This window comes from Halobacillus campisalis, assembly GCF_030345335.1.
GTDB lineage: Bacteria > Bacillota > Bacilli > Bacillales > Halobacillaceae > Halobacillus_A > Halobacillus_A campisalis.
In genome coordinates, this window is the sequence record NZ_JAPVRC010000007.1 from 57,672 (window position 1) to 115,342 (window position 57,671).

50 protein-coding genes and 1 riboswitch (2 of these 51 cut by a window edge) are annotated in these 57,671 nt (G+C 41.1%); of the genes, 13 read left to right on the plus strand and 37 right to left on the minus strand.

Translation table 11 applies throughout. From position 1 onward, the window contains the following. Window positions 1-421: the 5' portion of a 3-oxoacyl-ACP reductase FabG gene (gene fabG / locus O2Q26_RS14355; RefSeq protein WP_289216554.1), read on the minus strand. Its footprint begins 344 nt before the window's first position; 421 of the gene's 765 nt are visible here — the first part of the coding sequence; its start codon is at window positions 419-421; the stop codon falls past the left edge of the window. A 67-nt stretch (window positions 422-488) separates the two neighbouring features. Continuing rightward, window positions 489-1,658 carry an acyl-CoA dehydrogenase family protein gene (locus O2Q26_RS14360; protein ID WP_289216555.1) on the minus strand — a complete coding sequence of 390 codons (1,170 nt, stop codon included), beginning with the start codon at window positions 1,656-1,658 and terminating at the stop codon, window positions 489-491. A gap of 514 nt (window positions 1,659-2,172) precedes the next feature. Between O2Q26_RS14360 and O2Q26_RS14365 the strand changes: the two genes are divergently transcribed. After that, a complete protein-coding gene (locus O2Q26_RS14365) occupies window positions 2,173-2,754 on the plus strand; it encodes a phospholipase D-like domain-containing protein (RefSeq protein WP_289216556.1) in 582 nt (193 codons plus the stop codon). A gap of 376 nt (window positions 2,755-3,130) precedes the next feature. Here O2Q26_RS14365 and O2Q26_RS14370 read toward each other — a convergent pair whose 3' ends face one another. From O2Q26_RS14370 to O2Q26_RS14380, 3 genes are all read right to left on the minus strand, one after another. After that, on the minus strand, window positions 3,131-3,586 hold the full coding sequence (locus O2Q26_RS14370) for a hypothetical protein (RefSeq protein ID WP_289216557.1): 456 nt from the start codon (window positions 3,584-3,586) through the stop codon (window positions 3,131-3,133). Between the two features lie 332 nt (window positions 3,587-3,918). After that, window positions 3,919-5,316 carry an LLM class flavin-dependent oxidoreductase gene (locus O2Q26_RS14375; RefSeq protein WP_289216558.1) on the minus strand — a complete coding sequence of 466 codons (1,398 nt, stop codon included), beginning with the start codon at window positions 5,314-5,316 and terminating at the stop codon, window positions 3,919-3,921. A gap of 88 nt (window positions 5,317-5,404) precedes the next feature. After that, window positions 5,405-5,508: riboswitch (SAM riboswitch) on the minus strand. 169 nt (window positions 5,509-5,677) lie between these two features. After that, complete coding sequence (locus O2Q26_RS14380; RefSeq protein ID WP_289216559.1) at window positions 5,678-5,806, minus strand: hypothetical protein; 129 nt, start codon at window positions 5,804-5,806, stop codon at window positions 5,678-5,680. 214 nt (window positions 5,807-6,020) lie between these two features. Between O2Q26_RS14380 and O2Q26_RS14385 the strand changes: the two genes are divergently transcribed. From O2Q26_RS14385 to O2Q26_RS14395, 3 genes are all read left to right on the plus strand, one after another. After that, complete coding sequence (locus O2Q26_RS14385) at window positions 6,021-7,145, plus strand: M14 family metallopeptidase (protein WP_289216560.1); 1,125 nt, start codon at window positions 6,021-6,023, stop codon at window positions 7,143-7,145. A 167-nt stretch (window positions 7,146-7,312) separates the two neighbouring features. Then, entirely contained in the window at window positions 7,313-8,167 is an 855-nt protein-coding gene (locus O2Q26_RS14390) for an STAS domain-containing protein (protein WP_289216561.1), read from the plus strand. 445 nt (window positions 8,168-8,612) lie between these two features. After that, a complete protein-coding gene (locus O2Q26_RS14395; RefSeq protein WP_289216562.1) occupies window positions 8,613-10,007 on the plus strand; it encodes a hypothetical protein in 1,395 nt (464 codons plus the stop codon). 69 nt (window positions 10,008-10,076) lie between these two features. Here O2Q26_RS14395 and O2Q26_RS14400 read toward each other — a convergent pair whose 3' ends face one another. After that, on the minus strand, window positions 10,077-10,967 hold the full coding sequence (locus O2Q26_RS14400) for a vanadium-dependent haloperoxidase (protein ID WP_289216563.1): 891 nt from the start codon (window positions 10,965-10,967) through the stop codon (window positions 10,077-10,079). A gap of 386 nt (window positions 10,968-11,353) precedes the next feature. Between O2Q26_RS14400 and O2Q26_RS14405 the strand changes: the two genes are divergently transcribed. The 3 genes from O2Q26_RS14405 (at window position 11,354) to O2Q26_RS14415 (ending at window position 14,435) form a co-directional block, all read left to right on the plus strand. Further along, window positions 11,354-11,824: a nucleoside deaminase gene (locus tag O2Q26_RS14405; protein WP_289216564.1), complete on the plus strand. Its 471-nt coding sequence runs from the start codon at window positions 11,354-11,356 to the stop codon at window positions 11,822-11,824. A gap of 444 nt (window positions 11,825-12,268) precedes the next feature. After that, window positions 12,269-13,303, plus strand: a complete 1,035-nt coding sequence (locus O2Q26_RS14410; protein ID WP_289216565.1) for an aldose epimerase family protein — start codon at window positions 12,269-12,271, stop codon at window positions 13,301-13,303. Window positions 13,304-13,424: 121 nt separating this feature from the next. Beyond that, the gene (locus O2Q26_RS14415; RefSeq protein ID WP_289216566.1) at window positions 13,425-14,435 is read left to right on the plus strand and encodes a LacI family DNA-binding transcriptional regulator; all 1,011 of its coding nucleotides are present in this window, start codon (window positions 13,425-13,427) and stop codon (window positions 14,433-14,435) included. 36 nt (window positions 14,436-14,471) lie between these two features. Here the strand turns inward: O2Q26_RS14415 and O2Q26_RS14420 are convergent, their stop codons facing one another. The 4 genes from O2Q26_RS14420 to O2Q26_RS14435 all read right to left on the minus strand — a co-directional run bounded on the left by O2Q26_RS14420 (window position 14,472) and on the right by O2Q26_RS14435 (window position 19,880). Further along, on the minus strand, window positions 14,472-16,703 hold the full coding sequence (locus tag O2Q26_RS14420; RefSeq protein ID WP_289216567.1) for an alpha-galactosidase: 2,232 nt from the start codon (window positions 16,701-16,703) through the stop codon (window positions 14,472-14,474). A gap of 33 nt (window positions 16,704-16,736) precedes the next feature. Next, window positions 16,737-17,561 (minus strand): carbohydrate ABC transporter permease, encoded by an 825-nt coding sequence (locus tag O2Q26_RS14425; protein WP_289216568.1) that lies wholly within the window; start codon window positions 17,559-17,561, stop codon window positions 16,737-16,739. Continuing rightward, the gene (locus tag O2Q26_RS14430) at window positions 17,561-18,487 is read right to left on the minus strand and encodes a carbohydrate ABC transporter permease (RefSeq protein ID WP_289216569.1); all 927 of its coding nucleotides are present in this window, start codon (window positions 18,485-18,487) and stop codon (window positions 17,561-17,563) included. The genes O2Q26_RS14425 and O2Q26_RS14430 overlap by 1 nt, the downstream gene beginning before the upstream one ends. Before the next feature lie 94 nt (window positions 18,488-18,581). Further along, entirely contained in the window at window positions 18,582-19,880 is a 1,299-nt protein-coding gene (locus O2Q26_RS14435; RefSeq protein ID WP_289216570.1) for an ABC transporter substrate-binding protein, read from the minus strand. Window positions 19,881-20,455: 575 nt separating this feature from the next. On the opposite strand from O2Q26_RS14435, the gene O2Q26_RS14440 reads away from it, so the two are divergent. Continuing rightward, entirely contained in the window at window positions 20,456-21,523 is a 1,068-nt protein-coding gene (locus O2Q26_RS14440) for a LacI family DNA-binding transcriptional regulator (RefSeq protein ID WP_289216571.1), read from the plus strand. Between the two features lie 96 nt (window positions 21,524-21,619). Next, a complete protein-coding gene (locus O2Q26_RS14445) occupies window positions 21,620-22,921 on the plus strand; it encodes an alpha-glucosidase/alpha-galactosidase (RefSeq protein WP_289216572.1) in 1,302 nt (433 codons plus the stop codon). 169 nt (window positions 22,922-23,090) lie between these two features. Here the strand turns inward: O2Q26_RS14445 and O2Q26_RS14450 are convergent, their stop codons facing one another. Next, window positions 23,091-25,037, minus strand: a complete 1,947-nt coding sequence (locus O2Q26_RS14450; RefSeq protein ID WP_289216573.1) for a PTS fructose transporter subunit IIABC — start codon at window positions 25,035-25,037, stop codon at window positions 23,091-23,093. A 98-nt stretch (window positions 25,038-25,135) separates the two neighbouring features. Further along, window positions 25,136-27,049 (minus strand): BglG family transcription antiterminator, encoded by a 1,914-nt coding sequence (locus tag O2Q26_RS14455; protein ID WP_289216574.1) that lies wholly within the window; start codon window positions 27,047-27,049, stop codon window positions 25,136-25,138. A 707-nt stretch (window positions 27,050-27,756) separates the two neighbouring features. On the opposite strand from O2Q26_RS14455, the gene O2Q26_RS14460 reads away from it, so the two are divergent. Next, window positions 27,757-28,206 (plus strand): YusW family protein, encoded by a 450-nt coding sequence (locus O2Q26_RS14460; RefSeq protein WP_289216575.1) that lies wholly within the window; start codon window positions 27,757-27,759, stop codon window positions 28,204-28,206. A gap of 32 nt (window positions 28,207-28,238) precedes the next feature. On the opposite strand, the gene O2Q26_RS14465 is transcribed toward O2Q26_RS14460, so the two are convergent. From O2Q26_RS14465 to O2Q26_RS14535, 15 genes are all read right to left on the minus strand, one after another. Beyond that, window positions 28,239-28,853 carry a CAP domain-containing protein gene (locus O2Q26_RS14465; protein WP_289216576.1) on the minus strand — a complete coding sequence of 205 codons (615 nt, stop codon included), beginning with the start codon at window positions 28,851-28,853 and terminating at the stop codon, window positions 28,239-28,241. A gap of 102 nt (window positions 28,854-28,955) precedes the next feature. Next, the gene (locus O2Q26_RS14470) at window positions 28,956-29,687 is read right to left on the minus strand and encodes a PRC-barrel domain-containing protein (protein ID WP_289216577.1); all 732 of its coding nucleotides are present in this window, start codon (window positions 29,685-29,687) and stop codon (window positions 28,956-28,958) included. A 268-nt stretch (window positions 29,688-29,955) separates the two neighbouring features. After that, window positions 29,956-30,972 carry an S-layer homology domain-containing protein gene (locus tag O2Q26_RS14475; RefSeq protein ID WP_289216578.1) on the minus strand — a complete coding sequence of 339 codons (1,017 nt, stop codon included), beginning with the start codon at window positions 30,970-30,972 and terminating at the stop codon, window positions 29,956-29,958. 122 nt (window positions 30,973-31,094) lie between these two features. Beyond that, on the minus strand, window positions 31,095-31,370 hold the full coding sequence (locus O2Q26_RS14480; protein WP_289216722.1) for an aspartyl-phosphate phosphatase Spo0E family protein: 276 nt from the start codon (window positions 31,368-31,370) through the stop codon (window positions 31,095-31,097). A gap of 293 nt (window positions 31,371-31,663) precedes the next feature. Beyond that, window positions 31,664-32,467, minus strand: a complete 804-nt coding sequence (locus O2Q26_RS14485; protein ID WP_289216579.1) for an alpha/beta fold hydrolase — start codon at window positions 32,465-32,467, stop codon at window positions 31,664-31,666. Window positions 32,468-32,641: 174 nt separating this feature from the next. Next, complete coding sequence (locus O2Q26_RS14490; protein ID WP_289216580.1) at window positions 32,642-34,348, minus strand: DUF6044 family protein; 1,707 nt, start codon at window positions 34,346-34,348, stop codon at window positions 32,642-32,644. Next, the gene (rffA, locus tag O2Q26_RS14495; protein WP_289216581.1) at window positions 34,311-35,441 is read right to left on the minus strand and encodes a dTDP-4-amino-4,6-dideoxygalactose transaminase; all 1,131 of its coding nucleotides are present in this window, start codon (window positions 35,439-35,441) and stop codon (window positions 34,311-34,313) included. The genes O2Q26_RS14490 and rffA overlap by 38 nt, the downstream gene beginning before the upstream one ends. A 4-nt stretch (window positions 35,442-35,445) precedes the next feature. Then, window positions 35,446-35,802 carry an EamA family transporter gene (locus O2Q26_RS14500; RefSeq protein ID WP_289216582.1) on the minus strand — a complete coding sequence of 119 codons (357 nt, stop codon included), beginning with the start codon at window positions 35,800-35,802 and terminating at the stop codon, window positions 35,446-35,448. A 3-nt stretch (window positions 35,803-35,805) separates the two neighbouring features. Next, complete coding sequence (locus tag O2Q26_RS14505) at window positions 35,806-36,492, minus strand: GNAT family N-acetyltransferase (RefSeq protein WP_289216583.1); 687 nt, start codon at window positions 36,490-36,492, stop codon at window positions 35,806-35,808. Between the two features lies 1 nt (window position 36,493). Next, window positions 36,494-37,471: a glycosyltransferase family 2 protein gene (locus O2Q26_RS14510; RefSeq protein WP_289216584.1), complete on the minus strand. Its 978-nt coding sequence runs from the start codon at window positions 37,469-37,471 to the stop codon at window positions 36,494-36,496. Beyond that, window positions 37,435-38,463, minus strand: coding sequence for a dTDP-glucose 4,6-dehydratase (gene rfbB / locus O2Q26_RS14515; protein ID WP_289216585.1), 1,029 nt, complete (start codon window positions 38,461-38,463; stop codon window positions 37,435-37,437). Before rfbB ends, O2Q26_RS14510 begins: the two co-directional genes overlap by 37 nt. Beyond that, the gene (rfbA, locus tag O2Q26_RS14520; RefSeq protein ID WP_289216586.1) at window positions 38,456-39,388 is read right to left on the minus strand and encodes a glucose-1-phosphate thymidylyltransferase RfbA; all 933 of its coding nucleotides are present in this window, start codon (window positions 39,386-39,388) and stop codon (window positions 38,456-38,458) included. The genes rfbB and rfbA overlap by 8 nt, the downstream gene beginning before the upstream one ends. Window positions 39,389-39,719: 331 nt before the next feature. Next, window positions 39,720-40,454, minus strand: a complete 735-nt coding sequence (locus tag O2Q26_RS14525) for a hypothetical protein (protein ID WP_289216587.1) — start codon at window positions 40,452-40,454, stop codon at window positions 39,720-39,722. A 1,061-nt stretch (window positions 40,455-41,515) separates the two neighbouring features. Further along, window positions 41,516-41,980, minus strand: coding sequence for a hypothetical protein (locus O2Q26_RS14530; protein WP_289216588.1), 465 nt, complete (start codon window positions 41,978-41,980; stop codon window positions 41,516-41,518). An 84-nt stretch (window positions 41,981-42,064) separates the two neighbouring features. Further along, window positions 42,065-42,304, minus strand: a complete 240-nt coding sequence (locus O2Q26_RS14535) for a class I tRNA ligase family protein (RefSeq protein ID WP_289216589.1) — start codon at window positions 42,302-42,304, stop codon at window positions 42,065-42,067. A 187-nt stretch (window positions 42,305-42,491) separates the two neighbouring features. Between O2Q26_RS14535 and O2Q26_RS14540 the strand changes: the two genes are divergently transcribed. Continuing rightward, complete coding sequence (locus O2Q26_RS14540) at window positions 42,492-43,088, plus strand: pyroglutamyl-peptidase I (protein WP_289216590.1); 597 nt, start codon at window positions 42,492-42,494, stop codon at window positions 43,086-43,088. A gap of 259 nt (window positions 43,089-43,347) precedes the next feature. Here the strand turns inward: O2Q26_RS14540 and O2Q26_RS14545 are convergent, their stop codons facing one another. From O2Q26_RS14545 to O2Q26_RS14565, 5 genes are all read right to left on the minus strand, one after another. Further along, complete coding sequence (locus tag O2Q26_RS14545; RefSeq protein WP_289216591.1) at window positions 43,348-44,118, minus strand: SDR family NAD(P)-dependent oxidoreductase; 771 nt, start codon at window positions 44,116-44,118, stop codon at window positions 43,348-43,350. Between the two features lie 243 nt (window positions 44,119-44,361). Then, window positions 44,362-45,345, minus strand: a complete 984-nt coding sequence (locus tag O2Q26_RS14550; RefSeq protein WP_289216592.1) for a LacI family DNA-binding transcriptional regulator — start codon at window positions 45,343-45,345, stop codon at window positions 44,362-44,364. Between the two features lie 45 nt (window positions 45,346-45,390). Continuing rightward, complete coding sequence (locus O2Q26_RS14555; protein ID WP_289216593.1) at window positions 45,391-46,218, minus strand: carbohydrate ABC transporter permease; 828 nt, start codon at window positions 46,216-46,218, stop codon at window positions 45,391-45,393. Between the two features lie 16 nt (window positions 46,219-46,234). Next, on the minus strand, window positions 46,235-47,131 hold the full coding sequence (locus O2Q26_RS14560) for a carbohydrate ABC transporter permease (protein WP_289216594.1): 897 nt from the start codon (window positions 47,129-47,131) through the stop codon (window positions 46,235-46,237). A gap of 95 nt (window positions 47,132-47,226) precedes the next feature. After that, window positions 47,227-48,462, minus strand: coding sequence for a sugar ABC transporter substrate-binding protein (locus tag O2Q26_RS14565; RefSeq protein WP_289216595.1), 1,236 nt, complete (start codon window positions 48,460-48,462; stop codon window positions 47,227-47,229). A 221-nt stretch (window positions 48,463-48,683) separates the two neighbouring features. Here O2Q26_RS14565 and bglX point away from each other — a divergent pair, with 221 nt between their 5' ends. Beyond that, the gene (gene bglX, locus O2Q26_RS14570; RefSeq protein WP_289216596.1) at window positions 48,684-50,846 is read left to right on the plus strand and encodes a beta-glucosidase BglX; all 2,163 of its coding nucleotides are present in this window, start codon (window positions 48,684-48,686) and stop codon (window positions 50,844-50,846) included. Between the two features lie 816 nt (window positions 50,847-51,662). On the opposite strand, the gene O2Q26_RS14575 is transcribed toward bglX, so the two are convergent. The 4 genes from O2Q26_RS14575 to O2Q26_RS14590 form a co-directional block, all read right to left on the minus strand. Next, complete coding sequence (locus tag O2Q26_RS14575) at window positions 51,663-51,950, minus strand: VanZ family protein (RefSeq protein ID WP_289216597.1); 288 nt, start codon at window positions 51,948-51,950, stop codon at window positions 51,663-51,665. A 262-nt stretch (window positions 51,951-52,212) separates the two neighbouring features. Further along, the gene (locus O2Q26_RS14580; RefSeq protein WP_289216598.1) at window positions 52,213-53,430 is read right to left on the minus strand and encodes a M24 family metallopeptidase; all 1,218 of its coding nucleotides are present in this window, start codon (window positions 53,428-53,430) and stop codon (window positions 52,213-52,215) included. Window positions 53,431-53,513: 83 nt separating this feature from the next. Continuing rightward, window positions 53,514-54,224, minus strand: a complete 711-nt coding sequence (locus tag O2Q26_RS14585) for a GntR family transcriptional regulator (RefSeq protein ID WP_289216599.1) — start codon at window positions 54,222-54,224, stop codon at window positions 53,514-53,516. Window positions 54,225-54,385: 161 nt separating this feature from the next. Continuing rightward, on the minus strand, window positions 54,386-55,603 hold the full coding sequence (locus O2Q26_RS14590; RefSeq protein WP_289216600.1) for a C40 family peptidase: 1,218 nt from the start codon (window positions 55,601-55,603) through the stop codon (window positions 54,386-54,388). Window positions 55,604-55,797: 194 nt separating this feature from the next. On the opposite strand from O2Q26_RS14590, the gene O2Q26_RS14595 reads away from it, so the two are divergent. After that, complete coding sequence (locus tag O2Q26_RS14595) at window positions 55,798-56,583, plus strand: SDR family oxidoreductase (RefSeq protein WP_289216601.1); 786 nt, start codon at window positions 55,798-55,800, stop codon at window positions 56,581-56,583. Between the two features lie 986 nt (window positions 56,584-57,569). Here the strand turns inward: O2Q26_RS14595 and O2Q26_RS14600 are convergent. Then, a protein-coding gene (locus O2Q26_RS14600; protein WP_289216602.1) for a hypothetical protein crosses the window boundary here: on the minus strand, window positions 57,570-57,671 show its 3' portion. 606 nt of this gene lie beyond the right edge of the window; 102 of the gene's 708 nt are visible here — the last part of the coding sequence; the start codon falls outside the window, past its right edge; the stop codon is at window positions 57,570-57,572.

Genomic DNA, 57,671 nt, shown 5'->3' on the forward strand with positions numbered 1-57,671 from the left:
TATTGATGATTCGTCCATATTTATTCTCGACCATATACTTCTGAGCGGTTTTTGCTGCGTTAAAAGACCCTTTTAAATGAACGTTCATCACAGTATCCCAATCTGAACCTTCCATTTTAAATAACATGTTATCGCGTATCACTCCGGCATTATTTACGAGAATATCAATCGATCCGAACTTTGAATGGGCCGCTTCCATAGCAGCTTCTACCTGATCAGCCTCTACTACATCAGCTACCTGGGTCATGACATCAAACCCCTTTTCTCTCAACTCATTTTCAGCCTCAAGTAATGCTTCTTCATTAATATCAATAATAGCCACTTTTGCGCCTTCTTCAGCCAGTCGTTCGACAATTCCCTTTCCTATGCCACGACTTCCTCCGGTTACAAATGCTGCTTTTCCTTCAAACTTTCCCGCCATAACTATCCCTCCAATATAGTAAACTGCTCCACGCCTTGTGCGGGGCTGCCGCTTGACCCATGCAGGATCAACCTATTTTGACATGTCCTTTTAACAGGTTTCTAGAAATAATTAATCGCTGGATTTCATCTGTGCCGTCGTAAATTCTCCACAACCTGGCTTCTCGATACCAGCGTTCAATCGGAAGCTCCCTCGTGTAACCCATGCCTCCATGGATCTGAAGCACACGGTCTACCACCCTATTTCCCATGTTGGCTCCATATAATTTTGCCATCGATGCCGCATGACGATTATCTTCTCCCTGATCGAGCGTGAATGCTGCATTGAGAACAAGCCATTTGGCTGCTTCAATTTCAACTGCAGAATCTGCGATTTGCCACTGAATTGCCTGCCTGCTCGAAATCGGCTTACCGAACGTTTCGCGCTCTTTCGAATAGTCGACCGCCATTTTCAGCAGCCGTTCGGCAGCTCCTACAGCCCGTGCTCCGACTATCCACCTCGCGAATCCGATCCACTCCAGACCAAGATCATATCCTGCGTTCACTTTCCCTAAAATATTACGATCGGGAACTCGGACGTTATCAAAAACCAAACCAGCAGGTCCCCATTCCCCCATGGTATGAATATACTCAGATTTCCAGCCCATCTCCCGGTCCGCAATAAAACAAGTTACTCCTTCACGACCTCCAGATGATTCGTGCAGCTCCTTATTGGTAATGGCGACTACCATGACGAAATCGGCTTCATTTCCTCCCGTTATAAACGTTTTTTCCCCGTTTAAGATCCATTCATCTCCGTCTTTGACCGCCGTCATTTTCAGATTTCTCGTATCTGAACCTGCCCCCGGCTCTGTCATCGCAAAACATGACCTTTTCTCTCCGTTTATTGTAGGCAATAAATAATTTTGTTTCTGTTCCTCATTGCCATAATAGAGAATATTATCGGCCGACCCTCCAAATTGAAACGGAACAAAAGTTTTAGATACTTCTATAAGGACGATGGCCATCATCATCTGTCCTAAATCAGCACCTCCGTATTCTTCGGGTGTATTAATGCCCCAAAACCCTGCATCTTTAGCTTTTAATTGAAGTTCTTTCATTTTTTCCGAGGAAATTCCAGGCTTACCTTCTCTTTCATTTCTTAACACATCATTTTCCAAAGGTATTAATTCTTTTTCAACAAATTTACGAATAGTTTTTTGAACCATTTGTTGTTCGTCAGTTAAACGTAAGTGCATACAACGATCTCCATTCTCTTAGGATTTTAGAAAAATTACTGTATGAACCTTCACATACTAACTAGTCAGTATGTATTACTACCATAATATTTTAAACTTTCAGAAAATACAACCCATATTTTGTCACTTGTTGAATTCATTTAAAGTATAAGCTGCCTTTTCACAAGAAATTTCTTCTGCTTTTATTAGAAAAAGGAACGAGGAAAACGACTTGCCATCCTGCCCAGTTCCATTCCATTTTGCTACACCCGCCACTAGCTTATCCTCTTTTTTTACCGGTATTAAACCTTCTCGTTAGACATCGACTAACACTTTGTATAACGAAAAAAAACCACATTTTTTTGATGTGGTTAACTTCCAACTCCCCCTGAATTCACGGAGTATTATAATAGGATCGATTCCTTTTTCTAACAATAAACAAATCTATATATTATAATTAATATAATTCTTCTTATTGATACGAAGGAATAGGACAAATACCTTTACTCATAACTTTCATATAGGAGGGGATTGTATGGATGCTGTAACCGTTGCCTCAACTTTAGTAATCGGTTCGATGGCTATTGGAATATATACACTTCATTGGAAAACGAAATCTTTGAAGGAAGCTAAACTAGACTATATTTTTTCTAAGTCTAATAAATCTCCTAAAAAAAGAATCATTCGTCTAATCGATCAATCGAAGAAATCTTTGGATGTTGCAATCTTTTTACTGACTGAAGAAGCTTTTGTCAGTCACATCGTTAATGCCTCAAAGCGAGGGGTAAACGTAAGGGTAATCACAGATATTACACAAACGAATACTTTGCCTGCACAAAAGGACAATGTACAACAGCTCATTGATGCCGGGGTTCCTGTGAAGGTAAATTATCACGAAGGAAACATGCACCTTAAAGTGATAGTATCTGACAAAAAAACAGTTACTACTGGTTCATATAATTTCACTAAGTCAGCTGAAAATAAAAATGACGAAATCCTTCTCACTATAAAGAGTAAGGAAATCGCTAAAGAGTGGTCGAGCAAGTTTGATCACATGTGGAAAGACGAAGAAAATTACGGGCCATTGAAGAGAATTCCTTTAAAAAAAGATGCATAAATATAAATAAAGGTTCGTCCATGCACGGACCTTTTCTCATTTGAATATACCAGGCTTCGGTTATTTCTATAGATATCTATTTCGAGCTCTCGCTCTCCAGGGTATACGCTGTCCCGCTATTTTCACGGGAGTCTCACCGTTTCCCTCCCCTTTCCATATAAGTATCTCGAAACCGCTTCAAGAAAAAGCAAACATTTATGTTAGCATGCTGATTGTTAATACGGCAGCGAACCCGGGGTGAAACAAAGTCTTCCAGAATCCTGTCATATTTTTGAATAACTCTTTTATAAAATCAGCATCCGCCTTTAATATAGTCTTTTTTAAAAAGATAATCCACCTCCGCTAGATCTGCCTCAGTAGCTTCTAAATGAGTCACTTATTTATTATAGTCCCACAAAATCACCCATTCTCCTTCCACTTTTGCGACAAATACCTCTTGATGAAGCTTGAAATGCCCATATTTACCTTTATATGTCTGAATGACAGTAGTGGCATATACAACTCCGATTGGATCACGGTCTTTTTCCATCGTCCAGTTTTTTATTTTTTTTGATCCCTCTAGAGAAAAAGTGAAGGTGGTCACTCCGAAATGATTCATAAATACATGAGCCCGATCCTGAAGGTAACTGCCTTTTGCGAATTTTTCTTTCATAAAAGGGTGCAGCAGTTCCCATGAATCTGAAAAATTCCCTTCCTGCTCATATGTATAAAAAGATTCAACAATGCGCTTTGCTTGTTGTTCAGGTGATGTGTAGATGAATATAGCAATCGTAACAGCTATCGGGATGAGGGCTATGGCACTGAAAAGCATGATTTTCTTCGGTGATCCCATAATAAGCTCCCCTCCTTTTTCTATAACGATATGCTTGGACTTCCTAAGTAAACACAGAAAAAGAAGGGTTTCCCTAATAATGGTGGGTTCAAAATCAAACTTATTTGCAGGAACGAAAACCATAAAGAAATAAGCAAGTACTAAAAACGTCCAGGGGTTAACCCCTGGACGTTTTTACATGCATTTCTATATAACGAAATTCTCTTTACTTACAAAGGTGCTTATGATTTATCTTTCGAATTCAGAAATAAACCCTTGCTTCTTCATCCATAATTAGCATTCGTTCACCACTCAGACCTTATGCTTAAACGCTTTTTTAAAGCAGGTTATCATTATGAATAACTCTTATTTAGACTGCGGCGATATTTACTCGCTGGATGATCCTCCGGCAGCGTGCTGCTTCCATGTGGAAAAAGTTTTTCCCTCATCGTTCCTTGCTCATACTCTGTCTTGTACAATCCACGATCTTGTAAAATCGGAATGACAAGATCGATGAAGGATTCTAAATCTCCCGGGGACACGAGGTGATTCAAGTTGAATCCATCGATACCTGATTCTTCGAATTGATATTGGATTTGATCGGCTACTTCTTGTGGATTACCTACGATGATATTTGGTCGATCTAAGCCTTCAAAGCGCTTTAGTACTTCACCGACTGTCTGCTGCTGTTTAGGTGCATCTTTGGTAAGAGTAGCCGCTTTATAGTGGCCGCCTTCTGTTTTCTTTTTGTATTGGAAAATTTCATCCGGATCCTGCGCTTCGAATTCTGCTACATCATAGCCGCTTGCTCCATACTGGGCTTTAGCTGCATCAGGACTCCAGACATTATTATATTCTTCAAACTTCTTCTCAGCTTCTTCTGTAGTTTCGGCTACGATTACAGTTAGAAAGCAAATGATTTTCAAATTTTCCGGATTACGGCCGTGCTTTTCAGCTCTTTCTTTTATATCGTCTGAGTAATAACGAATTCGCTGGGGCGTCGGTCCTCCGACAAAAATGCATTCCGCATGTTTGGAAGCGAATTCTCTCCCCCGCTCTGAAGTCCCTGCCTGATATATCACTGGAGTCCTCTGTACGGATGGTTCGCTTAGATGAGGCCCTTCCACACTGAAGTAATGACCTTCATGATTAATTTCGTGAACTTTCTCGGGATCTACGAGCGTTTCATTTTCAGCATCCTCTACGACAGCTCCCTCGTCCCAGCTTTGTTCCCAAAGCTTGTATGACACATCAAGATACTCATCAGCAATATCATAGCGTTCATCGTGCTTAATCATATTTTCCAACCCGAAATTCCTTGCCGCATTTGGTAAATAAGAGGTCACAACGTTCCAGGCAACCCGGCCTTTCGTTAAATGATCGAGCGTCGAAAACCTTCGCGCATTGCCAAACGGAGGTTCATATGTAGTACTGACCGTAACAGCAAAACTCAAGTTTTCTGTAACACTTGCCATCGCTGAAACGAGCATAGCCGGATCGTTCAACGGTACACTCAACCCATCACGAATAGAAGGTTCCTTACTTTGACGATACACATCATAGATACCAAGAACATCCGCAAAAAATACAGCATCGAACTTTCCTTTTTCCAAAAGTTTCGCCAGCTCCACCCAATAGTCCAAATCTTTGTAACGGCGGTGCCGTTTACTTTCCGGGTGTTTCCAGAACCCATGGGAATTGTGCATCGAACTATTCATATCGAATGCATTAATAATCATCTTTTTACTCAATTGACATCCTCCTCGACTCTTTAAAATACAAAAAACCTCTTCTCGGGAAAAGAAGAGGTTTTAATATACAGATACTCGTATACAGCTCTCCTTATCTCCCAAGCGTAACGCTTGCTGGAATTGGCACAGTACTGAATACAGTCTGCTGCCGAGGCTTCAAAGGGCCAGTCCCTCCACCTCTCTGGATAAGAAAGTACATAATTTATTGAATTATCCAACAATATACAGGATGGCTATTTCAGTGTCAAGTGAGCTTTTAATGCTATTCCGTTACGAACAGCTTTAGTAAAAATTAGAGAACTAGTGGAAAAGGCCTCTTTCAACACGAAAGAAGCTCGTCAAATAAAATATAAATAATAGCTTATTGCTTTTCAAGTTCGTGTTGTTCAACCATCCACTTTATGAATTCCAATTCCTCTTCCTTTAAATCTCGGCTGACTTTTTCTCGAAATTCCTCTACTAATGATTGATAGAGTTCTTCTGAATTCATCAATATTCCACCTTAGACAATATTCAACCTCTATTACGCCCCATTTTACTATATCGAAATAACTTTTGCATCGTTTAAATTCACTTAAGTTTATCAAATTATGAATGAAAAATGTGAAACATGTCATATTTTCCGTATATTTCTGAAATGTTTAAAAAATGTTCATATAGGAAATTCAGTAATACACTCTACAAATTTAAAAGAAGGTGAACCTATGTCAGAAATAAATAAATACTTTACTAGCAGCTACGAAGAATCACGGACAATATTTCGTAAGCATTTAACAACTATCCAGGAGAAATGGCCAGAAGCAACCCTTTCCACTAAATCTATAGGTGAGGAAGCAGATAATACAATTGACATCATTTTTTCAGAAGCTCGCACCTCAAACGAACAGGTTGTATTCATGACCTCTGGTGAGCATGGAATTGAAGGCTATGCCGGGGGGAGCGTCATTCATTTGTTCGTAGAAGAATATATCGATAAGATAGACCCTGAAACTACCGGGATATGCATTGTACACGCTCTAAACCCATGGGGAATGAGACATTATCGCAGAGTGACTGAAAACAACGTAGACTTGAACCGCAACTATATATATAATTCTTCAGCTGTTCCCGAAGACATTAATGAGAATTACGCTAAAGAAAGCGATCTTTTTTTACCAAACGGTAAGCTAAAAGATATAAATAAAGAAAAAACTCATTTATTCGCACAGTTAGGTAAAGGAATTGCTGATGAAGGGTACCAGGGTATTAAAAAAGCGAAAGGTATGGGACAATTTGAATTTGAGCGCGGAGTTTACTACGGTGGAAAAGCTGAAGAAGAATCAGCCTTATATTTAAAGGAACTGCAAAGAAAACTTCTATCATTGTTCGACCGTGTCATTCACATGGACTGGCACACCGCCCTTGGTCCAACGAATGAAGTAACCGCCGTCATTTCTGAGCACGATCCTCGTGAGGAAGAAGAAATCAAAGCGGATTACCAAATGAATAACATTCAAAAATTCAGCCCAAAAAAGGTGAAGGGCGATTCAACTAATCACTTTTTTAAATTAAAAAACGAAGAATACCCAGACACCCATTTATTCTCTGCTTTATTCGAATTCGGGACATTCGGTACTGGAAAGAGAGCTGAATTGCGTGAATTAACTACAATCGTTTTAGAAAATCAGCTCTACTGGGAAGGCGCCGAAAAAGAGAAAGACAGACAATGGGTGCTGGAAGAATTTCAGAATATGTTCTATCCTGAAGAGACCGACTGGAGAGAATCGGTATTAAAAGAAGCGCGGCTTGCGATCGACAATGTATTAACAAAAGAAGGAATACTTCATTAAGCTAAAAACGCGGAGAAGGAACCCCGCGTTTTTTGTCATTTTGCTCTAAATTCCTTGTGTCAGCTACAGCCTGAATAACTCTTATTTGAAACATCTCACAACCAAAATATTCGGGGGGTGTGGTAAAATAAGAATCGTGGTTTACCCTAATGGCAGGAGGATTGAAAATGTCCGATGAGTATAATTTAGCTGCATCAGAATTCCGTTCCTTAAGAAAAGCCTCTAGAAAAATGTTTCAAGTAATCAGTAAGCAGCTCGATGTCAACACTGCTTATGTTACAAAAAGAGGCGATCATGCGATGACGGTTCTTAGCTCGTTTAACGCCAAGGAAGAGATTATTCCTGAAGGATACTCCGTGGAGTACAGCGGAACTTATTGCCGAATGATTATTTCAAACGACAATGAGGCTATGACGACACCTAACTTAATCAGAGATGAAATAACGCGAGAACTTGAAGTTACCAGCCAGTTAGAGGTGAAGGGTTTCCTGGGAGTTGCATTGAAGGATTTGAACGGAGAAGTTTTCGGCACATTGTGTGTCATGGATAAGCAGGAGAAAGAGTTTAAAAAGAAGGATATAGATTACTTGAAGTCGATGGCTGAAGTATTATCCCACTTGATTGAATTGGATGAAACTAAATATAATATGTCATTACTGAATGTTCCAATCATCCCGATCACCAAAGGAGTTTCTATACTTACGATTCAAGGTATCATTGATAATTATCGTGCAGACAAAATTATGGAGAAAGTCCTTAAATACGGCTCAGAAAATGAAATCGATCACTTTGTGATTGATCTTTCAGGCCTTGTCATTTTAGATGGTAAATTCCCTTGTGTACTGGTTGATATTGTCCAATCGCTGCAGCTTATGGGCATCGAAGCCATCATTACAGGGATTTCACCAGAGATTGCAAAACACGAGGTTAACAACATCCAGCTACTCTCCTTAAAAACGAAAACCGTAGCAAACCTTGAATCCGCACTTGAATATATAGGTTTTCATCTCGTAGAAAAGTAATAAATGGCTGGGAGATTTCTAATTTCCCGGCCTTTTCTATATCCTGCTATGTATGTTAAAAACCTCAAACTAGCTGTTGGAGGGTCATGACCGGATGCACCTTTATGAGCTATATTCAAAGTTTGCCTGCGGACTTTGCGTTTTATTTCATCAGCTAATGCACTATTAATCGGAATATGAACCCCTCCTGGAAATAAGCTTTATACTAAAAATATGAAAATAAATCGACGCATATGCCTTTTCTCCTTTCGTATTTTCACTCATTACTATAGCTGACATACGTAAATGAAACATGAATCAGAGGTAAATAATTGTATTTTTACTATGAAAAACTCACTGGATGCACCATGCTGAAGTGTTGTTCCTTATATTACTAACTCCACCCCAGCTATCTTTATTGGCCTTTACGTGGTATGGTTAAAGTAACGACAAAGGAGGTCGATGTATGTCTAATCCCATATTATTGACAAAAGATCGGCAGCAGACGCATTCACTACAGGTGAAACGCATGGCGATTTATAAACAGAGTAAGATCATTGAAGCTACCGACGAACTTGAACACAACTACTATTTCTTCTTTCACGATGATCGGTTTTTAGACTATGCTTCCTCAAAAAAAATCCTGAAACGCTCCCATACACATTCAGCCTTTCAGAAAGGTCTCGTCCTACCATACCCTCACCCATTGATCCAAACATTAATTGCTCCTTATTCCCACTTTGAAAAACAGAATTTTAACATGCTCTTCAGAAGACTCCAAAAGCAGTATACCCTGCAGCAGTCCGCTTTGATCGCGACTTATTTTGAATCTTTTATTCATAGAGATGAAATTGCCGAGATGATAAAGTCCCTTCTTTACAAAGAACGACGAGATGGAAAACTACTATCCTGCTACCGCATTTTGCAAATACTCAGAGATTTCGCTCCAAACCACAGCCTTCTGAATGCTTTTGCAAGTGATATTAAATTTATTCAATATGATGAACGTTATCAAAAAGGTGATATGAAATTAATCTCCAAAGATCCCGTTTATATTGAAAATAAATTATTCTCTGCTAAACATAATGAAAAAGCGTTTAAAAAATTAGCCGCACTTTATAAAAAGCAATCACGTAATACAGACGTTGCAGCTCTCTATATATCCCGTGTAATCCATACCCATAACCCGGAAGATTACCAGCATCTTCATTCGTTGATCAGCGAACACTTTGACAAAGAAGATCAGCTTAAAATTTTAGAAGACTTATATGGAAAAGGTGTCCATATCGATCTACTGGTTCAGGATTTATTTCAGAGCTATATGACTAATGAAAAGTTCACAGAGGCCTTCAAACTAATGGATAATCATGCAATGACACTTCCATCCTCTCACTCTAAAGCACTTATCAGCGCTTTAAAAAAGAAAGGGATGGATACAGAGTCTATTCCTCCTAAAGAGTTAGGCCAGGTACTTCTCACTCTATTTAACTCCGATGATGATCAAGCCGGCGAAATTCTCGATCAGACTGTCAGTACTCTATTACGCACAGAAGGTCTAAACTTCACCAATGAGTGGCTATTACCCTTTCACAAAATTACAGCCGCTCAAGGTACAGTTAATAAAATCAATGAAATGAATGAAATCGCCGAAGACCCGAATCAACAGCAGCGACTTGGCGAACTATATCATGAATTTAATTACCCGCAAAAAGCGATCGAGTGTATGAGCTGGGAAATGGAGCTTCGAGACGACGATCCTATGCCCGTCCGCTGGCTTGCTAAATTATATCGAGAATTAGGGATGGACGAAGAAAACAAAGCGTACGAACAGCTTTACATCAATATGGTCAAACATTCTTAACACAAAGAAACCGGCAGAGCTGCCGGTTTCTTTGTGTTCTTAATTTTTCCCTCTCAGCCCTTAATACATTTACAAAAATAACCTAGGCTTAGGGATACCTTTTTCTTCCCTGCCGACTCCGAAGTCATCAAAATCTCCAACTAGTGACGAGCAATCCCCTGGAAAATCGAAAGGAATGAATTGACGGTAGTTGTCTGGATTTATGTTTGCATTTCTATAATCATCAATCGGTTGATCCACAGAAATATTCACTCGGTGCTGCCCTTTCAAATGATCTACGATGACGTCCCCAATATACCTGCCCAACCTTAACCCTTCTTCATTATCTGAAGGGAAATGTACTCCTCCATACAAACGGCTTACCGCATCATCTTCTGCAATCCTTTTAAGTTTTTTTCTTTCTTTAGGAAAAAAGTAGCTGAGTACTACCTCCGTACATCCTGACATTGTGGCATGACCGGAGGGGTAAGTTGGAAAGCGGGGAGTACAAAGCAATGTTTTCATTTTTTGATCATATTGATTCGGTCTTGCTACGTCCCACTTGTATTTCAAGTCCCACACAATGATCATCGTGTCATTGACAGCAGCCTGCACTACAGCTAATATCCTTGCAGCGGCAGTCGGGGTGACATTATAAGTATCTATGAGACGATCGATCACAGGGGTCCACTGTTTTGTCGGAACTCCCGTACCATAATAAACGGCAATATTTTTTTGTTCAGTCGTTAAATTACCGAGGGTGTGCTGTACTTCAAACAACTCTTTTTCAAAATCCACTTTATTCGGATGAGTGATAGGAAGGCGCATTTTTCTTCCATATGGATCAAGAAAATTGCCCTTTTTGTCTCGCTTTAAGAATATTAGTGGCCATGAACCCGCTTCTGGCGTTACAGCATCAGTTGGCGGATGACGTTCTCCAGCATAAGCGACCTTCGACCACCGCAAATAATTGATATCCACTTCCATCATCTCCTAATTATCTTACCCTATAATATGAAATGAAAGCGGAGATGAATGGACGTTTCAAAATTTTCATCAGTAAATTGATTGTAATCGACCTAAGCTTTACCTTAGATCTACCATTGCGGCGACCCTTCTTCCCTTATACTTTATTTTTCATATTCGACTCACACCATGACCCCATTATTTTTCCTATTGGTACTGGGAGCATTTAACATCCATCGAGTTTTAACTCATATATTAAATGATTACGTTGATCATATCTCAGGAACCGATGAACATAGTCCGGCTAATTCACTCATCCTTTAAAACTGTGTTACATAATCTAACAACTTCATTGAATCTCTTAATAAAAATGATTATTCTGAATATTCAGGAGGATGATTATGGAACATAAAAAATATTTACAACAATCAATCCAATTAGCTGTAGAAAACATCCAAACAGAAGGCGGCCCATTTGGGGCGATCGTAGTCGATCAATATGGAAACATTGTAGGAGTCGGACAAAATAAGGTCACATCTTCTAACGACCCAACTGCTCACGCTGAAGTTCAGGCCATCCGAAAAGCCTGCCAAAACCTTGATACATTTCAGTTGACTAATTGTGTACTTTATACCAGTTGTGAGCCTTGTCCAATGTGCTTAGGTGCTATTTACTGGGCACGCTTAGAGGAAGTGTACTATGCTGCAGACCAGAAGCTCGCAGCTGCAGGTGGTTTCGACGATCAATTCATTTATGAAGAAATCAATAAGTCTCATAGAGAACGAACCATTCCCTTTTATGCACTGGATCTGCCCGATAAAAACCGCCCTTTTGAAACGTGGGCAAGTCAAGAGGAAAAAGTGGAATACTAACAATGGACGAATCATTCGCTTTTGTGGTTGAATTTGCATAATTTGTCGTCGGATTACGGCCGCATATGGAGGAATTAAAACCAAAAGTGGTTGAATACTTCCGCAACACTCGAAAACCCAGTCAAATGACTGGGTTTTTGCTTACTTAAAAAGTCATGTTATCATAGTGTCCACCCCTATAAAATTTGAAATAAGTAAACGTTTACTCCCTTCTCCCATCAACAATTTGTTATACTTGTAGTAAGTCATATTCTTATTCGAGGGATTATCTAGTGAAAAAATTGACACATGAACACTAAAAAATTTTCTTACCCAACTGTCATAGTTTTTCACTTATACGACCACTCTTTTATTAGACTCATAATAAATATAAGTACGAAGCATAGAACTTAATTTACAACCCACAACCATAGTTGAATCTGTTCACCCTGGAGGAATACAAATATGGAAATCAAAGAAAAGTTACTCTCAAACGGCTGGAAGAAGTTCACTTTCTCAAACAACAAAGGTATAACCATCTCTGTCTTGGATTATGGCGGCATCATTACTGAGATCAACGTTCCAGATCACAAAGGTACAATTGAGAATGTTGTTCTTTCCTACAAAGATTATGACAGTTACATAAACGATCCAAATTATTTTGGAGCTCTGATCGGCAGAGTCGCAGGCCGAGTTGAAGGTGCGTCTTTTTCACTGAATGGTAAAGAATACACTCTAGATGCAAACGACGGCGATAACTCTCTCCATGGCGGGAAACAAGGCTTCAATAAGAAAATTTGGGAAGCTTCTCCTTTCCAATCATCAACAGATGCAGGAGTAGTATTTACTTGTGAAAGTCCTCATTTAGAGGGCGGCTATCCAGGCAGCGTTTCTATAAAAGTTACGTACCAATTAAACGATCAGAATCAGTTTATAGTTGATTATCAAGCGATCAGCGATCAGGATACTCCTATCACCTTAACCAATCATAGTTATTTCAACTTAAGCGGTAATGCGAAGCGCCCCATTTGTGACCATAAAATGAAGATAGCGAGCGATCGTTTTGTCGAATTAGATGAACACCTAATTCCTACAGGAAATATAAATTCAAATCAGGATACCCCTTTTGACTTAAGAAATGAAACGACTCTGAAGTCCCCGCTAGGTTCAGATCATTCTCAAATCCAGTTGGCAGGCAATGGGTACGATCATTATTTTATCTTCAAAGAAACAGGTGAAGAACAAGTGACGTTAAGAGATGAAGACAGCGGCAGAGTATTGAAAGTCCATACGACTCAACCTGGAATGGTTTTATATACGGGAAATGGTTTGGGCGATGAATTTCAATTAGCCAGCGGCCCTGCGGAGAAACACTCCGGCTTATGTTTAGAAACCCAGGCTTCTCCTGCTTCACTTCATCACGATGGATTTCCCAGTGCTTTACTGAAAGCTGCAGAACCTTATAATAAAAGAACAACATTTACATTCGATACTTTTTAAAAATTACAGCCTTCCCCCGGTTTTATTACTGAGTGGGAAGGTTTGTTTAGTATGTGATATAGTATATATATACATACTTTTTTACTAAACATAGTTAATGAACTTTGAAGGAGAGAACATCATGGCAACGATTCGCGATATAGCGGAAAAGTCAGGATTTTCCATCGCTACAGTTTCCAGGGTATTGAATTACGACGCCACTTTGTCTGTCTCTGAAGAAACTAAAAAACGGATATTCAAGGCCTCTGAGGAATTGAACTACCGAACGTTAAAACAACGTGCGACCAAAAATGGAAAAAAGAAGCACCGTCTTGGCATCGTTTTATTCCATTCCGAACAAGATGAAATCAGCGACCCTTATTTTTTAGCCATCCGTCTGGGAATTGAGAAAGAGAGTACCGCTAAACAGATTGATTTAATCAAAATTTACCGAAAAAACGATCAGCTTGATTTGTCTGATGTAGGTGACATAGACGGGATGATTGTTGTTGGCAGAATCCCTCCCGAAGAAATCGAAGAGATAAAAGATATCACAAACTACATCACATTCGTAGATTATTCTCCTTGCGAATTAACTTATGACTCTGTAGTTATTGATTTTCAAAGGGCCATGATTGATGTACTGGATCATCTGTTAGCGCTGGATCATCGCGACATCGGTTTCATCGGAGGAATTTTGAACCCCCGTCCGAATGAAACTTTGATGGACTACCGTGAAAGATCCTTCAGGGATTATTTAGCTTCCAAACGCATTCTTAATGAAAGATTCATATTCATTGGACAGTTCACGACAGAGGACGGCTATCGCCTAATGCACAAAGCCTTACAACAGTCAAAACTCCCTACTGCTTTTGTTGTAGCCAGTGACTCAATGGCCATTGGAGCATTAAGGGCGCTTCACGAAAACAAGATCCGCGTACCTGAGCAAGTCTCCATTGTGGGTTTCAACGATATTGCCGCTTCCAATTATCTTCAACCCTCTTTATCGACGGTGAAGGTATATACGGAATTCATGGGAGAAACCGCAGTAGAGCTTATGATCGAACGTTTGAACACAAAGAGAGAAATTCCGAAAAAAATCGTCATTCCGACAAAGTTGATTCAAAGGGAAAGCACGGTGAAACTTCGCTAAAAAAGGCTTGGCGCATATGCCAAGCCTTTTTGTTTACTAATGTTTTACTTTTAACTTATATAGTGTCGATGTAAAATCTCCGAGTTTTTCATTTTGTGGAGGCACAGACCCAGAATATTCATTTTCAAGCATCAGTCCGGCTCTCATAAGTTCATCTCCGTAAAAGCTGGCTGCCCAGCCTTCGATTTCATACTCCTGGTGTTGATCCAAACCTTTTAATACCAATCGAGGAAACCCGGGATTCGGTTCAGCGAGCATCTTGTAATAACCGACGAGTGCTTCCTTTTGATCTGGAGATACCACCATCCATGCTACACGGTTGCCTCCATCTTCAAACGGGCTGAGCAGACGGTAAAACGTTCCGAATTGCAGCAGTTGTCGGTGCTCTTTATAAAACTGGACTTGCTGCCTCACTTCTTCCTGTTCCTCAGAAGACATACGTGTAATATCCAGTTCATAGCCGAAGGTTCCAAAGAAAGACACATTTCCACGCATAGATAGACTCGTATGTCGATGAACTTGGTGGTTCGGCACGTCAGAAACGTGGGCTCCAATCGAACTTAATGGATAAGCCATCGAAGTTCCATATTGAATTTTCAATCGTTCAACAGCATCCGTGTCATCACTCGTCCACGTCTGCGGAGCATAGTACAACATCCCAGGATCAAAACGAGCTCCTCCGCTGGCGCATGACTCAAATAGCACATCAGGGAACTGAGACGTCAATCGTTCGTATAAATCATACACGCCTAAAATATAGCGGTGGGCTACTTCACTCTGTCGTTCCGCCGGCAAATCGAGAGAGCCGATCTCTGTCATATATCGATTCATATCCCACTTCACATAAGAAATTGGTGATTTGCTCAATACGTCTGCCATCTGATCATACAGATTGTCGACTACTTCTTTTCGTGAAAAATCCAGGACGTATTGATTTCTTCCATGAGACTGGCTTCTTCCTTTGACTTGAATTATCCAGTCTGGATGTTTCTTGTAAAGTTCACTCACTTTATTTACCATTTCCGGCTCAAACCACAACCCGAATTTCATGCCAAGATCCGTGATTTTCCTGGCGACCCCTTCAATCCCATTAGGCAGTTTTTCTTTATCGGAAAACCAGTCTCCAAGCGAAGTGGTGTCATCATCTCTTTTGCCGAACCAACCGTCATCCAGTACGAACAACTCAATACCAAGGTCTTTTGATTCCTTAGCAATAGACAACAGCTTTTCTTCGTTAAAATCAAAGTATGTCGCTTCCCAGTTGTTTATAAGTACAGGACGCTCTTCTTTTTTCCACGGTCCACGTACGAGACGTTCACGATAAAGTTCATGATAGGTTTGACTCATCCCATTTAATCCTTCATCTGAATAGACCATCACGACTTCAGGGGTCTGGAACGATTGACCAGGCTCGAGCACCCAGCGGAAATCAAACGGATTGATCCCCATCGTCACTCGTGCCACATCATATTGATCAACCTCTACCTGGGCAAGGAAGTTACCACTATACACGAAATTGAAACCATAAACTTCTCCTTGAAATTCATCTGTATTTGTACGTTTCAAGGCGAGAAACGGATTTTGCTGAGAGCTGCTCGTTCCCCTCGTGCTTGAGATACTTTGTATTCCTGACACCAGCTCTCTTGATTTCACATGACGCTCTCTCGACCAAGAACCAGATAGCTGAACCATTTCAAAATCGGCATCAAAGAGGTCAACACTCGTGCTGAGCGCACGTGTCAATTCAAGCTTCTCTTCCCCTTTATTCACAAACTCTGCACTGCGGGCTACGGCATTACGAGTTTCATAAATGGTATAAGTCAACTTAATTTCTGCATCAATCAATGAATCAAATAATGTAATGACAAGTGTAGATGCCTCCTCATCACTTTCAGTATAAGTAGCCGGCAGACCGTTCAATTCAGGCTTCCCCTTATAAATCTCATGAGAGTGATACTCGAATTGAGTAGTCCGGCTTCCATTTTCCTGAAGAATTTGATAAGCAGGTTCACGGTAATCCGTCGTCCCATAGGAAGGGTATTCCTGTTTAATGATATCTAAAGAAAATTCGAGATCCCCTTCATATACACTGGACATCCCTGCTCGTGCCTGCGTCCTGAACAGGTGTTGGAAGGAATCGCGATGACGGATTGCCTTCCCATAATATAAATGACCAAGCTGTTTATTTTTCATAACCGTGAAAATATAGCTGATTCCCTCGTTTTGCAAGTGAAATTCTTTTGTTTTTTCATTAAAATATATTGGCATCCCTAATCCTCCATTACTACGATTTCAGTAAAATTACCCTTTGACTGCCCCAGATGAAAGTCCAGCGATAAAGTACTTCTGTAGGAAAAGGAACAAGATCGCCATCGGAATCATCGCCATAAAGGCTGCTGCGGCTACAAGGCCAAGGTTGTTCTGGTTTTCGCCAAAGAAACTTGCCATTGCTACGGTCAGTGTTTGCACATCGCTGCTCTGCAGGAAGAAGATCGCAAATTGATAGTCATTCCAAATGAATACACAAGCAATGATCAGAACAGATGCCGTCACTGGTTTCAACAATGGAAACACGACTCTGAAGAAAATACCGATTGTGCTCGCTCCATCGATCTTCGCCGCTTCTTCCAATTCTTTTGGAATTGTAGAGCGAATGAACCCTGAGTATAGAAAAATAGTCAAAGGTAAAAATGCGGCGACATTGTTCAGTATGGCAATTGTACGTGTGTTCAGCATACCTATATCTACTACCAGCTGATAAAGCGGTACAAGAGCAGTTAGTGGAGGAACAACCATAATGGCTATGAAAAACATCATCGCTGCTTTGTTTAATTTAGTATTGCGCCTGGCTAGTGGATAGGCTGCTAGTGAACCTATGAAAATTAATAAAACTGCTGCAAAAAAAGTGATAATAAACGAATTGACAAAAGCAGGTCCCAAATTCGCTTCCTGCCAAGCAATGGTAAAGTTTTCAAGGGTGAAGTATTCCGGAATAGCCCAGCGGGAACTGAAATCTCCGCGCGTTTTCAATGATGTTGTAATCAAAATATAAAACGGAATAGCGTGTAGAGCTGCTACAAGGATAGCCAGCAAAGTCAACAAACCTTTTTTCTTATTTTGTATCATTACGCTTCAATCTCCTTCCGTTTGAAGTACCATAGAGCAAGCAAGCTGAGAATCAAAATTATGAAGGCTACTAACACACCTTGAGTAGCTGCATATCCGGCGTCCTGCCTGCTGAAATAAAGATCGTACATAAAGGTAGAGCTGGACTGCGACGCATTACCCGGGCCGCCGCCAGTCAAAGCTACGATGACATCAAACAGTTTCAAACCACCAATGATATTGATAACTACGTTGATCGTGATCGATGGTGCAAGCATTGGCAGCGTAATTTTCTTGAATTGTTGAAAGGCTGTAGCACCGTCAATTTCTGCTGCCTCATAAAAATCTTTCGATATGCCTTGTAAACCTGCCAAATAAATGATCATCGCAATACCGACAAACTGGTAAGTATTCACTAGCACAATAATGTAAGGGTTGATATCAGCATTTCCAAGAGCGTTGATTGAGTCAAAACCAAAGAACATCAAAGCATCATTCAGAGCTCCATTTTGGAATGCGAAAAACAGATAAAAAATGTACCCCATAATTAACGGACTAATGATAACGGGAAGGTAAACAATCGTTCGGGTTACTGTTCGAAATTTTATTTGATTATTTAATAAAAGTGCGTAAAAAAGACCGAGCGCGTTTTGTAAAATTGTACTCCCTATCCCATATAGTAAGGTGTTTCGAATAACTGTCCATGTCGTCGGATCATTGAACATACGCGTATATTGTTCAAGCCCTACAAAATTGAATGATTGTGAAAAACCGTTCCAATCCGTAAAGGAAATCCTGACACCATCCATGAATGGATAGACAATGAAAACGGTGACAAATAAAACGGCTGGAAGATACATCCACCATAATGATTTTTCTCCGCTAATCCCGCGTTTTTTAGCAGATTTCCCTGGTTTGCTTTTATTTTTCTCAACGAGTTCGCTCATAATTTATGTCATCTCCTTATCACTGCGCGATTGCATTCATTAAAACAGAAGGGAGAGAGCATCCTCTCCCCCTTTTCTTTCTATTGAATGAATATTATTCGCTGTCACTTTCTTCTCTTAAGCGCTCATATTCAGATTCCATAGTTGATGCCGCACCTTCAGGGTCTCCCCCAGCCAACAACTCTTCTGTTGTAGTAGACATGACATCCCACATGCCGCTTGGTAAATAGACGCGGTCGAAATAGCTGACAATTTCGTTATCTGAATATTTTTCTAAATCCTCAGAGAAATAAGTGTCTGCTTCTACACCTTCAATAGCTGAAGCTAAATTCGTTCCTTCTGCAATACGCTGTGCATTTTCAGGTTCAGCCATAAACTCGATGAACTGCTTCGCTTCATCTTTCATTTCAGACTCTTCAAAGATGGCAAGTGTAAAACGTTCTCCGCCAATCCAAACTTGCTCGTCCCCTTCATGAACGGTCGGTGTTGGCATCAGACCAACTTCCACATCTTCATTCATTGCTGTTGCATCAGGTCCAACTGAACCACCTGCAAACATGAAAGCTGCCTGTTCTCCCGCCATAATTTCTGGAGCCTGGGCAAATTTAGCTGTCAAAACATCTTGATTTAGCAGTTCATTCTCCTGCAACATCAACAATTGTTCTGGAAGCCACTCATATTGGCTCCAGTCGAATGAGCCATCAAGAAATTCTTCTGTATAATCATTTTCTTCATCCGTCGCAAACATCGGCGTCATCATTTGGTCAACCATCTGACCAAGCGGCCAACCATCGCCTCCACCGATCCATAACGGAGCAACTTGACCTCCACTCTCATCACGAACAGTTTCCAGAGCTGCAACGAACTCATCCCAAGTTTTTGGTACCTCAATACCATATTCTTCTAGAAGGTTCTTATTATAAATGACACCATCTTGAGCCATGTTCACAGGATAGGTATAAACTTTTCCGTCTTCATCAGTAACGATATCTTCCATTGCAGGTTTCATATTGTCGACCCAGTCCATGTCCTGTTGGTCATGAGTATATTCACCATAGCGGAGCTGGGACCAGCCATGAGTATCAAAGATGTCTGGAAGATCGTTCGCTGCCATCTGCACTCTCATTTGGTCTTCATAACCTCCACCTGGAAAGCTTGCTTCTACATCAATTTCGGTTTCCTCTTCAAATTCACTGATTAAGTCTTCAAACGTATCTCTTTCTCCTTCACTACTTGCAGAAAGAGCCATTGTCAACTTGCCTTCCTGGCCGCCGCTGACTTCTCCTTCGCTTCCACCATTTCCATTACCACTTTCTTCTCCGTTGCCGCCACAAGCTGCTAACAATGCGACCATCCCGATACTGCCTGCCCACTTTACAAATGAGTTCTTCATAAAATACCCCCTTATTTGTTTTAAAAGCTCTAAAACGTTAACCTGGTACTTCATCTTTAGTAAAACGAATAAACAAAAACTGATTTACTTTTACTAAAATTTTATCTTTGTTAGATAAAATATATCAGAACAAGAAAACGCTTTCAAGTACTTTTAAGAAATTTCTCATAATTTTTTTAGTAAGTTAACAATTATTTTCTTCTTATTTAATGTTGTTTTATATTTTCACTAAAGAAGCCATTATACCTTTTCATTAATATTTCATTTAAGACGTTACTAAATCAAGAGAGTTATATAATGATGTGTCAGTTTTGTTGAAGATTTTATTTAGAGATTTCAACTAAACAGGGGATCCCTTAAGCTGATTCCTCTTCAGTTCCGTGCGCTGAGTCTCCTCATTATCTTAAAGAATTTTGGATTCTTTCCCGAGAATAACGATCTATTTTTAAAACCCTATTTCTCTAAGTCTAAAAATATCAATCAATTTTACACCTTAAAATATTTTTTTGTATTAAATAGTAAATTGTGATACTTTTAAGTTAAGTAAATTTTAGTAAATGAAATGGAGGTGTGACATGGCGAGTTTAAAAGATGTAGCAAGAGAAGCAAATGTTTCCATAGCGACTGTTTCTAGAGTATTGAATGAAGATAAAAATTTATCCGTAGCCAATACTACCAGAGAGAGAGTTTATGAATCTGCAAGGAAGTTAAATTATTTGTCTCTGTCTCATAAGAAGAAATCCAATGCACGACCTTCCAAAAAGGCTATTGGAATGATCGTATTCTGCTCAAAAGATTATGAGTACGAAGATGAATACTTCTCTTCTATTCGAAGAGGCATTGAATCAGAATGTTTAAGGCAGGATATCGTTATATCTACTTTAGTCAGGCAGGAACAGAATCTATTAGAAGAAAACAGCCTGGACGACCTTAGTGGTATCATCGTCGTCGGAAATATCTCCCCCCAATTAGTACATCAAATTTATTCTAAGTATGAAAGAGTCGTATTTGTTGATGAATCACCCGGCCTCGAAAAGTTCGACAGCGTAACGTCCGATTTTCATAGTGCGACTACTCGGCTTTTGGAGCACCTTGTATCACTTGGACATCAGAACATCGGCTTTATAGGCGGTCCAGAGTTCGTCCATTCTCCTATGAAAGACCCTGAACTTCAAGTGATAGATAACCTTGAAAAATTAAGGTTCGAACCTTATAAAAAAATCATGTCAAAGAGAGGATTTTATGACGAAAGAAACGTGTATATAGGAGATTGGTCAACAGACGCAGGCTATCAACTAATGACTCAAGCCATCGCAAAAGGCGATCTTCCTTCATCATTCATCATTGCAAGCGATCCACTCGCAGTCGGCGCTCTTCGTGCCTTACATGATGCAGGGTTGAATGTTCCAAACGATGTATCGATCGTCAGCTTCAACGACATAGAAATGGCAAAATATTTAAATCCTCCTTTAACTACGGCAAAAGTTTTTTCAGACGAAATGGGGAAATCAGCAGTAAAATTATTGAATGAACGAATAGAAGGCAGAGTTGTCCCATCTAAAATCATTCACCCCTGTAAGATCCAATTCCGTGAATCCTCGGGTTCAGTAAAGGAGATCACCAGCCCAGAATTACCAGTTTAAATGAATGGCATCTCATATGATATGGATTTAAAAACTCTTTATCTTTATTTTTAAAAGCGCTTACAATCAAGTTCACTCATAATAGGAGGAAAATACATGTCCAAAATTACTTTTATCGGAGCAGGAAGCACGATCTTTGCGAAAAACATACTCGGTGACTGTATGTTCGTTCCATCCCTCAAAGGCTTTGAATTCGCTTTGCATGATATTGACGAAAAACGACTGAAAGAGTCTGAACAAATGCTGAAAAATCTTTCTCAAAAGTATAATCAATCGATTAAAATAGTTTCTTATTTAAACAGACGGGAAGCTTTAAGTAATGCAAAATACGTCGTTAACGCAATACAAGTCGGCGGATACGAACCAAGTACAGTGATCGATTTTGATATCCCTAAAAAATATGGGTTACAGCAAACTATCGGAGACACCATCGGCATCGGAGGTATTTTCCGTACGCTGCGTACGATACCTGTTATGCTTGGAATCGCAAAAGATATGGAGGATGTTTGTCCGGAAGCCTTGTTGTTGAATTATACGAATCCGATGGCTGCATTAACTGGTTTTATGAATCGCCACACGAATGTGAAAACGATCGGACTCTGCCATAGTGTGCAAGTCTGTACAAAAGAATTGTTTGAAAACCTGGATATGGAACACGATGGAATTGAGGAACGGATCGCCGGAATCAATCATATGGCTTGGCTGTTAGAAGTGAAGAAAGACGGAGTAGACTTGTATCCTGAGATTAAGAAACGTGCAAAAGAAAAGCAGAAGGAAAAGCACCATGATATGGTTCGCTTTGAATTGATGGATAAATTCGGTTACTATATCACAGAATCTTCCGAGCATAATGCCGAATATCATCCCTATTTTATTAAAAGTCAATACCCTGAACTGATCGAACGCTTTAATATTCCGTTAGACGAGTATCCACGCCGCTGCGTCAATCAAATTAAAGAATGGGAAGACATGCGTGAGGAAATCGTGCATAACTCCCAGCTATCGCATGAGCGTTCAAAGGAGTATGGTTCACATATCATCGAAGCGATGGAAACTAATATTCCATTCAAGTTTGGCGGAAATGTGATGAATACTGGAGGACTCATTTCAAATCTCCCAGAGAATGCTTGCGTCGAGGTGCCATGCGTAGTCGACAGAAACGGAATCCTTCCCACTTATATCGGAGAGCTTCCTGAACAATTAGCTGCCTTGAACCGTACGAATATCAATACTCAATTGTTAACGATCGAAGCCGCAGTCACTCTTAAAAAGGAACACATTTATCAAGCGGCTCTTCTCGATCCGCACACAAGTGCTGAGCTTTCTATGGATGACATTATCGCTATGTGTGATGATCTTATCGAAGCTCACGGTGACTGGCTGCCTGAATATAAATAAGTGCATAATAAAAAACGACTGAGAAGGCTGTAAGTCAGCCTCTTTCAGTCGTTTTTTTACTTAGTTTATATGTATCGATTAACCTTTGAAATTCTATTATTCACACCAGCCTCATTCTGATCCCCCTTCAAAAAACGCCCGGCTCCCAACTAGAACCAGGCGCCACTTACTATTTGATCGTTTCAAGTAAACGATAAGCTTCCTCTTTTGTTTCTACACTCAATAACTCTTCTCTAAATTCCCCATCCATCAAACGGCGTGAAAGCATCTGAAGAATTTTTAAGTGATCATCTCCTTCATGCTCTTTCGGGACGGCGATCATGAAGATTAATTTGGCATCGGTTCCGTCCATGCTGTTCCAGTCGACTCCATCTCGTTTAATACCAAAGACAACTGCAGGCTTTTTCACTGCCGCAGACTTTCCGTGCGGGATGGCAATGTTCATGCCAAGGCCTGTCGAACTTTCCTTCTCTCTGCTAATAATGGCTTCTTTAAATTGGTCAGTTGATTTCAAAATAGCATTTGCATCCATTGTTGCAATGAGTTCATCTATGACGTCATCTCGTTTTTCTCCTGCTACGTCAATGTTGATTAACTCCTGCGTTGTAATATCAGTTAGTTTTGTAATACCCATTTGCTTTGTTTCTTTTTTGTCTTCAATTTTTGAAGTTTGTTCTGCCTCTGCGGCTACTTCTACATCACCTACTCCAGGCGCACTAGCTACAGCCGCATCTTTTTTCAAGAGGTTGACCATTAAGGCCGTTACGACCATACCAACTGCAGCTGCAATAAAGAACATCAGAACATTATCAACGGCTCCAAGCACCGCAACAATCGGTCCACCGTGAGCGACCCGATCGCCTACACTGCTTAACATTGCAATTACTGCACCGACCATCGAACCGGTTACAATACTAGGTATGACTCGCAGCGGATCTTGTGCAGCGAAGGGAATAGCTCCTTCCGTAATTCCGAACAACCCCATCGTAAAGGAAGCTTTTCCTGTTTCACGCTCTGCTTGCTGATACTTTCGTTTGTTTAAAAAGGTAGCCAGTCCCATTCCAAGGGGAGGGATACAAATAGCAACCGCGATGGCTCCCATAATTTCATAATTACCTTCTGCGATCATCGCAGAACCGAATAAGAAAGCAACCTTATTAAAGGGACCACCCATATCAACAGCGATCATTGCCCCTAATATAAGGGCTAATAATACGGCACTTGTTCCTTGCATGCCTTCTAACCAGGCGGTTAATCCTTCAAAAATACCAGCTACTGGTGCTCCGATAATGAAAATGAATACCATTCCTACAATCAATGATCCTATAATAGGAATAAAGATAATCGGCATAACAGGCTGTACAGCTTTTGGTACTTTAATTTTCTTAATCCAAAGCACAACATAACCGGCTAGGAACCCAGCGATCATTCCACCGATAAATCCTGCTCCTGCTTCACTTCCGTAAAAGCTTCCGTCGGTTGCAATGTATCCACCAATAATTCCTGGAGCCAATCCCGGACGGTCGGCTATACTGTAGGCAATAAAACCAGCTAATATCGGGACCATGAAGCTGAAAGAAGCAGCTCCTAAACTTTCAATCTGTTTCCAAATAGAATCATCAGGTATTTGAATGCCCTCTGGTGTTTGGTTACCTCCAAGAGCTAGTGAAATCGCAATCAAAAGTCCCCCGACAACAATAAATGGAATCATGTACGAAACCCCATTCATTAAGTGTCGGTATATAGGGTTTTCTTTATCCTTTTTCTTTTGCTTTACCGTTTCAGCAGAAGGAGCACTCCCCTTGTAAACGGATACATCTTTGTCCAAAATTCGCTGAATTAATTTTTTTGGCTCACGAATACCCTCCTGCACACCTACAACGATCAGAGACTTTCCGCCAAAGCGCTCTTTGGAGACATCTTTGTCACTGGCAATAATAATTCCATCGGCTTCAGCAATCTCTTTTTCTGTCAGTTCGTTCTCAACACCTATTGATCCTTGCGTTTCTACTTTCATATCAACGCCCATCTCATCCGCTGCTTTTTGTAAATTCTCAGCAGCCATGTACGTGTGGGCAATACCTACTGGACATGCGGTCACAGCTAATATTTTCATGTGGAAACCCCTTCCCTCTTTTTTCTAACTTCAGTGTACTCCAATTTCCTAGTAAAAAAATAATTCATTTTTACCGTAGCTCTGGTAAAAATGAATTATTAAACAAGTTCTTTTTGGATTTCGGAAAAACTGTGAGAGTCGATAAGTCGTTCCACTCGCTCCGGCTCTGAGCTAATTTTTGCTACGGCCTTCATAAGTGGCCGAGTCAGGCCTTGATCCTCTTTAGCCACAGCTAATAAAAATACGAGCGAGACTTTTTCAGACCCCCATTCTATAGGTTCTTCTAAAACGGCTAAAGCTACAGCTGATTTATTCACTTCATCAGGATGAGCGTGCGGGATCGCAATCCCACCTCCAATCGAAGTTGCAGAAGATCGTTCCCGCAGTAAAGCCCGGTGACCAAACGTCTCTTTGACGAATCCTTTTTCTGCTAAATTTTGAGACAGCAATTCTATCACCTTATAACGATGCGTAAGATTTAATCCTGTGAAGGTCAATTCCTCCTGCATAAATTCAGTTAGCTGACCTGCATCAGCTGGTTCACTGCTCTCCTGATCAAGCTTTTTCAAAAATTGATCTACCTGCTTTTTATCTTTGGATTCTAAGAGAGGTGAAATAACAAGAGTCGGAACTTCGCTCACATTGAGCGCCTTCGTAGATAAAATAAAATCAGTGGTATGTTCCTCTAACATTTGAGCAACATTCCGTTCACCAACACAACCGACAATTTCCATCCCTTTATAAGATTGCTCAAGCTTAGCCTGTAGCAAGTGAGACATGCCCACTCCAAGTTCACATACGATCAGCACACGTTTAGATGTATCTCTTTTCTTCTCGACACGCTCGACGGCTGCTTGAAAATGAAGCACCAAATAAGCTGCTTCGTCTTCAGGAATTTTCAAGTTCTGCTTATGATTCACTTCCTCTAACGCTAAAACGACCATGCTTAACATGTACGGGTACATTTTTTTAATTTCCGAAAGCATTGGATTTCGTATAGAAAAACCATACCGAACCCTGTGTATCGCAGATTCCAAGTGAACCCGTAAGCCATTCATCAACACACGATCCCCACGGAAGTCCATCATTGTCATAATTTGAAGCTGCATCGTTAATTGTTCTATAACTTCATTAAGGACGTCATTCATGGACGAAGAAGGAGGTTTATCAGGTCTCTTGCAGCTAATGAGATGCCACGTAAAATAGATTTTTTCTTCTTCTGGAAAGTGAAGCCGAAGTACCCTTCCAATTTTCTCAAAAAACCACGAAGCCATGTGATATTCTTCTGTTTCGACGGCCAGTCTTTTATCCGTAGCTTTCATCTGAATAGCGGAATGCTGCCTCGTGCGCTTAATCATCACTAAAGCATGGATGAGTAAACTTTCTAATTCACCATCATTAAAATAGAAATCATATTCTCGCTGCATGCGTTCTATCGCCTGACGCACCGTATCCAATTCATATACAGGAAATAACTGCAACACATAGTCCCTTGAAGATTCTGATGAAGAGATAAGCTCACTTAAATGAGCTAACGCATTACGCTTATTTAGCTCACCGCCAACAATTCTACTCCCTAATCGCTGCTTTGAAACTAGGTTAAGGTCGTATTCTTCCAACCAGCACTTGATTGATTCCATATCTTCTTTAATAGCGGGGATAGTCGTAAAGTACTCTTCTGCCACCTTAGCTAGTGTTAACGTTTTCTCCTCAACGAGCATTCGATAAGCTAACTCCAGTATGCGGTCCTTCTCAGACTTGGAGTCTGTTCGGTGAATCTGCTGAAACAGATGCGACCTTTCATCATCTGAAGCTGATATATACACACCGATTCCGGGCTTGCGTATTAATTGAGCACTGGATTCTTTTTGTAACCATGCTTCAACCACCTTCATGTCATTACGCAATGTTTTTTCCGAACACTCTAAATCACGAGCAAGATCATTCACATTAAACACGTCTTGTGAATGGACGAGCAGCTTTCGTAATAATTCCGTTTGTCTATCGTTCATACGAAACACCTACTTCATGATTATGAAACCATTTTCATTTTAACGGCAAGAAGATGGATAGACAACCTTTCAACAGACTATAGTAGAAGGCTTTCTTAAACATGTGGAGGAATTTTTTCATTTATTAGATTGTGAATCGGATCATGTAGAAGCATTCAAGTTCTTACAAGCTTCCGCATTAACAAGTTCATTATTATTAGAAAAATTATTGTTAGTAGTTCCTCTCCGTCATTTTTTTGCCATAACCTTTTGTCTATACATCTTCCTTGCGGGTTTCTATTCCTTACTTCTCCCGAACATGTGCATGCTTATCCCCCTCCGATTCTCTATACTTGCCTCTCCTTCCCTCTAACAGCCAGCTGTAAAAATTACTACATTCTAAACAAAGCTCCACCCAAAGCTTATTATTCTCAGTAATCGGCACAACCTTTACCTGATCTGTTACGACCTCGCAAAAATAGCAAGTATTCTTCATCCGATTGATCGCTCCCCAAATGTAAGTGATTAAATAATACCTCTTATTCCCTATTAAGTTGAATCGGCACTATTTTAGTTCTCCTTGTTCATAGTCCTCGAAATTTCAAGATTTAATTATATTAAATCCGCCTTACGACTTCGTGTAAGCTGTGAAAATAAAAGTTTAGACATATTAAATAGTTTCTTTTTTGGAAATGCTTTTAATATATACGAGACAGGAGCGATTAACTATGAAAGAATTCCTTATGTTGGTCAGTATTTTCACATTAACAACCTGCGGCAGTGAAAGTTATCAGCAACAAGCCAGACCCGCCCCAACCTTTGAAATCACCGATGTTCATTACAACGACTCACTTGAATACGATCATTTTTTCAACTTTACAAGTTTCCACCTAAAAGTCGGTTACATGGAAGATTTATCCTTTATCGTGAATTATGAAATCGATTCAGCAAACCAGATAAAAGCAAACATCGAAGAGTTAAGCAACGTCGAACTTAGAGATGAAGAAGCGTTCAATCAATTATCTACTACTTTTAATGGGTTTACATTTGACGAGTACACTAAAGAAGATGAAGTGATTGATGAGGTTATTGAAACTTTCGATTTGGGTCCTGATTTCAATGAATTTGAACTTGCTGTGGAATATGAGAATGGGGAAAGGAAATCCTACTACAAATAAAGAAAGAGCCCTTATTCAGGGCTCTATTTCAACTATTTTGTTATGAACATCTGTGTCCAATAATGTCCCATGCTTCCACCTTCAAAATAGCCTACACCGATCCTTTTCAAGTTTCCATCCAAAATATTTTTCCGGTGACCTGGGCTATCCATCCAGCCATTGACGACTTGTTGTGGGGTCGTCTGTCCAGCAGCAATATTTTCAGCACCACGGCTATAAGAAATGTTGAAATCCCTCATCATTTGAAAAGGAGATCCATACGTAGGGGAATTATGAGAAAAATACCTTTTTTCAGCCATGTCCTTGGATTTGTACCTGGCCACTCGTGATAATTGCCAATCCTTTCTGAGGGGGGCTAACCCATTGGCAGTACGTTCTTTGTTCGTTAAATCGATTACTTGCTGCTCAACGGACTTGACGTCTCTTTTTAATGGAATAGTCACTAAATCGCCTGGATAAATCAAATCCGGGTTATTAAATCCAGGGTTCGCATTGATAATTTCAGAAAGCCCTATTTTATAACTTTTTGATATCTTCCATAAGGTATCTCCGCTTTTTACTGTGTAAGTATCTGTCTGTGCGTAAGATGGATTCGGCAAAAGAAGCAGCGCTGCTGTAAGTGTCAGTATACCTATCACCAATTTCAATTTACATCACTCCTTTTCACATAGTCTGGCTCATAAATTAGAAATCATGTAGTTCTCAAAAAAAATCACCCCTCTGTTAAAGGGGTGACATGCGGTCAGTTCTTACGTCCAGTAAAAACTCTTTTTATAATTTTGATATAATTTTAGCTCGAACTCTCTCGTAATGGGATCTCCTTTTTTGTAAATTGGTCCTTCTTCAATCTCATTTAAGGTCAAATCAACACGGAAACGTCCTTCGTCCCATTCGGTATCTGTAATCCAATCAGGGGAAATCAAAGCCAATGGATGTGTAGACCAAGTACCACAGTCTACTTGAAAATAGCGGACATTCCAACTGTCAATTTCAATGACCGCATCGCTGATCGGCCCTACTATTCCATCTTCAGCTACGACATTCGCGCGATTAAAAATTCCTTTCAAATGATTGATGCTTCGCAACTGCCTGTTCTGCTGAGTCTTAGGGCCAGCAGTGCCTAATGAAGAAGTCTCGTCGCCTCTCTTCTCTTGTTGGACCCAATATTGGCTCCAATTCATACGGGACGCAAGTTCTTCTTCTCTTTCAGGCGTCATTTCAGCTTCCTCTTTAACTCCTGCCCCTTCACTTAATTCATCTCTACTATGATTAACAGTTATTAACTGTTTTTCTAAGTCAACCTCTTCTACTGCAGAAGGTGATAAATAAATGACTTGATCAGGGAACCATTTTTTTGATTCGAAGGTTAGATAACGGATCGTGTAGCTGCTTTCATCAAAATAAAGATCTTTAATTTTACCCATTTCACCGTCCGTAGCTTGCAGGGTAAGTTTTTCTAATGTCGTGGCATTTACAAACATCTTTTTCACCTCTCTTTAAAATTCCTTATATTGGGATGTTCCCGCGAAAAATATTATTCAAACATAGTAAAATTCCAATTAAATGGGATAAAAGATGACAATTGAGGGATTATTCGATGTTTTAGTGGAAAAAACACAAAAAACACCCGGATAACCTTGCACGAGTAAAGGCCCCAACTGACGCTATCCACCACCTACGCGGAAAGTCTTACTTTTAGTTTAAATCATAAAAAAAGCCTTACAGATCTCTCACTGTAAGGCTTTCTAATTATTTACCTATAAACATTTGTGTCGAAAAATCTCCTTCGAAACCTACACCGATATGAGTGACACCTTTTCTTAGAATGTTTTCTCTATGACCAGGACTGTCCATCCAGGCGGCCACTACTCTCTCAGGTGAGTAATACCCTTCAGCGATGTTTTCACCAGCAACATTGTAATTCACATTGAAGCCATCCATCATGTCAAACGGCGATCCGTAAGTTGGTGACTCATGTTCAAAATAACTGTTCATTTGCATGTCTCTTGATTTATACCATGCAATTTTAGATAACTTCTTATCAATGGAAAGTGAGTTAAGTCCTCGTTCTTCTCTTTCATCATTGGTCAGCTCTACGACCTTCTTTTCAAAATCATTCAGGCTATAGTTTTTAAACTGACCTTCAATCGTATTCTCATTAATCAATTGGCGATTTAAAGTAGAACCTAAGATGACAGAAAACTCTGCTCGATTAATCGATTGCTTTGGCTTGAACAAACCATCGGGGTATCCATGAATAATATGCTCTGCAGTCAAATCCCGGATGCTATGTACGGCCCATTTTAATGAGGTAGTATCACTGAATCCGATCCCTTTCACATCACTGTCGATATTGTACGCGTTATCAATCATTACCGCAGCTTCCGCTCTTGTGAGGGAATCATCAGGTCCAAACGTACCATCCTCATATCCCTCTATTACTCCTTTTTCAGTGGCTAAAGCAATAGCATCTTTGTAAAAATTACTTTCAGACACATCTGGATAATTCACAGTCTGACTAGCTTTCTCACCTGGATAAAGATCTCTGACAATCATTAGAGCAGCCTGCGCACGAGTAATATTATCAGCCGGGGCAAACGTACTAGAATCATAGCCATTTACAACTTCCCGGTCACTTAAATAATTAATGTGATTTTTAGCCCAGGGAACTTGCTCGATATCCTGAAACGAACTAGCCAGTACAAATGATTGAGGCAAAGACAAAGCAACAACGGCAGTCAACACCATTACAGCCAATTTTTTCATCATAAATCTCCTTTTTATATGTTATCTAAATTATATCACAGCTTTATTATTATAATACGAACTGCAGTGAAAAATTGTAAAAAAACCCGTTCAGAGATTCATAGAACGGGAGATAAAATCCTTCATTTGGACTTATCACAGTAGCAATTCTCTAGTTCATTCAACACATCATCTAATTGTTGGGAGATTTTTAAAACTTCTGTGTCCGTAGGATTTTTTGTGTAAATTTCATACATCCTCTGTCTAATCTTTTCAATTTTATTTTCCAATTCTTCAAAACACGACAAACCTATATCTTCCTCTCCACATGAATATTGATTGAGCTGTGAAGTATAGTGGAGAAATGACACTGTCTTTAAATATCTATCTCTTCTCGGCTTATTCGCCTCAGCTATCATTCCACTCAATAATCAGAGGTTCTCCTAAGCATGACTTCCATAAAAAATGGATATTAGTGAATAGGCTGGATAAGAGCTCTTCATACCTTAAAAACGTTAGTGATTCAAATAAAAATTCCTCTTATAAAAATCACCTCAACATACTAAATTTTTTCACTAAGTTTCCATTCGTTCAAAATGTCAGCTTTGGAAGTCATTTACTTTTAATTACCCCTTATCATTCATAAAGGAAACATTTTCATGAAATTTTTCCGAAAAAAAAGCATAGCCTCTTAGACTACGCTTGATATTGTTTAAAGCCCCATAAAGAATTTGTCCAGTTCGATATTGAATTTATCAGGCTCCTCTAAAAATAAACAATGACTGCTTTGTTCAAAAGGAATAAGTGTGGATCCAGGAATTTTATTCTGAATATATTCTCCAGCCGCCACAGGGAAAAATTTATCATCACGACCAAAACAAATGAGAGTGGGTACATCGACTTTTGAAACCGTCTCCCGATAATCTACGGCTGTCTGGTTGAAAACGATAGTAGTGGCGATAGAGGTTGGTACCTTCATCATCTCTTCTAAAATCCATTCGTGCATCGATGGGGCGGGTTTATCTTTGAACATGCCGTAGATAAATTCACTATTGAAAGCTCTCTGATCATCCTGGATGGCCTGCATGACACCTTTAATCGCGTCAAAATTGAAAGCTCCGTATTCCCAGCCCTCCCATAAATAATCCGAAGGCGATTGATCCACGATAGTAACCGCCTTTATATTGTCGGTGCCGAACTGGTCGATATAATCCCATACGACAAACGCCCCCATCGACCACCCTACGAGAATCACATCTTTCAGTTCCAGCTTCTCAATCAGCACATGTAAATCTCTCGCATAGTTCGCCACAGTATGTCCGTGCTCTACCTTACTGGAATTTCCGTGACCTCGCAGGTCAAACGTAATGGTTCGGTATTTGGCCTTTAAGTAGGTGAGCTGCTGTTCAAAAAACTTGCTGCTCATCATGACGCCATGAATGAAAATGACAGTTGGCCCTTCTCCTTCATCTTGAAAATAAAGGTTTGTATCTGAATCTATATTTATCGAAGGCATTTGTCCACACTCCTTATGAGTATAAAATAGCTATGCTATCAGTCTATTAAAGAGCGGACCGAGTTATGTGAATTGCTTTCTAATTCTTTTTATTTAAAAGGATAAAAGCAGCAACGATGCAGTTAAAAACTAAAGAAAGCCCTGCAGGCGATCACACTCTGCAGAGCTTCTTCATTACAAACTTACGGGATCGTCAATACGATATAAATAGATCCTCCAAGCAGAACTCTCATTTTCAAATTCCTCTTCCAGCACCAGTCCAATTTCTTCATGATTTTCCAGAGGAAGACCCGACAGAACGTACTCGCCTCCTAATTCACTTAAAGCTTTCGTATCAAGCAATAACTCTTCTATCTTACGATCGCTTGTTTTTTTGAACATATAATTCTCACCTAGTTCGCTTGAATAGATGTACGCTCTCCCTCCCCACGTATCGAAATAATGGGCAAGCGAAGGACTTTTCTCTAACTCGGGGCCGATGACTTCCCGGAATTGATGTTTATATTCGAGAGGGTACGTGTTGTTATACGTATCCAGTGTATAAAACCCATTATACTGGGCGATCGTCGGATGCATCGCTGCGCTGACAACCCGGTAACTTGAAGGATCCTTACCGATATAATCTTTAATCTCGTCAAACAGGTCTGTCGAGTAAAATTCGCTGAATGTCGGGGTATTGAATTCCCCATACTTCGTTTCCTCGTGAACTTGGTAAACGTTCCAACACTGCAAAGCGATAAGGATAACGGCTATCCATTTTCCACCAATCATTTGTTTGGCAATAATGGCTAAAGCTAGCGCGAAACAGATGTACCAGATCATCGGGTCAAAAAAGTGTATACGCGCGAAATTGAACGTATTGAGAATGTCGATAGAATCTTTGAGCGGCCTCCAGCCCTCCCAGTACCAAAAAGCGTACCATAAGGAAAGGACTGGTGTTGCCGTGAACAATAAAATGAATCGAGTCGGATAACCTCCTCGTAATATCGACAAAAAAAGAGCCGCGATCAATACAGGCAATACAATCGATTGATGGAGCGCCAAATCATGGGTATGCCCATTCAAGAAATTATGTTCAAATAAATCCAGTGTTCCCGCCAAGTCTTTATGTCCGAGATCGTTCTCCTCCCGATGGGACGAGAAGGAAGAATCGATGAACATCGTGTAAATCAACATATAATTCTTTATTAAATAAATCGACGTCATGCCGGCAATCGCTATAAATAGAGGTGGATTGAACTGTTTCGAGCGTATCCAGTCAAACAGCCAGAGAATTCCCATAATGCCTAAGAAAAAAATAAACGTCAATATGAAGTTCGATAAAAATGGAATCAATGATAAAATCAGCCAGTAATACCATGGCGTGTTCCTGCCCTGTTTCCGAATGGTCAGAAATAAATAAAAAGCTAAAGGCAGTCCTGCGATTGTCAGTACACCTGACGGCCAAAAAGGAAGCATGGCAAACGCCAGCGCACTCCCTGCTGAAATCCAGGAGCTCGAGCGCCCACTTATCAGGAAACGATTTAATAGAATATACATCCCAAAGAATGCGGTGAACCTCATGATCGTCTGGCTGATCGTATAGGCAGTAAACGGTTCAAACCATACATAAATCCAGACTACGGCATCAAGAGCTGAAGGAAGTGCACTTCTTGGCAGCCCGTTGATGACGTTTGGAAGTGTTTCTCCAGGCCCTGCAAAAATCTGACCGCTTTCAGCAAGCAGCTGATACCACACGATATTGGAATCCATGTTATCGTGCACACGGATGTGAGTATTTTCCCCAAGGATATAGTAAGGGAGCAAATAAACGATTAATATGCTACAGGCTAGTAAAATCCATTTATGCCTGATAAAAAAGCTGAATACGTTTGACGACATAACGGACATCCTCTTCTGTTATTCCGTAATATAAAGGCAGACGAAGAATACGCTCACTATCCTGTGTAGTAAAACGATCTTCTCCTGCGAACATTCCATAAACTTGCCCAGCGTAAGAGGAATGCAGAGGCACGTAATGAGGAACAGCTACCACATCGTGTTCCTTCAGAAAGTTCATTAGTTCCGAGCGTTCTTCCCCATCACGGCATTTCAAATAAAACATATGGGCATTATGATTGGCTTCTTCCGGGATCACAGGACCTTCAATTCCATCTATCGCCATGACTTCTTTCAGTAGTTCTTTATAAAAGTTCCATGCCCTCAGCCGACTTTCGTTGATTGTATCGATCTGTTCAAATTGTTTATAAAGATAAGCAGCATTGAGTTCACTCAGAAGATAAGAAGAACCGATGTCCCTCCACGTATATTTATCTACCATTCCTCTGGCAAATTGGGCGCGATTCGTTCCTTTTTCCTGAATCATTTCAGCGCGCTCGATAAAAGGATAATGGTTGACGATCAACGCGCCCCCCTCGCCGCACACATAATTTTTCGTTTCATGAAAACTGAAGGCGGATAAATGACCGAATGTTCCTAAAGGCTTCCCTTTATAATGGCTCGTCAACGCTTGCGCAGCATCTTCCACTACCCAAATATCACGTCCATCAGCCAGCCGCATAATTTCATCCATTTCACAAGAAACCCCAGCGTAATGGACGACTACAATTGCTTTCGTTCGTTCCGTTATCGCTTGTTCAATTTGGACCGGATCGATATTCATTGTGCTTGGATCAATATCTACGAAGCGAATATCCGCTCCCCTTAAAGCAAAAGCGTTTGCGGTGGAAACGAACGTGTAGGAAGGCATGATGACCTCGTCTCCAGGTCCCGCTTCCGTAAGAAGGGCTGCCATTTCAAGGGCTGCCGTACAAGATGGGGTCAAAAATGCCCGTTCACATCCCAAATAATTCTCCAGCCAATCTGTGCACTTTTTTCCAAATGGACCGTTTCCAGAAAGCTTCGACTGAGTCAAAGCTTCTTGAATCAACTTTTCTTCTCCTCCGACGACACATGGGACGTTGAATGGAATCATCAAATCACCTCATTACGATAATGCCGAGCACGATAAAGGAAACACCCATCACTTTTTGAAAAGTGATAGGCTCTCCAAAAAAGAATACAGACAATAAAAAAACCAGTACAAAGGAAAGACTCATAAAGGGGTAGGCATAACTAATATCAAACTTGGTCATCGCTGCCATCCAAAACAAGGAGGCAACAAAGGCCGATAAAAAACCAGATAAAATAAACGGATTCAGCAGCAGCTGAATGATGAAGATGAATTTATCTCTCCACAATTCAGGAAGCCCGCCATATTGATCGATTTTCCATTTCAATATAAGTTGTCCATACACCGTAAAGAAAATCGTTCCAAAAATATAGGCATATCCCATCGGTCACACACCCATACTGGAGCGATTTATTTTGTGATAAACGTCCTTCGCGCTCCTTAACCGGAACCCGAGCGAATAAAATAAATTAAGCGAAGGTGCATTGGCAGCTGAGATGGACGTTTTCAACTGTTGCAAGTCAAGATCTTCCCACTGTTTTCTACATCCCATACTCGTCAGCGGCTTCGCCAGTCCTTTACTTCTGTATTCCTTTTTCATTCCTAACAGCAGAACGTTCTCTTTTTCAAACCCATAAAAACCTATCAGGCTTCCTTCGTAAAAGAGAGCGTAAATCTGGTTTTTATCCATTAAATCACTGACCCAATTCATGTACCTAAGATCAGCCTGTTCATCAGGAATGTTGAAATCACGATGAAAGCGTCCATGCTCAAAAGATTCTTTAGCGATTTCAAGGATACGCTCGCGGTCGTACTCTAATGAGATATCCGTCCCATCTTTTTCAAACACGGTAAGCTTTCCTTCTTCACAAACAGGCTCGATCAATGTATCCACATAATAGAAGCCATGATCCAGAAGTATTTTAGAGCTTTTGAATGGATCTACTTTAATCGTGAAATGTCCTTCAATATTCTCCGTCTGTGCAAGGGCTTCTTCTTCCAGGCTCATTACTTCAAATGTATCCATTTGGAAATTTCTTTTATCCCATGGGGTAGGTCGTAAATAGTCTGCCACATCATCCACTCCGATCCTTTGACTCTTTCTTCCCATTCACATGTTCACGAATGAGATACAGCGGTCTACCTTTTACTTCATTAAATACTTTCCCTATATATAATCCCAGCACACCAAAATTGAAAAAAATCAATCCTGCGATGAAATATAAACTAACCATGACACTTGTCCATCCGGGTACATGCTGATCCATGAAAAAAAATCGGATGAATAAATAAAGCCCATATAAAAAAGATCCGAGGGAAACGATGAACCCGAACTGGATCGACAGTCTCAAAGGTTTATTCGATTGCGCAATAATCGTATCCGTAGCAAGCGTTACAAGCTTCTTAAAATTATAAGAAGACTCTCCCTCGCTCCGCTCGTTATGTTCAACAGGGATACTCGTTGTTTTATACCCCATCCATTGCAAAAACAGCGGAAAGAGCCGCCCCTGTTCTTTCATTTGTCGAAAGCCTTCGATCACTTTTTTGTGACAAATACTGAAATTAGCAACGGTGTGGTCAGATGAATGACCTGTGAAATAATCGTACACACGATAAAACAGCTTGGATTGGACCTTTTTAATCAGGCTATCTTGACGTACGATTCTTTTTGCGAAAACGACCTCATACCCTTCCTGCGCTTTTTTATAGAGAGCCGCTATTTCTTCAGGACGGTCCTGTAAATCACAATCCATAACTACAACCCAGTCTCCAATCGTATGATCGAGTCCGGCTGTGATGGCGTGATGCTGACCAAAATTTCTCGCTAAATCAATTCCTCTAATCTGTTCATCTTCCATAGCCAATTGATGAATGGACTCCCAAGCATGATCAGGACTTGCGTCATTCACTAAGATGATTTCATAATCTGCAGGTATTGCTGTAATTACAGCACGTAATCGATCACATAGTTCCCGTAAACAAGAGCGGCAGCCATAAACAGGGACAACAACAGAGATCAGCGGCTGGTTGGTGTCCATTGATTTACGTACCATTCCACAGTTTCTTCAAGTCCATTTTCCATTGCCACGACTGGCTGCCATCCCATCGCACCTCGTAATTTCCGATCATCTACTGCATATCTTCTATCGTGACCAAGACGATCCTCTGTATAAGTGATTAAATCTTTGAAACTATTCAAGGAACCTTTTCGATCTGGATAATTATTGTCTAGAATCTCACAAATTTTCACTGCTAAATCTATATTCTTCAGCTCATTTCCTCCGCCAATATTATAGCTTTCCATCGATTGACCCTGATGAAAAATAAGGTCGAGGGCGCGACAATGATCTTCAACGTACAGCCACTCCCTTATATTTTTCCCATCTCCATAAATAGGAATTGGGTTATGACGAAGCGCATTAGAAATAATGGTAGGAATCAATTTTTCTTCATGCTGGCTTGGACCATAGTTATTAGAACTGCTGGATATCACGATATTCATTCCATATGTATACCCAAAGCTTTTGACGAGCAGGTTAGCTCCTGCTTTAGAGGCACTATAGGGATTTCTTGGATCATATGGAGTTTGCTCATGAAACTTCTCATCATTGTCCAATGAACCATACACTTCATCGGTTGAAATGTGATGAAAGCGTGCAGCCTTCAGTATTCCTTGCTCAGTCCACACTTTTCGTGCGATCTGCAGAAGTACCATCGTGCCCATCACATTTGTATTTACGAAAGAAGAAGCATCTTCAATCGAACGATCAACATGAGATTCGGCAGCGAAATTAATGACGCCGCCGATCGGGTAGTCGTTAAAAATACGGTCTACAGCCTTTTCATCGGTAATATCTGCATGGACAAAATGATAGTTGGGATGATCAGCCACGCTTTCTAAATTAAAGGTCGATCCGGCATACGTCAGCTTGTCCACGTTAACTACTTTGGCGTGAGGATATTGGCTCAAATAATATTTGATGAAATTTGAGCCGATAAAACCCGCACCTCCTGTAACAAGCAGATAAGAATCCGATTTATTCATGACTCATCACCTCCAACATAGGGTGACCTACTAAATCATCCCAGTACTGTTCAATGTGCTTTCTATTTGCAATATCGAGTAAATATCGCCCATAATCATTTTTGGCCATAGAATTTCCCATATCAATTAAGTCATCTTTATTGATATAGCCCATGTAATAGGAGATCTCCTCAAGACACGCGAGTTTGAACCCTTGCCGCTGCTGAATATTTTTTACGAACTCAGAAGCCTCGAACAACGACTCGTGTGTCCCCGCATCCATCCAGGCGAAACCACGACCGAGAAGTTCCACATTGAGTTTATTCATCTTCAAGTATTCTTTATTCAAATCAGTGATTTCGAGTTCTCCGCGTTCTGAAGGTTCAAGATGCTTTGCTATCTCTACCGCATGGTGGTCATAAATGTATAACCCCGTTACGGCAAAATCAGATTTAGGATCGTCCGGCTTCTCTTCTAAAGATACTACTTTTTTTCTTTCATTAAATTCAGCTACGCCGAACCGCTCCGGATCCTTGACTCGATACCCGAAAATCGTTGCATGTTCATGATTCTTGATCGCTTTTCGAAAAAGCGTAGTAAATCCCTGCCCGTAAAAAATATTATCACCAAGCATCAACGTCACATCATCTTTTCCGATGAAATGCTCGCCGATCACTAACGCTTCAGGGATCCCGTTTGGATCTTCCTGTGAGAGGTAGGAAATTGAAATTCCAAGTGATTCACCGTTACCAAGTAAATCTTTAAACCTCGATACATCATGAGGAGTACTGATGATCAGGACTTCTTTGATACCGCCCAGCATCAGTACAGATAGAGGATAATAAATCATAGGCTTATCGTAGACAGGGATTAAATGTTTATTGATACTTAATGTGCTTGGTGACAGCCTCGTACCGCTGCCGCCCGCAAGAATGATTCCTTTCATGATCGATTACCTCGTCTCTTTTAATAAGATTTTTTCATAGTACTCTTCTATTCCTTCTTTTACGATTACATAACCTTACATTTTAGTAACATTTTCTGTGATTTTGGTCGCACGCCCCACTGCCCCGTTTTGATTAATCGACGGTGACATGCCTAAGCGGAACGTATCACGTATTAAATCTTTTAATAAACAAAAAATCACTCCATTCGTTATCAACTAAGCGACTAAACTTAGTAAAAACGAATAAGAGCGATTTCTATGAAAGAATTCTTTTACTGCTTTCAATTTCTCTATGGCCGTACAATTTTACAAATGACAAACGAATCTTCCATCAATTAAAGAAATCTTCCATTTCAAAATGCTCAGTCAAAGGAATGACCCTGCCTTCACGATCCCAATTTTTGTATTCATTCAAAATCATTTCCACATCGTTACTTGCCCTCACTTCAACCAAGAATTCCACGGCAAGATAACTGCGCCAGAAATCGAACATCCGATTGATTAAAATTGTTCCTTGATCAGAAGGTCTGCCGAAATCCTCTAAAGAGTGACCTCCATATCGTTCCTTATGAACTTCAACGAGTACGAGCTCAATATTCGTGATCTCCTTAAACTCCCTTTCCTCTAAAACAAGTTTTCTTGATAAATAGTCGCACATTCCTTCTTCAAACCAATTATTATCTTCTTTACTGAACGCACCAGAATAATGAGTCAATTCATGTGCCAATATCGTAAATAGATAGTCCTCTGAACAATTTTCATAAAATTCCTTAATTTCAGGGATGTCATATGCATCAACTTGTCTAATCAACAGCTTTCTCCAAGCTTCTAAATCCGGGGAAATGTAAATTACATCTCTATCTGTATAGGCGGGTATAGGAACGTCGGAAAACAGAGTGGTAGCTAAGTCTTCGGAAGTCCATACTACTCCTTTTGGCAAAGTAGTTAATGGATAATTATCTTCCAACAGTCGCTGGTAGTCTTCCAATTTTTTATTGAATCTTTCAATCACCTCTTGATACCTTCCGTACTCTTCTTTTGTCTCAAAAGCATATATTTGCTTCATACAATGCCTCCTCACTTTAAACGAGACTTTACCAAACGACGATTACCTTATTTAAAAGCATAAAAAAGACGCCCCTCATTATCCGAAAGCGTCACGTTCCTTTACCTGACTGAAAGCTCACTTATATGAGCTGATTTTATAGTTTCCGATTCTGTACATTTAAATTATAAACATCTCTTCACATATTTACTGAAGAGGTCATGCCTATATCAGCTATTATACCACTTTCTATCATTATATTCCAATTTATCCCTTTCAATATTATAAGAATCCAGTTCGTTAGCCCGCTCCTGCATAAAGTATGCGAGTCATTTCAGGGTGATCAGCTTAATAAATTTTTTGTTTCATTATTAAAAAGTTGTTCAACAATATGGCAGGATAGCGGAAGACTTGATTTTGAAATAGCCTGGGTTCGTTCCCGTATTGAGAGTCAGGGGTGGTTGGGAAGCTACTCGCTTTCCTGTGGGGGAAGTGGCGAGCTTCCTCGGGCTTTTCAGCCCTGTGGGATCTCGTCTACATCCTTCTCCCACGGGAGTCTCGCAGCTTCCCAACAACCCCGTACGAAATGGAATGAACGAACCCCCTGGCATTGGAAAAGACTTCTGATTTCTCATCTAAGCTGCGTATTCCGGCTATAGAGCTTAGCGACTAACGAGACTGGCAAGTCAACACCGAGTCATTTTGTTCTGGTTTCTTTTATCTCTGCCAGCTTAGTTCAGTCCATACACATTCTTTTGAAATGGGTTATTGGAAATGGGGCGACTTCTCGTTGCCTCTCAAAATAACTGTACTTCACTCAATGCACTGTCTCAGATGTTTCCGTGAACCTGACAAACTTAAAGGAGGTCCGGGAAATTGCGAGACTCCTGTGGGAAAAGAGTGCTTGGTGAGACCCCGCAGGACGGGACGTCCGAGGAGGCTCACCGCGCTCCCACGGAAAGCGAGTGATTTCCCGGACCTCCAAACGCTGTCAAACGTACCGGAAAACAGCTCTAACATCTTGAAACTGAGTCTTCCACTAAAGGGAGATTAAAATGAATATCAACAAGGAAATTTAACATTTAAAAGATACCGAAGAGCGGTGTAAGTTCACCAAGCCTTTCGATTAGTATCCATTTCCAGAACAAGTAAGACAGCAAAAGAATCAGAATGCTTGTGCCGACACTCCAATAAAATACAGGAGCTCCGCTCTCACCTGTAACCCCATGATGATAAATGACCAGGACGGGCACCATGAGTAATACATAAAAACAAGAAATCCCTAACAGAAGTAAAGTGACCGAAACGGTTCCGCTTAAAGAAAATAATAACGTCAGTACATTCAATGCCAAAAATGGCGTAGTTATCGCTCCATACTGGGCGATTATTTCTTTAATGGTTAAATTAAGCTTCATAGCGCTTGCGACTATAATAAGAGCCAGTATACTTATGATTACGCCAATAAATGAGAAAAGGAACAGCTTCGAACTGATTTCAAAAAAAGGAAGCGGCTCCGTTTCCATCCAGAAAGTGTTTAGCTGCTTCATCAAAGAACTTGCCAGAAAGTATAAGCTTAGAGTAAAAGTGATCATATAAAGAAGCAGGGTCATGATTCCTTGAGCGAACACTGACTATGTTGATCGAAAGGCTTCTAAAGGCTGTTTTAGCAAACTTCGAGAATAATTCCAAAAATCCTCCACCTTATTCATCCATTCAGAATTAGTAATAGAAGCAGCAGGTGCCTGTAAATCAGGTGTGATAGAGGGGGACTTGCTCGATGGATTGGTAGACGTATCTTCTTGCAATTTAGCTCCGCATTGTCCGCAGAATGTTCCTGTTGTCTGGGTGTTTTCACATGTAGGGCACTTCATTAAATCATCCTTTTTATTAAATATTGGACTCAATACGCTATGTATACGCCTCTTTATTGCAGGTTATGTACGAGGAGTAACTGTCTCACCCTCACTTTGCTGATAAAACGGTATTTGATATTCTTTGATAAACTGGACAGCTTGAAAATTTCGATTAAAATAAACAGCTTCAGGAGGGAAATCTTTCATGAACATACTACTCACTGGATTTGAACCATTTTCAGAGTTGGATTCAAATCCAACCGAACACATCGTAAAAACAATAAACGAAGAAGCTGTCGCCGGGAAGACAATCTTCGGTAAAGTTCTCCCCGTTGATTTTCAACTAGCAGGTGCAATGCTGACTGATTATATGAAGGAATATAATCCTGATGCCGTAGTTTTACTCGGGTTAGCCGCAGGTAGAAATCGAATTACTCCGGAGAGAATAGCCATCAACTGTATGGATGGCGATCAGGATAATGAAGGGAACCAATATACCGACAAGAAAATCATCGCAGGTGGACCCGATGCATATTTCTCAACACTGCCTATCAGAAAAATAACCCAATCCCTGCAGCATCACTCTATTCCCAGTTCGATATCAAATACAGCCGGCACGTATGTATGCAATCAAGTGATGTATCAGGCTGCACACTTTATAAAACTTCATAAACTCGAAATCCCCTCAGGATTCATCCATATGCCCGCCCATCACGATCTGGCAGTATCAAGGCCCTCATTGCCATCGTGGTCATTAGATGATTTGTTGAAAGCGACTAGAATCATTCTTGAAGAAATATGAGTTGATTCATTAAAAAAGCCCAGGCTCCCTTTCTTTAAAAAGAGAGTCCTGGGCTTTCGATCTATTAGACTATACTTTAATCTTTATGGATTGATGCTCTTCATAAATCTATCCGCATGCGAATGTCCATGTTTGATTTAAGATGAATGTAATACTATCAGCCACTTGGTCCTTTTATCCTTTATTAAAATAACAATACAACTTTTCACAAAATTCAAGCCTTGAAGAAAGAACACCAAAAGCTTTACTCCCGATCACATCACTTATCTTCAGATGAAAGTGAAGCATAAGGGTAAATCGGATCCCTCAACTCAAAGTCATACGATTCACCATTAACTATCCCTACCGTTTTTTGACTATCATACAGCTCCAGCATGAACTGCGCCATTTCTTTCGCTGTATGGTATTTAGGAATGTTCCCTTCGTATTGAATGTCATCATTGTCCATTGAACGGTTAAGAAATTCAGTTTCTGTTGCTGCTGGAGCTAAAACTTTTGCTCGCATAGAGGATCCTTTGCCGGCCAGTTCCTGATCGAGTCCTTCAGTAAAGGCGCTCACGAAAAATTTCGTCGCGCAATACGTGACGGCATCCTGGACAATCGTGTACCCTCCGCCAGAAGACACGTTGATTAATTGGGTGCCTTCCTTATTTTCATAATCACGGACATACAGAGACGATAGAATTGTAAGTGTTTCGTTATTCAAGCGAAGCATTTTTGTTATTTTTGACAAGTCGTGGTCGCTGACAGGGTCGAAATTTCCGAACCCGGCGTTATTGATCCACGTTTCTATGTCATAGTCTTTCAAGTCTTCATAAAAGCTGTAGGCGTTTTCTGTTTCAGCTAAGTCAGCCACTTTGATGATGACATCTACATCCTCATTGTGCTGTTGGATTTCTGTTTTCAACTCTGACAGTTTTTCTTCTCTTCTTGCCGTAATAATCAAGTTTTTGCCTCGTAAAGCAAAAGCTAATGCTGTTTCATATCCGATACCAGAACTTGCTCCTGTGACAACTGTATATTTTTTCATTATAATCGTCCTCCATTACGTAGGATTTAAATGGTGCCCTTTGGATGTGTTCCCGGTCCATTCGATAACCAATCATTTCGATAGGTCATCGAATGGATAAAAAAAGTGACCGCAATTATTTATGCAATCACCTAACGTAATCTATTAAGTTTATAACAGCACTGTTACGTTCCGGTGAACACAGAAAGGAGGGCCAGGAAATAGAGTCATTTCCTATCCCACCAAGTAACGAAAGAACATAACTCATTTAACTGACAGCCTCTCAACAAACTCTGTGCCCAGATTATACGTACGATCTACATCTTCTCCGTCTAACATTTGAAAAATGAGATGGACAGCCAGCGCGCCTGCTTCATATTTGGGCTGTCTTACTGTAGTGAGAGGCGGCTGCACATATTCAGACAATTGTATATCGTCAAAACCTACCATCGAAATATCTTCAGGAACCCGTACCTTCTTCTCTGAAAAAGCCTGCAGTCCTCCGATAGCCATTTCGTCGTTGGCGTAAAAGACAGCTTCAGGCATATTCTGCTGCGCCAAAAGCATTTTGGTGGCTCGATAGCCCCCTTCTCGTGTGAAATCTCCGCTGATTTTCCAGCGTGATTGGTAAGAAAGGTTGTTATGTTCCAGTGCGCTCAAATACCCTTGAAATCTTTCTTCATTATCATGAGAGTTCATCGGTCCGCTGACGTAGGCGATGGAGCTGTGCCCTTTTTGAATCATATATTCTGTAGCTTCATACGCTCCTTTCCTATTATCGACTTCTACGTGGACAACATTTGGATTATCTACATCCCGGTCAAGCACGATGATGGGGAAGTCTTTTCTGGCGGATGAGTTGATTAAATCTGCGCTAATATTATGGGCAAGAACGATGGCTCCATCAACCCTTTTTTCTTTTAAGAACTTTGAAGCAGTGGATTTATCACCGCCGACCGAACTACAGGCGATCAGGTCAAAGCCGTTAGAAGCGGTGACTTCCTGGACACCTTTGATTAATTCAGAGAAATAAGGACCGGATAAATCGCTTAGAATGAGAGCGATGGTGTTCGTTTTTGACCTTTTCAAATCAGAAGCGAAGCCGCTCTTTTTATAGTTGAGTTCTGCCGCTGCTTTGTTCACTTTTTCAACGGTCGCTGCACTGACTTTATTAATGCCGTTTAAGGCGTAGGAAGCTGTCGATACTGCAACTCCGGCTCTTTTTGCTACATCTTTGATTGTCGTCATCCTTGCCCTCCTTCCTTATTGAATACTAAATCCTATTGTACTAAATCATTTGATCCCTGACATGGTAAAGCCTTCGACAATGTACTTTTGGAAAAACGAAAAAATGATAATAATCGGCACAACCATGAAGGCAGCACCTGCCATCTGCAAAGCGAAGTTGTTGGCATATTGACCCTGGAGCAAGGAAAGTCCGACGGATAACGTATATAGACTTTCATCATTTGCGATGATCAATGGCCATAGGAAGCTGTTCCAGCCGGCGATAAAGGTTAAAATACCTTGCACGGCAAAAATCGGCTTTGCAATCGGCATAACCAATTTGAAAAATATATAGAATTCTCCTGCCCCATCTAGACGAGCTGCTTCAATCAAGTCGTTAGGAATCGTAGTCATGAATTGACGGAATAAGAAAATGCTGAAGGCGACCGCAAGTCCTGGCAGGATAATGCCGGTCATCGTATTAGTCAGTCCCATTTCATTGAGCAGCAAATACACCGGAATCATCGTAACCTGACCTGGTATCATCATCGTCGCCAATACAAGGTAAAAGACTTTCTCTCTGCCTTTAAACTCATATTTGGCAAAACCATACCCTGCCATCGCGTTGAACAACAGACCGATGAACGAGAAGAATACAATGATCAGCGTATTCCGCAAGTATACGGTAAAGTTCATATTCGTAAATAGATTAATATAATTATCAAGTGTCGGATTTTCAGGAAAAATCGTCGGCGGAATGGCCAGTACTTCACTCTCCGGTTTAAAAGAGCTCGATATCATCCAAATAAAAGGAATGGATACGGCTATCCCTCCAACAATCATTAAAACAATCACAAGGTAATTTCCTGCCTTACTTTTCTTCTTAATTGCCATCGTGTGCCCTCCTTCCTTAATATTCGGTGTCTGATTTTCTCAGTTTGAATTGAATCATCGTGACGATAATAATCATTGCAAACAGAATGAACGATCCTGCCGCTGCATAACCGAATTCACTGAACTGGAACCCTTCTTTATAAATGAATAACGCAATAGAGATCGTCCCGTCCAAAGGTCCTCCATCTGTCATGACGAACGGTTCCTCGAAGAATTGCATCCAGCCGATCAACGTTGTAATCGTCACAAAAAATGTCGCGTACCTTAATAGAGGTAATGTTACGTTGAACAGCACTTGCAGACGATTGGCCCCATCCATTTCAGCCGCTTCATAATAGGAACGCGGGATTCCTTGAAGCGCCGCCAGAAAAATGATCATATTGATGCCGATCCCCTTCCAGACTGCCAGCAGAATCAAAGACAATTTGGCAATTGTCGGTTCTTCCAGCCAGGGAATATTATCTACAGTCAGCAGTGAAAGCAAGTAGTTGAACAGACCGTACTCCGTGTTATATAAGTAGCCCCAGATTACAGCCACCGCAATAATATTCGTAATGGAAGGCATGTAATACACTGCCCTGAACACCGTGAAAAGTTTACTCGTTCCATAATTCAGCATTAAAGCAATCGATAATGAAAAAAAGATAACGAGCGGAACTCCGAGTACTACATAAAATGCTGTGTTGAATATTGATTTGAGAAATGTGTCATCTGAAAACAATTCCGTGTAATTTTCCACTCCGATAAACGTAATCGATGACCAGTCTGCCAGTCCTTTCAAATTTAAATCTGTAAAGCTGATAACGAAAGCGATCAGGATTGGAATAAGACTGAAGACGGTCAGCAATAGTACGGCTGGAGCTATGAACATATAAGGGTGTCTGTTTTTTATCATTTTATTAAAATTGCTCATGAATACCCACCTATCTCCATCCATCTTATAGTTTGACTATCTATAAAAGGAAAGATGGAGTGAATGCACGATTATATTCACTCCACCCTTTGTAATTAATCTTCTAAAAGTTCATTGGCGGTTTCATTGAACTCTTCAAGTTCCGCATCCAAATCAGCATCGCCTTCCACAACTCGTTCTATTGCACTTAGCAACTCTTGAGCGATACGCTCGAATTCTTCTGTCTGCAAACCAGGTTTAGTATTTTCAAGCTGTTCCCCGAAGGTTGCGTACATCGGGTCTTCAGTCATTATGTCTTCTTCCCACGCTTCCGTTAGAGATGGAAGCGTATTTGAAGTCTCAAGCCAGTCCATCTGCGTATCGACTTCGGTCATATAAGAGATATACTCTAACGCGCCGTCTACGTTTTCAGCATCTTTAAAGACAGATAAATTGGCTCCACCCATGCTGGACGTATTCGTTTCTTCGGTCGGCATTACAGCCGTTGCCCAATCCCCTTCAATATCCGGTGCTTGATCGTTAATGATATTAATCATCCACGGACCGCTGAAGAACATCGGTTTCGTTCCTTCTTTAAACGCCTGGACGATATCGACACCTTCCTGTTTCTGGCTCAGCCCTTCATCGAAATAACTTGTATAGTATTCAATCGCCTCTTTGAATTCCGGGGTATCGAAGTTCAGTTCATTTTCCTCAAGGTTCGCTTCATAGCCATTCTGCCAGGCAAAAATGAACGGAGTAATCTGATCATTACGATCAATGTCTAAACCATAAGAGTCTTCTCCGCGGTCAGATAACGTCTGAGCTGCTTCTTTAAGCTCGTCCCACGTTTGCGGAGCTTCTTCATAGCCCGCTTCTTCTAATACGTCTGTACGATAATACATAACTCGTGTATCTACATACCAGGGAATCCCTACTAATTGATCATCATATTCCATGGTGGAAGCTGAACCTTCAAAATAGTTCTCTTTGGCAAATGACGGATAGTCCTCTTCGTATTCAGAAAGGTCCATTAATGCCCCTGCTTCAGCAAACTCAGGTACCCACGTTGTTCCTAACTGCACGACATCCGGTCCATTTCCTGAGGCGACAGCAGTCAACAGCTTATCATGAGCGGTATCCCACGGAATCGCTTGAACATCTACTGTCAATTCAGGGTGATCCTCTTCGAAACCTTCACTGAATTCTTTAAGCATTTTACCTTCTTCTCCCATCGCCCATACAGTGACCGTGTCATCGCCTCCTCCAGATGAAGAATCACCATTAGAACAAGCTGCTAAAGTAATAGATAGTAAGACTACCACGAACAAAGCAATTATCTTCGATTTCATAACGTGCACCCCTTTGAAATTTAATTTGTTGAAACGTTTCGATAAATTTATTGTACTTAAAATTGAATGCGCTTTCAACATTTTTTTCAAAAAACTTTAATTTTTGCTTAAAACCATTATTATAAAGCTATTATTCATTGACTAAAAGATAGAACAGCCTTATACTTCTATCCATAAAGCTCAATTGAAACGTTTCGAATTTTTTGCTAGGAGGATTATAAATGACCGACCATCAATTAATGGATTTACTTAACCAAATGACACTGCAGGAGAAAGTTGGACAGCTCGTTCAATTAGCTACTCCTTTTTTTGAAGGCGCTTCCGACCGCGGCCAGATCACAGGCCCGATGGAAGATATGGGGATTGATGATGAAGATATTAAGAACACTGGATCAGTGCTCGGGGCTTCTGGGGCTGCTGAAGTTAAATATATACAAAAGAAGCATTTAGAAAGCAATCGGTTGAATATTCCTTTATTGTTCATGTCTGATATCGTTCACGGTTTCAAAACCATTTTCCCAGTTCCGTTGGCTATCGGCTGTTCGTGGGATACAGAATTGGCCGAGCAAAGTGCAGCGATTGCAGCTAAAGAAGCGGCGGTTTCCGGTGTGCACGTTTCATTTGCGCCGATGGTCGACCTGTCGAGAGATCCCAGGTGGGGCCGCGTGATGGAATCTACAGGAGAAGATCCTTTTCTAAACGGTTCGTTTGCCCGCTCATTTGTCAGAGGGTTTCAAGGAAACTTAGAAGAAGACCACTATAAAGTGGCGGCGTGCGTGAAACACTTTGCTGCGTATGGGGCTCCTGAAGGTGGAAGAGATTATAATACGGTCGACATGTCTGAGTGGATGCTGCGCGAATCTTACTTACCCGCTTATAAAGCCGCATTAGATGAAGGGTGCGAAATGGTGATGACTGCGTTCAATATTTTAAATGGCGTTCCTTCCACCGGAAATAAACCGTTAATGCGCGATTTGCTGCGAAACGAATGGGGATTTGACGGTGTGTTGATTTCTGATTGGGGCGCTGTAAAAGAATTGCTCCCTCACGGCGTGGCAGCGAATGAAAAAGAAGCTGCCGAACAGGCACTTACTGCTGGTGTCGACATTGAGATGATGACCTCTTGTTATGTGAACCATGTAAGTGAACTGATCGAAGAAGGGAAGTTGACAGAAGCATTAGTTGATGAAGCCGTATTACGCATCCTTACACTGAAGAAGAAGCTCGGTCTGTTTGAAAATCCGTTCCGTGATGCGGACGAAGAGGCAGAAAAAACATTCATTCTATCATCTGAACATCGTGATGCAGCTCGTGAACTCGCATCGAAATCGATCGTCCTCCTAAAAAACGAAGAGCTTCTGCCTCTAAGTTCGAAAGGTAAAACCGCTCTCATCGGACCTTTCGCAACCAGTACAGACATTCTCGGACCGTGGTCATGGGCCGGGTCGCCTGAAGACACGATTACGCTGGAAACAGGGATGAAGAACTACGTACCTGGAGACGAATTACTTATAGCAGAAGGCACTTCCATTGAAACAGGAACAGCAGAACAAATGCAAAAAGCTCTTGAAGCAGTTGAGGAAGCGGAAACCGTCATCGTCGCACTCGGTGAACACTCAGATATGAGCGGTGAAGCAGGTTCCCGCACAGACATCCGCCTGCCAGAAGTACAATTAGATTTGCTGAAGCAAGTGAAAGAGCTTGGTAAACCAGTCATCGCTGTGTTATTTAATGGACGACCGCTCGACCTTACAGAAGTGATTGAACACGCCGATGCCGTCATCGAGGCATGGTATCCAGGAACAGAAGGCGGCCATGCGATTGCTGATATTTTATATGGAAAAGTCAATCCATCAGCCAAGCTATCGATGTCCTTCCCTCATTCCGTGGGACAGGTACCTGTTTATTACAACAACTACAATACCGGACGTCCTAAAGGCGCACCCGACGCGCAAATCCGCTACGTCTCTCAATACTTGGACAGCCCTAACGAAGCGCTTTATCCGTTCGGTTACGGCTTAAGTTACAGCACCTATCATTACAGTGAGCCTGAACTTTCTGCTGATGAGATAACGAAAGAGGAAAGCTTGACGGTGAGTGTAGAGGTTAAAAATACGAGTGACGTCGCCGGGGAAGAAATTGTTCAGCTTTATATAAGAGACCTCGTAGGAAAAGTGGTCCGCCCATTGAAGGAATTAAAAGACTTTCAAAAAATTCTCCTTCAGCCCGGAGAGGCAAAGCAAGTCCAGTTTACGATCGACGAACAGCAGCTGCGCTATTATCATGCCGATCTCGAGCATACGAGTGATGCAGGTGATTTTGAAGTGTTTGTCGGGGGAAGCAGTAAAGACGTACAAAGCAAAATGTTTAGATTAATAGACTAAAAGCTAAAACTCCTCCTGTCTTTTTGATCAGGAGGAGTTTTTTATGCGTATCGGTTCACAGACTACGCATTTTTTATTAATGCTATATTATTCGTCGTAGTTGTTTTTTCATAAAAAGTTTTGTTTTGCAACGAAACTGGTAGGATTGTTGAATACTCATTTCGTTATAACTGGGGTGGAGTTCGCCGCCGTATTATGAGTTAGGGGTGGTTGGGAAGCTACTCGCTTTCCTGTGGGGGAACTGGCGAGCTTCCTCGGGCTAAAGCCCTGTGGGATCTCGCCTGGATCCTTCTCCCACGGGAGTCTCCCAGCTTCCCAACCACCCCATGCGAAATGAACGAACCCACCTGGCAGTGGAATAGAAAAGTCTTTCGAGCTCTCATCTAAGATACGTATTCCAGCTATAGTAAGTCAACATCGAATCACTCCGTCCTTTGTGTATCCTTTATGTCCAAAAGCTGAGTCCAGTCCATACGCCGCTAAACGAAGCGTTTCCCCTTTTACACAAGGAGTCTCACAGCTTTCTTCATCTGTGTACTATTAAGATAAAGAGCACTATAACTAGTTTTTCGATATAAAAGGAGTAGTTGTATATGATTTTCTGTTTTGCTTAGGTTTCGAGGTACTTATTAGGCAGAGGGGCGGAAGGAAACGGTGAGACTCCTGTGGGAGCAGCGGGACAGGTGAGACCCCACAGAGCGAAGCTCGAGGAGGCTCAGCGCCCGTCCCACGGAAAGCGAATCGTTTCCTGCAGTCCCACACTCCCACTATAGCTCGAAACTGAGCGTTTAAGATTAGGGAGCGCTTATATGAATATTACTCATATTTAACAGAAACTTTATTAAAATAGAGAAAATGAACGATTCCTAGCGCTGCAAGAATGCCCGTCCCATTTTTAACTAGATCGATGACCGTAAACGACCTTCCCGGAACATAAAATTGATGAATCTCATCACTTACTCCGTAAAGCATCGCCGCGCCAGCCGCTATATAGCTCGTCACCACAGACAATCTATGATTTGCTGCAAGAGCACCAATAATCAGCACGTACAATATCGCAAATTCAACGAAATGCAATAGTTCAAATAAAGCACCTGCTGTCATGGAGATATCCCCAGGAAACTTTTAATTTCTTCAATGGGGTAACTAGATTGAATCCATATTAGGGCCATGTATGTGATCGGCAGGGCGGTTAGTACTAATCTTTTCATAGACTTCCCCTCCTTTTATAGTTCATAGACTATTAATCATTATAGAAAGAGAAGCCGAGTTTTATACGGAAGTGTGAGAAAACAAAAAATGTGCAGCCAAGGAAGTTCCTCAACCACACATTTTAAAAAGACAATCCCTAACCTTCAATCGAGGATCATTTACCGAGAAGCTTAGATTCAAAAGGAAAGTCAGAAAAGTTCTCTACTCCGTTTTCTGTAACGAGCAGCTGCTCTTCAAGCTTGACCCCTTCTTTTCCTCCAGGCGATCCAATGTAGCTTTCTACGGATAAGACCATATTCTCTCTTATGACTCCATCATACCCTTTTTCTTCAAAATCCTGAGGATAAACAATATAAGGGTATTCTCCGCTTAGTCCCGTGCCATGAGCTACAGTGAAATAGCGGTTCGGGAAAAACTCTTCAGGAATGCGCCAGCTTTTTTCTGCATATTCCCTAAAAGTCATCCCAGGCTTCAACAGCTCGATATTAGTCTGGATTTGTTCATAAGCTGTTTGATACAGCCGCTTCTGTTCGTCAGTTGGTTCACCTTCCCCGCAGTAAAAGGTGCGGCTGATATCCGTAAAGTACCCGAACGGACCGTTCATATCAGTATCAAACGCTACTAATTCTCCGTCGTTAATGACTTTATCACTGCATTCTTGAAACCACGGATTCGTGCGCTCACCAGAATTAAGCAGCCTCGTTTCAATATAATCGCCGCCCTGAGCAATATTCGTTTGATGTAGATGAGACCACAGTTCATTTTCTGTAATACCAGGCTTTAGGGCCTGCTGCATCCGAATCATGCCTTCTTCTGCCGTACGCACAGAAATTTTCATAGCTTCGATTTCTTGTTTATTTTTAATGCTTCGTGCATGTTCAATCGGCTCTTGTCCATCCATAACCTCTATCCCGAGTTTTGCCAATTCTATGGCTCCGACTGATGGTATATAATCGACCGCAAGCTTATTGTTAGATCCTGCATGCTGCTTCAACAAATCTGTTATTTCTTCAGCCCACTGTTTCGCGTTATCGTGAAGATTTTCACCAGAAGCAACGTACGATAAAGTGGTCGCCGGTCTAACTTCATCTATTGTTTCAAGTCCTTCGGATAAGTGCTCACAGTTTGGAAAATCGAATAAAGTAATCGGACCTTCCGTCGGGATGAAGACGTAACGCCCCGGATTTCTCAGCATAAACACTTGCATATTCCGACTACCAGTCGCATATCGCAAATTCACCGGATCGAAAATGACTATGCCGCCGTATCCTAACTCTTTCAGCTGTTCTCGAACTCTTCCCAAACGATATTGACGCATTCGGACTAAATCAATCTGCGTCTTGTCATGACGAATACTTTGTAATTTCCCCACATAAATCTCCTCCCTCATTGATCATCAAGAATATCAGTTATCTTACATATTACAATAAGTTATAACATATTACAATAAGATACTCATTTTCCGATCTCTACTCGGTACGAAAAGGAGGAAGGGATATATTTCGTGCGGCTGTATTCGATGGGAAGGTTGTCACCCCCCAGGGTCTTTCTTCGGATTTCAATTAGTGCCTCCCCCGGAGTGATCCCTAATAAATCCGCCTCATAAGCCGTAGCGTTAGAAGCAGTAACTTGTTCTTTAATATTAGTGTAATGAATATTATGTCTCCCTAAAAAAGTGATGAAATCAAACGTTTCTGCTGCTTCATCTTTCAGTTTATGTGCAATGGACATCGGAAAAAATGACTGCTGACAGGCAATTGGGTTTCCTTCTGCCGTCCGTACCCTTTCAAATACATACACCTCTTCTTCATCAGATAGTTCCAGCTGATTTTGGGCGAAAAAATGGTCATTTAAAGCTTCCGAACGGATTACTTTGACCCCAAGCTCTGCTCCTAACTCGTGATGGAACACCCCTGGATTTTCCATTTCTTCACTCGGAGTCTGGCGGACTTTCGTGGGTGCTCCCCGTTTTGTTACAAGAACACCTTTCTGTACTAAGTCACGAATCGACTGCCTGACTGTGGTACGGCTTACGTTATACTGCTCGATCAATTGACTCTCTGAAGGAATGGCCTCGCCCGGCTGCCAAACTCCGTCTTGAATGTTTTGAACCATCTTATTTCGTATTTGCACATATAAAGGTAATTTTCTTTGCTTTTCGGTCATACGATCACTCCCTTACTTGCTAAATTACCCTTTCCGTTCTATAAAAACAACTATATCAATGAACGGTGTTTAGAAAATACGAACGTTACCCCAGCTATTTTAACTCCGAAGGAAGGAAGGCAAACCTAAAAAACAGCCAGGATAACCTATCCTGGCTGTTTTCATCCACTTGTTATCCGCTTCGCTCCATAATACTTCGGCCCCCAGTAATTACTAGCCTCGATGTTCGTTACGGTTACTCCATCTTCTGGAGTCACGTGGACGACTTGCTCGTTTCCTGCATAAATCGCAGGGTTTAAATAATCCGCTTCTAAAAATACGATATCTCCCGGGATAAGATCTTCTCTGTCTACATGCTCCCCTTCTTCCCACTGTTCGTCAGCATAACGAGGAAGCTCGATTCCTTCAGTTTCTTCGAAAACGTACTCGACGAATCCTGCCGTGTCAAAGCCTTCACGGGTCGTACCTCCCCTTTGGTAAGGAATTTCTCCGATATACCTGGCTGCTTCTGTCACGATGGGACTGTCACTTGATATTTTTAAGTCCGAGAATCTTTTAACGCCGGTAAACTTCTCCTGCCAATAATCAGCGCTCACATACGAGGTAGTGACCTCCTGGGTCCTTGAGGCATGGATGAATTGTCCCCCTCCAATATAAATTCCATTGTGAGAGATGCCTTCCCGGTACGTATCACTGAAAAACAACACATCGCCCGGCTCTATATCTTCCAGATCCACTTCCTCCCCAGTTTCCCACTGCTGGTCCGTCGTGCGTGGTAAATAAATATCACTCACTTCCTCAAACACATGTTGAATGAACCCAGAACAGTCAAACGCTTCAGGCGTTTCGCCGCCAAACTCATAAGGTACTCCCAAATATTCGTGAGCCCCGGCTACAATGTCGTTATCTTCAGCTATATCAGGCGGCTCGGTAATTCTACGAGCCTCTACAAAGTTATCACTCCAATAGCCGCTTTCCTCAAAGCGGGTCACTTCTACACCGTTCGAAGCCGTAGGATGGATAAGACGATCATCCCCCATATAAATCGCTGAATGGGAGACATCTTCACCGTCTTTACTGAAAAAAACGACGTCTCCCTCCTGTATGTCCTCACGCCTTATTTCTTCTCCCTGCTCGATTTGTTGCTCCAATGTGCGGGGCAGCATAAATCCCTGCACTTCATTAAAGACATATTGAACAAATCCCGAACTGTCGAAGCCCTGCTCCGGAAAGGATCCCCCTTCCTCGTAGGCAACTCCGACATGCTGTTCGGCTTCCTTGACGATCGGACCAGGCGTTGAAAAATCTATCTGCCATATCAAAACGATAATCATTATAGTAATTGGTATAAATACGAAAGGTTTTTTGAAAATCTTCAACAAAACATGTCCCCTTCAAGCGTTTGTTTCATTTTACTACTCTTATAAAATTTACCAAAACAAAAGGTTCAGAATGGCTTAAAAAATCACTCGAATCACTTTCTGAACAAGCGATTTAATATTGGCGTGTTTTGGAAAATATTCAGCCGGGTATCTCTTATAGACGAGTTCAAATCTGAAGGAGGAAATTTTCCATGAGTAAAACTATATTTATAACAGGTGCAGGAACGGGGCTAGGCAAAGGTACGGCGATCGGATTAGCCAAAAAAGGCCACCACGTCATCGCAGCTGTTGAAATAATTTCTCAAGTAACTAGTTTACGCGAAGCGGCATCAGATGCCGGCGTTGAATTAGAAGTCATAAAATTAGACATTACAAGCAAGCGTGACCAGCAGTTGATTGAAGACTATGACTACGATATTTTTGTAGCCAATGCAGCTATCGGGGAAGGCGGCCCGATTTCAGAAATACCTGTTGACCGCGTGCGACGGGTATATGAAACGAACGTATTCAGTACGCTTGAAAATGCACAAATCGCTGCTAAGAAATTTGTCAGCAAAAAGCAAGGCAAGATCATTTTCCTAAGCTCCGTTGTCGGCATCGTCGGCATGCCTTATTTAGGTGCTTACACGTCATCAAAGCATGCCATCGAGGCGATCGCAAAAACAATGAAAGCCGAGCTCGATGAATTCGGTGTACAAGTCGCGACGATAAACCCCGGGCCATTTGAAACAGGGTTCAATGACCGTATGTTTGAAGAAAAGCACAAATGGTACGATGAAAACGAGAATTTCACACCTAGAGAATCTATTGCAGAACAAGAGAAGATGCTCGACGACCAATACGATCCACAGGACATGATAAACAAAATGGTAGAAGTGATTGAATCGGATCACCACGCGTTCCGCACGGCGTATCCAAAAGACGTGGAAGATATGATGAAAGAAGAAGAGAAGAGTAAATGGGAAGAAAAAGTATAAATAAAACCTATAACTCCAGCCGTTGGACACTCATTATCCAGGGCTGGAGTTATTTTTTGCAAAAGCTATATTAAACGTCGTTGTTGATTTTTCATAAAAAGTTATTCAACAAAGTGGCAGGATAGTGGAGCTTCCTCGAGCTGAACCCCCGTAGGATCTTGGCTGTTCCGTCATTGTGATGAGTAGAAGGTGGTTTTAGGAATGGACTCGCTTTCCGTGGGAGTGCAGTGAGCTTCCTCAGGCTGCCGCCTTCCGGGATCTCACCAACCACTCTCATCCCACAGGAGTCTCGCCCATTCCTAAAACCACCTAACTTATATTAAGAGACGGAACGAAGAAATGAGAAGCAAAAAAACTCTCTTGTACTAACATTTCCTCCGTCCCTTACTATAGACGTGCTTCTCGAAATCGCCTGGATAAGAACTTTCTTACTCATAGTGGGAGCATTAAACTCCAGTGCTCTGGTTTTAGCATTTTAGTTATAAAACCTGCACTTTAAGGTAGTTCCAAGCATTTTCTTGCATGCGACAGTCTCGCTGATTATCACTCAAGAGCAGGTATTTTTTAAGTGAAGCACCGCAAAAAATGTTTCCGTTATCCTCGCAAAGGCAAGAAGTTTCAAAAAAGGCTAGACTCCTGAAATACATGGTGTTTTCTAATATTTCTAATCAGTGGCTACTATTTTTAAACTTGGTATAGTTTCGAGCACCTTCCCATCGGATGGTGGCTTTAGAAAACGGTGAGACTCCTGTGGGATGTACATGGTAGGTGAGATCCCGGAAGGCGAAGCCTGAGGAAGCTCACCACATGCCCACGGAAAGCGATCCGTTTTCTAAAGCCACCATATCCCCATACATAAGTCTCGAAACTGAGTCTTCCACTAAAGGGAGCTTATATGTATATTAACAAGGAACTTTAACGGAGCTTTTGCAAAAATAAAGCACTCGAATGCAGAATGGATTCAAGTGCTTCTAATAGACGCTCACCTATTTCCGGAATAAAGAGAACAGCTTCCCTAAACTTCCCTTAGACTTATTGGCTGCTTCAGCCAACTGCTGATTGAAATCATTTTGAGCGCGCCATTCTTT

What these genes read in the sequence shown, in the direction of transcription:
- O2Q26_RS14360 (WP_289216555.1), bottom strand. Translation starts at nt 1,658, where the DNA reads ATGCACTTACGTTTAACTGACGAACAACAAATGGTTCAAAAAACTATT.
- O2Q26_RS14365 (WP_289216556.1), top strand. Translation starts at nt 2,173, where the DNA reads ATGGATGCTGTAACCGTTGCCTCAACTTTAGTAATCGGTTCGATGGCT.
- O2Q26_RS14370 (WP_289216557.1), bottom strand. Translation starts at nt 3,586, where the DNA reads ATGGGATCACCGAAGAAAATCATGCTTTTCAGTGCCATAGCCCTCATC.
- O2Q26_RS14380 (WP_289216559.1), bottom strand. Translation starts at nt 5,806, where the DNA reads ATGAATTCAGAAGAACTCTATCAATCATTAGTAGAGGAATTTCGAGAA.
- O2Q26_RS14385 (WP_289216560.1), top strand. Translation starts at nt 6,021, where the DNA reads ATGTCAGAAATAAATAAATACTTTACTAGCAGCTACGAAGAATCACGG.
- O2Q26_RS14390 (WP_289216561.1), top strand. Translation starts at nt 7,313, where the DNA reads ATGTCCGATGAGTATAATTTAGCTGCATCAGAATTCCGTTCCTTAAGA.
- O2Q26_RS14395 (WP_289216562.1), top strand. Translation starts at nt 8,613, where the DNA reads ATGTCTAATCCCATATTATTGACAAAAGATCGGCAGCAGACGCATTCA.
- O2Q26_RS14405 (WP_289216564.1), top strand. Translation starts at nt 11,354, where the DNA reads ATGGAACATAAAAAATATTTACAACAATCAATCCAATTAGCTGTAGAA.
- O2Q26_RS14410 (WP_289216565.1), top strand. Translation starts at nt 12,269, where the DNA reads ATGGAAATCAAAGAAAAGTTACTCTCAAACGGCTGGAAGAAGTTCACT.
- O2Q26_RS14415 (WP_289216566.1), top strand. Translation starts at nt 13,425, where the DNA reads ATGGCAACGATTCGCGATATAGCGGAAAAGTCAGGATTTTCCATCGCT.
- O2Q26_RS14420 (WP_289216567.1), bottom strand. Translation starts at nt 16,703, where the DNA reads ATGCCAATATATTTTAATGAAAAAACAAAAGAATTTCACTTGCAAAAC.
- O2Q26_RS14425 (WP_289216568.1), bottom strand. Translation starts at nt 17,561, where the DNA reads ATGATACAAAATAAGAAAAAAGGTTTGTTGACTTTGCTGGCTATCCTT.
- O2Q26_RS14430 (WP_289216569.1), bottom strand. Translation starts at nt 18,487, where the DNA reads ATGAGCGAACTCGTTGAGAAAAATAAAAGCAAACCAGGGAAATCTGCT.
- O2Q26_RS14435 (WP_289216570.1), bottom strand. Translation starts at nt 19,880, where the DNA reads ATGAAGAACTCATTTGTAAAGTGGGCAGGCAGTATCGGGATGGTCGCA.
- O2Q26_RS14440 (WP_289216571.1), top strand. Translation starts at nt 20,456, where the DNA reads ATGGCGAGTTTAAAAGATGTAGCAAGAGAAGCAAATGTTTCCATAGCG.
- O2Q26_RS14445 (WP_289216572.1), top strand. Translation starts at nt 21,620, where the DNA reads ATGTCCAAAATTACTTTTATCGGAGCAGGAAGCACGATCTTTGCGAAA.
- O2Q26_RS14450 (WP_289216573.1), bottom strand. Translation starts at nt 25,037, where the DNA reads ATGAAAATATTAGCTGTGACCGCATGTCCAGTAGGTATTGCCCACACG.
- O2Q26_RS14455 (WP_289216574.1), bottom strand. Translation starts at nt 27,049, where the DNA reads ATGAACGATAGACAAACGGAATTATTACGAAAGCTGCTCGTCCATTCA.
- O2Q26_RS14460 (WP_289216575.1), top strand. Translation starts at nt 27,757, where the DNA reads ATGAAAGAATTCCTTATGTTGGTCAGTATTTTCACATTAACAACCTGC.
- O2Q26_RS14470 (WP_289216577.1), bottom strand. Translation starts at nt 29,687, where the DNA reads ATGTTTGTAAATGCCACGACATTAGAAAAACTTACCCTGCAAGCTACG.
- O2Q26_RS14475 (WP_289216578.1), bottom strand. Translation starts at nt 30,972, where the DNA reads ATGAAAAAATTGGCTGTAATGGTGTTGACTGCCGTTGTTGCTTTGTCT.
- O2Q26_RS14480 (WP_289216722.1), bottom strand. Translation starts at nt 31,370, where the DNA reads ATGATAGCTGAGGCGAATAAGCCGAGAAGAGATAGATATTTAAAGACA.
- O2Q26_RS14485 (WP_289216579.1), bottom strand. Translation starts at nt 32,467, where the DNA reads ATGCCTTCGATAAATATAGATTCAGATACAAACCTTTATTTTCAAGAT.
- O2Q26_RS14490 (WP_289216580.1), bottom strand. Translation starts at nt 34,348, where the DNA reads ATGTCGTCAAACGTATTCAGCTTTTTTATCAGGCATAAATGGATTTTA.
- rffA (WP_289216581.1), bottom strand. Translation starts at nt 35,441, where the DNA reads ATGATTCCATTCAACGTCCCATGTGTCGTCGGAGGAGAAGAAAAGTTG.
- O2Q26_RS14500 (WP_289216582.1), bottom strand. Translation starts at nt 35,802, where the DNA reads ATGGGATATGCCTATATTTTTGGAACGATTTTCTTTACGGTGTATGGA.
- O2Q26_RS14510 (WP_289216584.1), bottom strand. Translation starts at nt 37,471, where the DNA reads ATGGTACGTAAATCAATGGACACCAACCAGCCGCTGATCTCTGTTGTT.
- rfbB (WP_289216585.1), bottom strand. Translation starts at nt 38,463, where the DNA reads ATGAATAAATCGGATTCTTATCTGCTTGTTACAGGAGGTGCGGGTTTT.
- rfbA (WP_289216586.1), bottom strand. Translation starts at nt 39,388, where the DNA reads ATGAAAGGAATCATTCTTGCGGGCGGCAGCGGTACGAGGCTGTCACCA.
- O2Q26_RS14525 (WP_289216587.1), bottom strand. Translation starts at nt 40,454, where the DNA reads ATGAAGCAAATATATGCTTTTGAGACAAAAGAAGAGTACGGAAGGTAT.
- O2Q26_RS14530 (WP_289216588.1), bottom strand. Translation starts at nt 41,980, where the DNA reads ATGAAGCAGCTAAACACTTTCTGGATGGAAACGGAGCCGCTTCCTTTT.
- O2Q26_RS14535 (WP_289216589.1), bottom strand. Translation starts at nt 42,304, where the DNA reads ATGAAGTGCCCTACATGTGAAAACACCCAGACAACAGGAACATTCTGC.
- O2Q26_RS14540 (WP_289216590.1), top strand. Translation starts at nt 42,492, where the DNA reads ATGAACATACTACTCACTGGATTTGAACCATTTTCAGAGTTGGATTCA.
- O2Q26_RS14545 (WP_289216591.1), bottom strand. Translation starts at nt 44,118, where the DNA reads ATGAAAAAATATACAGTTGTCACAGGAGCAAGTTCTGGTATCGGATAT.
- O2Q26_RS14550 (WP_289216592.1), bottom strand. Translation starts at nt 45,345, where the DNA reads ATGACGACAATCAAAGATGTAGCAAAAAGAGCCGGAGTTGCAGTATCG.
- O2Q26_RS14555 (WP_289216593.1), bottom strand. Translation starts at nt 46,218, where the DNA reads ATGGCAATTAAGAAGAAAAGTAAGGCAGGAAATTACCTTGTGATTGTT.
- O2Q26_RS14560 (WP_289216594.1), bottom strand. Translation starts at nt 47,131, where the DNA reads ATGAGCAATTTTAATAAAATGATAAAAAACAGACACCCTTATATGTTC.
- O2Q26_RS14565 (WP_289216595.1), bottom strand. Translation starts at nt 48,462, where the DNA reads ATGAAATCGAAGATAATTGCTTTGTTCGTGGTAGTCTTACTATCTATT.
- bglX (WP_289216596.1), top strand. Translation starts at nt 48,684, where the DNA reads ATGACCGACCATCAATTAATGGATTTACTTAACCAAATGACACTGCAG.
- O2Q26_RS14575 (WP_289216597.1), bottom strand. Translation starts at nt 51,950, where the DNA reads ATGACAGCAGGTGCTTTATTTGAACTATTGCATTTCGTTGAATTTGCG.
- O2Q26_RS14585 (WP_289216599.1), bottom strand. Translation starts at nt 54,224, where the DNA reads ATGACCGAAAAGCAAAGAAAATTACCTTTATATGTGCAAATACGAAAT.
- O2Q26_RS14595 (WP_289216601.1), top strand. Translation starts at nt 55,798, where the DNA reads ATGAGTAAAACTATATTTATAACAGGTGCAGGAACGGGGCTAGGCAAA.